Source organism: Photorhabdus hindustanensis, from assembly GCF_002968995.1.
GTDB lineage: Bacteria > Pseudomonadota > Gammaproteobacteria > Enterobacterales > Enterobacteriaceae > Photorhabdus > Photorhabdus akhurstii.
The window spans coordinates 1-57671 of record NZ_PUWT01000038.1 but is presented as its reverse complement, the minus strand read 5'-3'; the positions used below and the strand labels follow the sequence as shown (position 1 = coordinate 57671).

Here is a 57671-nt window from a genome sequence, read left to right as displayed (position 1 = left end):
CATCCGAAGAAGGACTCACAATCACGATGACCGAAGCCAAGAACACGATGACTATCGGTGCCGATGGTGAAGGGATGCACTCGTTACATGCAGGCAAATCCGGCTCTATCACAGTGAACTTGCTGAAAACCTCACCGACGAATAAGAAACTGTCACTCGCTTACAACGCGCAATCACTGTCATCCAGTACATGGGGAAACAATGTGATTGTGATCCGCAACCATGTGTCGGGTGAAATTACCACTGCGCGGGGTTGTGCCTTTCAGAAGCAACCGGATTACACCAACGCCAAAGATGGCGGCACGGTTGCGTGGGTGTTTGACTGCATCAAGATAGACCAAGTTCTAGGGGAGTTTTAACGATGGAATTTGAAATCAATAATATTCAGTATCGCACGGCAAAACTGAGCGTGTTTGATCAACTCAAAGTATCCCGTAAGTTGCTGCCCGTTCTGGCCGGGTTAGTGTCTGATATTCGTGCCGTGCAGGCGATGGCACAAGATAGAAACATGGAGGGCGCTTTAGAGAAGGCGCTGCCTAAAATCGCCCAAGCCGTCTCTGACTTAAGCGACGAAGATTGCAATGCGATTCTTTACCCCTGCTTATCAGTTGTCTCGCGTCAGCACGGCAAAGGATGGACGCCCGTTTTTTCACAAGGGGTATTGCATTTCGATGACATTGATTTGCCAACACTATTGCAGCTAGTCGCGAGAGTAATCGGGGATTCACTGGGAAATTTTTTGCACGCACTCCCCGACAACGAGACGCCGTTCCCGCCAGCGGCTTAGTCCTCGATTGCCTGCCTGACGGGGAAGATTATCTGATGCGCCCCGTTGACGCCGGCTATATCAAATACCCCGATCTCTTAAGCGGTGCTGTTGACCTGGCGGATATCGCCCGTATGAACGACTGGTTGGATTTAAAAGCCGATAATGAGGCCCGTATAGCACGCTGGAGAGACGCAAATGAGCGGTAACGTTGACACAATTAAAGACTTCCTTATCAGTCTCGGGTTTGATGTAGACGAAAAAGGCCGGGGTAAATTTGATGCCGTATTAAAAGGTGTCACTGCTAACGTGCTAAAAGTCGGCGCAGCCGTTGAAGGGGCCGCACTCACCATTGTCGGTTTTACCACTAAAATTGCTGAGGGCTTGGATAAACTCTACTGGCAGTCACAGCGTACCGGGGCCACCGTTGCGGGTATTAAAGCGCTCGGTTACGCCGTCGCACAAATGGGGGGCAGCGCAGAAGCCGCGCAAGGTGCGCTTGAAAACATGGCGCGGTTTATGCGTAATAATCCCGGCGCGGAGGGCTGGCTTAATCGCCTTGGTGTTCAGACTCGCGACTCATCCGGTCAGATGCGTGATGCTGCGAGCATACTGGCGGGTGTCGGCCAGAAACTGAGTAGTATGCCTTACTACCGGGCTAATCAGTATGCCCAGATGCTCGGTATTGATGAAAATACCTTAATGGCTATGCGCCGTGGCTTAGCCGGTTTCACTGCCGATTATCAGATGATGTTGCAGAAAACCGGGTTCAATGCCGATAAAGCCGCGCAGCAAGCCAATAAATTCACTACCGCGCTACATGGCTTTAACGCGTTATTGGGTATCTTACGGGATAAGATTGGTTCAAATCTCGCCAACGGTTTAGCGAGTTCCTTCGACTCGTTACGTCAGAAGATACTCGATAACTTCCCAAAAATTGAAGCCACACTCACAAAGATCATCAAAGGCATCTTATGGTTTGCTGATGTCTTTAGCAGGATGGTTTATCGAGTCGTACAGGGCGTCGGGGAAATTATCGGCTGGTGGAAAGGACTGGATGAAAGCAGCAAGATGCTGATTGCCATGTTCGGTGCGATTGTTGTCGCGTGGCGTCTTCTGAACAGTGCGTTTTTAATGTCGCCCATTGGCATGATCACCGTGTTAATCGGTGCGCTTCTTCTCCTCTATGACGACTATAAAACATGGAAAGAAGGGGGTAAGAGTCTAATCGACTGGAGCAAATGGGAAAAAGATATCGACCGCGCGGTTAATGCGTTCAAAACAATAGGGAAGTGGATTAAGAAAGGCATTGACGGCATCGGCGGCTGGAAAAATGCTTTTCTGATACTCGGTGGCATCGTTGCGACAACGTGGGCCGTAAAGATGCTGGCGGGATTCGCGAAAGTGTCGGCGGCATTAACCCCCTTGCTAGCTCGCCTCGCTCCACTCTTGGGGCTGGTGGCATACGGTGGATACTTATACAGTGACTGGGACAACATCAAACAAAGTGCAGCGTCATCGTGGGACTACAACACCCGACAAATTAAAAGAGGGATTGGCGATTTTGGTCAATGGCTGGGTATAAATAATGACTGGGCGAGCAAGCACCAAGGCGGTTTACCTAATCCAATAACCGCAGATATCCCCGGCATGCCCGGTGCGCCTATGCCACCTCCCTCACCCGAATATGATGAAAGAGGATTACGTAACAACAATCCCGGTAACTTGAATTTTGCGGGACAACGAGGCGCAACAAGGGAAAACGGAGAGGGGCGTTTTGCCCGATTTGAAACGGCATTTGATGGTTTGCGAGCGCTCTCACGACAGTTAACGTTGTACGCTAAGCGTGGACTCACAACAGTCCGTGACATTATCACGAAATATGCGCCACCCGAAGAAAATGATACCGAAGGCTACATTGCGTTCCTCGCAAAGTGGCTCGGTGTTGATCCGAACGCCCAGTTAAATTTACAGGACCCGCAAATGCTGACAGCGATGATGAACGGCATCATCCATCGTGAAAACGGTCGCAATCCCTACAACAGCGAGCTCATCAATAAAGCCGCCTTTGCAGGCAGTGGCAGCGTTCAGCAAACGACCAACATTACTGTTCATGGGGCAACCGATGCGAAAGCGACGGCGAATGAAATCGCGAGTCGGCAAAATGGGGTGAATGCCCGTCTGATACAACAGGTGAGCTAATGGATATCTTATCAGCGATTTTTCAGCAACAAACCCGGTCGTTTGGCACTGAAAGCATGTTGCTTGTGCCGAGCGTCGTTATTGCTGAAAAGCACACAGACGCACTGGAAATTACCGAACATCCGGTAGAAATCGGGGCTGCGGTGAGTGACCATGCCTACAAAAAACCATCAGAAATCACAATGGAATTAGGCTTTGCGGGTGGGGGGTCATTGCTTGATTTTGTCGATACGTCAAAGATTGGCTTGAGCATGGGCTTAAGCCCGAAAGAGACCTATCAGAAAATTCTTGATCTCCAGGAGTTACGAGAACCCTTTAATGTTATTACCGGCAAGCGCACTTATGAAAACATGCTGATCAAAGCGATTGAAGTGACTACTGACCGGCATAGTGAAAACGTGCTGTTATGTACGTTGACATTACGTGAAGTGATTATTTCATCTACACAGGTTGTACAAGTGGCAGAAAAGGAATCAATGAAAACCGGGGTGAGTACGTCAGCCGTGGAGAATTCAGGTACTAAGGCCACGCAACCCGTTAACGAGTCTATTTTGTCACAGGCAAAAGGCGCTTTTATTGGTGCGTTTAAAAGCTATGTAGGGGGTGGCTGATGCAAGTCTCAGAAATTCCGCTTACAGCGAGCAATCAAATGTTTGCAATAAAGCTGGGTAATCAGAATGTGAAAATGCGTCTGATTTACCGTGATGCTGCTGGCTGGATTATGGATATTCAAAATAATGCAGGGGTTGATTTGCTGGTGGGTGCGCCGTTAATACCTGGTATTAACTTATTAGAACAATATCCTTATTTGGGGATCAACGGCATGTTAGTTATTGCCAGTGATGCAGACAGTGCGGAATACCCGACAGATACAAATCTTGGGTTATCCAGCCATTTATATTTTGTACAACAATAAGGTAAAAATATGAGTCAGAATTGGTTACGTCACTTTGAATTAATGCTATTGGATGATCACGGAAAAGGGATAGTTTTGTCAGATTTTAAAGTGACCTTTAATATCGAGTGGTTCACTATTAGTAATCCGCGCGTTGCAACGTTAAAGATTTACAATCTGTCAAAAGATACCAGCAATCGGATACTGGGTAGCGAATTTTCGAAGATAAAAGTTATTGTTGGCTATGACGGAATAACACCCACCGTTCCTGAGAGCGAAGTCGGCAAAGCCCGCACTGTTGAGCCGGGAACCACTGGACAGCGTGACGGCAAAAACTATGGTGAAATCTTTAGCGGAGATATTCGTTATACGATGACGGGTCGTGATAATCCCACTGATACGTATACGCTTATTCAGGCGTGTGACGGTAACGAAGCCTTTATTAATGCTTTCATCAATCAAACCTTAGCGGCAGGGTATACTCTGAATGATGTCTATAACCTTGCTTTACGTAGTCTGGAGCCATACGGTATTACCGCAGGGGCAAAACCCAAAATGCCGGATACTGTCTTTCCTCGCGGAAAAATGTTTTTCGAAAAGACGCGATATGTATTAGACAATATCGCGCAGCAATGTAAGGCCAAATGGCAATTTGTAGACGGTAAAGTGGAGATGCTGACGGATGAAATGGCTGTGCACAATGTCGTGGTGTTAAACAGCCGGACCGGGTTAATTGGTATGCCTCAGCAGACAATTGGGGCGGGTGTTAATGTGAAGTGCTTAATTAATCCGAATATCCGGGTAAATGGATTAATTCAGTTAGACGAAGGCTCGGTATATAGAACATCCCTACCTAATTCGGACATACAAATGTCTGGTGGGCGGTTAACCGATGAAAATGATAACGGGAACCTTTACGTCAGCGGCGTGTCTAATCCTCCAGCGAGTATAGCGACGGACGGTGTATATATCGTCAGGGGCATTATGTATACTGGTGACACGAGGGGTAATGCGTGGTATCAAGAAATGATGTGTGAGGCACGCGGGGCGGCTGATTTGTGGTCATCTTCTAATCTCAATAAAACGAATTAATTGCAATGAAATTAAATACTTTAATATTAACTATGGTTGCTCTTACGGGAGCAGTATCTACAGCAAATGCAGCATTTCAATGTTCTGGTTATCATATATCTGTAAATGATAATGATGGAATGATCCGAGTGAATGGGGAAAAGGTCACATCCCAAAAAATCGCCTTTATTAAAGAACAAGGTGATTATGCCAACACTAAAACAGACATGGGCCTTATGCCCGCCCGTGACGGCAACATGTATGGCTTTCAATTCATTAAGCGTAACGGCAAAGCGTGGCTGAACGTCCAGTTACTGCAAAACGCGATGGACGCACCGAAGATCATCGGCTCGTTTCCTTGTAAGAAAATTGCGGATTAATCAGATGTGAAACATCAGCAAGAACACACAAGAGGTCTGAATGAGTTCAGAGAAAATAGCTTTCATTTTTCCCGCCACAAAAGATGCCAGAGATAGGGAAGAACCGATCCTTAATTTTCGATGTCCAGCGTTGCCCGTTGAAACGAAAATCATTATTGCTGCCGCTTTTGTTGGGCTTCACCAATCTAAAGACTATCTAATTTCTATCGATATTACTGACAGCAACGGCACAACAATTCTACATGGTCGGACAGAAGATATACCCGCAAAGGTATCAGTAACCGCTAATGATCCCGATGCAGAACCAACAGACGTGCCGGGTTTTTTGAGCGCTTCGGTTTCGATTAGGGTGATAAATGCTGGGATTTATGTAATAAAATGTTCTATAGCTCGCGCTGATACGCCTGACGGGACTATTCATAAATCAGAAGCCTACTTTAGAATGGTTTCATCGGAGGCGCACAATGGGTAGTGAAAATTCTGTCATTGATGGCATGCGATTTTCTGATGGCCGGTGGTCATATACCGATACGCCACCAAGTAGACATTCACTTGATAATGGTTCATCATTCAAACAGGGTAGCGGAGATGGTGGAGGTGGAGATATGTTGGAAGCTCGTGTAGCTCGTCTCGAATCAGACGTTGAGCATATCAAAAAATCTATAGACGAAGTAAAAACTGACGTACGAGAAATGAGAAAAGACGCACGTTCAGACTTCCGCTTGTTATTTGGTGCGATAATTGCCGTGGCTCTTGGATTAGCTGGTTTAATGGCTAAAGGATTTCACTGGATTTAATTTAACAATCCTATTATTTACTAAACCGCTTAACTGCGGTTTTTTTTATTGCGAGGTCCCCCATTGGTTAAGTTGACAAAGCAAGAAATAAGACAGATTGGTGCCGATTATATCAGTTGTGATGCCTCAAATAATTTTCCATCCGAAGTTTCCTATTTAATGAAAAAGCATAAAGTCCCTAGGAACGCGATACGTATTGATGCGCGTCATCCTTGTGGGGAAGATTGCATTTTTATAAAAAAAGACGGAGTGGAATTTTGGGGTGGTTACATTGATGATCAGTTTTATGAAGAAATGAATTCATAACCCGCTTCGGCAGTTTTTTTTTATGGAGTTTTCACAATGCCCGTATCAACAGAATCCAGAACCGGCGATTTATCCGAAACCCTGAAAGCGATAAATCATTCTCTCTCTTCTCAGCTTAGAGTAGCGATACCCGGCATTATTCAATCCTTTAATGCTGAGGCGGTAACGTGTGTTGTTCAGCCTGCAATTAAAAGCGGTATTGCTGATTCTAAGGGGGAAACTACATCGGTATCCTTGCCGTTGCTGGTGGATGTGCCGGTTATCTTCCCAAGGGGTGGTGGTGTGACGTTAACCTTCCCGGTGAGAGCCGGTGATGAATGCCTGGTGGTATTTGCTGATCGCTGCATTGATTTCTGGTGGCAATCTGGCGGGGTACAAGAATCGGCAGATGACCGACAGCACAGCTTATCTGATGCTTTTGCTATTGTCGGTCCACAATCTCAGTCAAAGAGAATATCAGGTATCAGCACTCACACCGCGCAACTGAGAAGTGATGACGGCGCAGCATATATCGAACTTGATCCCGGCAGTCATAACATCACGGTTATCACACCGGCAAAACTTATCGCGACTGCAAAAGGTGGTACCGAAATCACTTCACCTGAAATCATCCTGAATGGCAACGTCACCATTAACGGCAACTTATCACAGGGCATGGGCGCTGGTGGCGGAACGGCAACGATGCAAGGCCCTGTCACCGTGAATAATGATGTGACAGCCGGTGGCGTAAGCCTTAAAAATCATGTTCATAGTGGCGTGCAATCAGGTGGCAGCAAGACAGGAGGTCCCCAGTGAGATATCGACGTGATGATCCTGATGGTGATTACAGTTTCGGCCAGGGGGATAATACTTTCCTGACGAATTCCCCCGAAGCTGTAGCCCAAGCAGTAAAAACCCGGCTTGCTTTGTGGCGTGGTGACTGGTTTCTGGATATGAAAGAGGGCACCCCTTACGTACAGTCTGTTTTGGGAAAGCGGCGATCTGATGTTTATATTCTTGCTGTTCGTGACCGGATATTAAAGACCAAGGGTGTTAAGTCAATTCTTTCATTTGATACACGCAATGACGGCACGACACGCCGCCTCACCTTCACCGCCACTATCGATACGCTTTACGGCCAAATAACGGTAACAAGCGAGGCATAATGTTAAATCTTGACACTTTGGGGCTGGCCGCAACTGTGACAGCTTCGGGCATCAGTGCGCCTGATTACCAGACCATTCTGAATAAACTCACTGAGTTTGCCCGTCAAATCTATGGCACTGATGCTTATTTGGAACCCGATAGTAAAGACGGACAGATGCTAGCAATTTATGCGCTAGCGATACATGACGCGAATAATGCTGTGATGGCTGCTTACAACTCGTTCAGTCCAGCATCCGCAACCGGTGCCGCATTGTCTAACAATGTAAGGATCAACGGGATAACCCGGCATAAATCCACATATTCAACAGTTGACGTTAAGTTAGTCGGCACAGTCGGCACTGTTGTGAAAAACGGTATCGTGCGAGATATCAACGGCTATAGCTGGAGTTTACCAAGTACCGTATCTATTGGGATACACGGCTTTGTTATCGCTACCGCTACATGCCAGACTAAAGGCAATGTCACTGCGTTAATTGGAGATGTTTCGATTATCGGCACGCCAACGCAGGGCTGGCAAAGTGTGATAAATCCTTCAGCCGCTACGCCCGGACAGCCGATTGAGTCGGATACAGCATTGCGTGAACGGCAACGGAAATCTGTTGCTCTACCGTCTCGGACAGTGTTAGACGGGATACAAGGAGCAATCAGTTTAATCCCGGGCGTTGTTCGTCGGCGAGGGTTTGAGAATGATACTAATGTCACTGACAACAACGGCATTCCGCCTCATTCTATAGCAATGATTGTGGACGGTGGTGACGCTAAGTTAATCGCCCAAACCATCGAAACCAAAAAAGGACCGGGAGCGGGTACATTTGGCGATACTGAAATTAAGGTAGCGGATAGTTATGGCATTCTGCATCCGATTCATTTTTCACGACCTAAAGACGTTCCTGTCTTCGTTGAAATAACTTTGACGGCATTTGAGGGATATACAACATTAGTCGGTGATAGAATCCGGGCCGCAATTGCAAGTTATATCGACGCTCAGTTAATTGGTGATAACGTTTATTTAAGTCGTTTATTTTCTCCCGCTAATTTACGTGATGAAGAGGGTTTAACTTATGATATTTTCGAAATACAAATCGGCAGATCCGAAGATGATGTATCACCGAGCAATTTAATTGTGACATTTGATGAAGCGGTTACATGTAAGCCAGAGCATATTAAGCTAATCGCGAGGTGACAATGAGAGATTATTTATCACTTATTACCCCTCAGCACAGAACGGCAAATAAATTTGTTACCCACATCGATTTAATTACCCGGCCACTGTCTAATATTGCTACTGTTGCAGGTTTTTTGAATACCCAATTCTCAATTGATGAGGCGGTTGGGGTTCAGTTAGATGCGGTGGGTGAATGGATCGGGCTTTCACGTTATGTCAAAACACCTATCGTTGGCGTGTATTTCGCACTTGATACAGAAGGGGTTGGATTAGATGAAGGAAGCTGGAAGCGACAATATGATTCTGATTCCGGCTTTACTGAACTGGATGATGAAACTTACCGAACTATATTGCGTTCTAAAATAAGAGCCAATCACTGGGATGGTACAAATGAAATGCTTGCGGAGATTTATCAGGGAGTTATTCCCGATGAGTCAGTATTAATATTCTTCGTCGATAACCAAGATATGAGCATGGATGTTTATGTTACAGGCGGAGTTGTGCCAGAAGTTGTCAAAGCAGTCATTCAGCAGGGGTATTTAAATATTAAACCGGGCGCGGTAAGGGTTAATAATTATACCAACTCAGAAAACAGAGGGGTTATTTTTGGTTTCGATTCAGATAGTAAATATATCGCCGGATTTGATACTGGCGGTTGGCCCATTCTATTAAATTAAGAGTAAATAAATGGCTAAGAATGAATTTTTAACTTTCGGCATAGCTGAGGGTGCTAATGTATTATCAAATGAAGAATACGCAGCATTAGCAGCGCGTGTTAACGGATTTAGCGCCGGTGTTGCTAAATCTCGTGAATTAAATAAAGCGTGGCGTCAGTCATCTATTATTACGCATATTCTTGCTGATTTTATCGCAAAGGAATCGGGTAATGATGTTCTGGACAATGGAAATATCGACGCACTGAAAAGTAATTTGGCATTAGCAATTAAAAATGCATTGCCGGAAGTGCGGGATGCCACTATCTCAGAAAAAGGCATCACCCAACTCACAGACAAAACAGGTAACAGTAATACCCTTGCAGCCACTCAGAAGTTAGTTACTGATGTGAATAATAATGCCAACACCAAGCTCGCCAAATCCCAAAACGGTGCCGACATCCCTAACAAAAGTGAGTTTGTGAAAAACCTCGGGTTGGTGGAAACGGTGGAGAGGGCGAATAATGCGGTACCGAACAGCCGGAAAATTAACGGCAAGGCGTTGACCGGGGATGTCAGTTTGAATGCGGGGGATGTGGGGGCTTTTCCGGGAGTGACTTATTTTGAGAGTATCCCGACACGTAGTTATGTTGGGGCTTGGGGCGGGTCCGGGAACGCAGGATGGACGAAAGGTATTAACATCGGTGTGGTGGGTGGTGATGTCGGACAAATATATATATCACCGGAGGGTGAGTTATACGCATATTTCTTGAACACCAATGGAAGTGTAAATGGCGGTATTGTTAATGTCCCAGTCGGCGTTCCTATTCCATATCCATCCCGTTATACACCCGCAGGTTATTTTACGTGCAACGGTCAAACATTTGACAAATCTCGCTACCCAAAGTTAGCAGAAGCTTATCCTGCCGGTAGAGTACCTGATTTAAGAGGCGAGTTTATCCGTGGTTGGGATGATAGCCGTGGTGTCGATCCGGGGCGGGTGTGCGGAACCTGGCAAGGAGACGCAATCAGAAATATTACGGGCGATTTTGGTAATCCAACAACAGAAAATGGCAGCGACGCATCCGGTGCATTCAGTTACACATATCGACCTGGCGGCAGAGCGCAAGGCGCAGGAGGCGGCTCTGTATCGTTTACATTTGATGCATCTCGTGTCGTCCCCACAGCTAATGAAAATAGACCCCGCAACGTCGCATTCAATTACATAGTGAGAGCAGCATAATGACAGAACAGAAATACTCTTTAGAACATGAAACAGCCGTGCTAGGTAAAGACGGGTTAGCGATTCAAGCGGGCTGGATTAAGGTTTATCACTCTAATCAGATAACGAGAGAATTCACAAACTCTGATATTGAGTATGTGATGCTTGGCGTCAGTTTGTCAGCAGGCGCTTATCCTGACGCGCCAGAGCTACCTAAATCTCACGATGTGGCTGTGTGTCGTAGTGTAGACGGCAAGTGCTGGGAAATCCTCCCGGACTATCGCGGAAAAATCGCTTACGACACGCTGACTCGTGACCCGATTGAGATATCTGAAATTGGGGAATTGCCGAATACGCTGACATTCAAGAAACCACCGACTGATTTTGATAAATGGGATGGCACACAATGGGTAGTTGATAAAGACTTACTCAAAGCTCATCAAATCAACGAAGCAAAACAGAAACAAGCAACACTGTTACAGCAAGCAAATTACACAATCTCATTACTGCAAGATTCTGTTGACTTAGAGATGGCTACAGATGAAACACGCGAGTCTCTTCTTGAGTGGAGAAAATACAGAGTGCTACTGACTCATACAGATGTGAGTCAAGCGCCTGATGTGAAGTGGCCGGAAGTGCCGAAGTAACGAACAAAGAATTACCGCAAGACAGCTTGAAACTGTGTTGTGGTAATGCTTAGTTATGAGACGTAAAAGGGACGTGAAAGTTTTCATGCGTATTCGATGTTTTTCTAACTTTTGCGAAATAGTACGTTGTGAGCCGCGGTTTTCGCTGTATCTAGTTGTTTTAAAACGTAGTTCTATGCTCTCATAATCGCTTGGTCACTGGTTCAAGTCCAGTAGGGGCCACCAGATTTTAGCTGTGAAAACAGATAGATAGACCACTCAAGCAAGAGTGGTTTTTTTATGTCTTTTAGCCAGTGCCCCCTTTTTGTCCCCTGAGAAAATTTTTATGTCCCTGTTGTACCATTGTTCATACACAAGGAAGATTATTTTTTGACCGAACGAACCAAACGCGAAAAAAATTTTCTGCCAATGAAAATATATTTACTTAACTTAGTCGATTTCAATTTTCTAATAGCCACGAGACCACGCTAGTACTGTGTTTTGCAATTTCCTTCGGCTTATCTTCGTGATCTTACTTCTTACGTAAAATAGAAATATTCCATTACTATCATTGAATTAACCTTTCTGCTGTGCTCCTTCCTAAATCTACAAACTGAAATTTCCTAAAAATCTTTTCAATCATTTCAGTTTGTGATTTCTCCCACTCCGCCAGTGCTGGCGCGGTTTGGCAGTTTGCCTTGTAGGATTTTAAAACTGAAAAAATTTTTTGACCCAAAGCGTGCAGGCGGGTGCGGTGTAGCGCCGTTTTCGCCATAAGTTCACTTATTTCGTCATAAGCGCAGTGAGACAAACCGCCACCAGGGTGTTTATTTGATTCTTGAGTCAGATAATACAATCGGTTAAAGTATCGCTGCCATCGGCAAAATCCGATGGTCAGGGGGTCGCAGCCTTGAACGAACATCCCACTGGTAAGGTTGTTTTCTTACCAGTGTGCCTGTTATCGCTTTTTCTATGGCGGTTCAGGCAGGGGAGGCTATGCCTCGCCGGATTGGATGTTCTCCGGTACTACCCCTGCTGAGATATGGCCTAGCCGGTATTTTGACGAAAATAAGCAGCCTATCAAACGAACCGTCCGAAATGATTTACCAAACAATTCTGATATCACATAAGTTATTTCTATATCCAAAAAAGTAACGACAACTTTTAAATCACTAAGCTAATATAACACGCTGAATTATCAGTTTTTTATTACACTTATTACCCATTCCTTTAATATCAGAATTGTATTCAAGCTCTATGAAAGTATAAAAAAGCCCGCATGTTGCGGGCGAGATAATTGTATTTCAGACCATCAGAACACGAACCCGTAGCGTTGATTGATACCGCATTATTAACCTAGTACGCACATTATTAACCTGGTACGTATTGGTTTGATTGATAACAGTGCTGTGTGCATCTGGTTGCAGTTTATTAGGATATAAAAAAGGCCACGTATTAACGCAGCCTGTTAATTAATGGTGATTTTCATTCAATGGACAAAGTTAACTGATGTCCGATAGCCGATGCGACCTTACCCACCGTATCAATTTTAGTTGAGTGCCGTAAATCAAAGATACGGGTCACTTCCTGCTTTTTCACCCCCATACGGTTGGCTAATTCAATTTGCGTTAATTTGGAATCAAGAAACGCATTGAGCATAAGCACCTTAGAGGCCACGCTTAAGGGCACATCAACATAATCCTGTCCTACGGGGCCAGGAAGCGGGATTTTTTCATTATCTTCGAAGTAAAATTCAAAGGCAGTTATTAGCGCATCGAGTGCCATCTCTAGCGCCTCTTCCCGTGTATCCCCCTGGGTTAAAGCTTCGGGGATATCCGGGAACGAGACGAAATAACCGCCCTCTTCGACTAGCTCTAGTGTGACTGGATATCGCATATTTTTAATGGTGAACTTGTGCGAGAACCCGCCCCTTGAGAGGCGGGTTTTTATCACAATCCTAATTGCTTAATGATTGCTTTCCTCAGCGGCTCTTTGATCTCTTGGCTAGGGTGCCTCGGCATAATGCTTCGTTTCCCCTGATATCTCAGTTTCAGATGGTTTGTCCCATTTGAAACTTCGACGCCTTGAGCTTCCAGCCACCGTCTAAACTCGCTTTGCTTCACCACTCCTCCATTCTGTTGAACATATAAACACAGTAAACATTTATGCTTACCATGTCAACATTTTTGTTTACTATATAGAAAAGGTAAAAATAAACCTTACCGAAGAGAAGCCAATCAATCTAGCCAATCACAGGAGAATACTTCTGTTTCAGCTCATCCGATTTATAAGCCGTGTTCCTTATCGCGCTGGCGTTCTTCGGCGTACCTGTGTTGTGGTGCGTATAGGCGGCAGTCTGTTCCGCCAGTACTTTAACCACATCCAGCATCTCTAACATCAAGGTCATGACACTGATTCACTGGCTTCCTACCCAAACCACAGGTGTATAAGGCCCAAAAACCGAAATTTATTGGAAATTTTTCAGTTGGAGATTTCTATCGCGCCATCAATGCTGGCGCGATCTAATCAAGCTACTCCGTAAAAAAGGGGCCATAGATTTTATTTCTAACCGTCAGTGACAACAAAACAGCAACAAAGGTTTTAGCAGCCCCACTCTTCAACTAAGAAAACAAAGCTACTTGCTATGGTTTTTGTGCGATAACGCTATAAACCGACACATAGTTTTTCACCAGCGCGATCGAAAAATTTTCAGCCATCACACGCAGCTCCTCCAAAGTACCACTCACACCTTCAGGAAAGTTCCGTTCGATGTTAGCCTTGATATCCAGAAACCAATGCGCTGTATCAATATTGGACGGCAACACCCTCATATCCTTGATAAGGAAACCACTTCTCTCCAGCACTTGTCTGAAATAGGCAGGTGTTTTACGATTACGACAGGCAAGGCGATCGATGATGTCGGGAATATCCGATTTATAGCTATCCAGTTCCACATTATAGAGGTTGTCAGAAATAATTACCCGACCACCAACCCGCACACGTTTGAACAGCGCGTTCATGGCCTTCTCATACAATGAGTTAGGAAAATGTGAAATAACACCACGGATAATCACCAGGTCATAAAGTTCCTGTGGATCAGGCAACAGATCAATATCCTGCGCATTACACAGGTACAGATTAATACGTTCAGCCAATCCATGTTCTGCATGAAACTTGGCACAATACCTCAACTGTTGATCGCTGATATTTACTCCATCCAAGCACGCGCATTCAGGAAAATATTCAGCCAAATATTTCAGGATATAACCCCAGCCACAACCGATATCCAGTATTCGCCGAACTGCTGGCCTCTCGATCCTTGCCTCTAAACCAGCTAACAGCAGTTGACGATCAAAATAACGAATACCTGCTTCACCCAACGAAATAGGTGGCCTTGAGGCAGGATCATCGTAAACACCAGACTGGAATAACAGCGTATCACCAATCGCTTTACGCCAACGTTCAGGATCTTCGCAATAAGCCTGTACCACTTTGTTTTCGTAGTCGTTGGTGTTTTCCCCCCGAATGATGTGATAAGGCGGAGCAGACTCAACATCCGTGTACAACACATTATTAAAGTTACTCATGAGGTTTTCCTTATTAAATGGTTTTAAATGGGTGCCGCAACCTTATTTGTCAGGATTTGCGGCGTATTGGTAAATTTTAATTAGATATTCATATCTAATTAATTCAATGTCGTGATTACCGATAAATTACATTACTATCAGATCAGTCTTTGCCACTCCTCAATATCTTGATACGAAAGGCCATCAATGATTTTTTTAAACCACACCGTATATACATCAGGAGCATTATTAATTAGCTCCCTCAATTTCAGTGGATTAACCCATTTGTAATCGGACACCTCATCAGGATTAATTATCGGTTCTTTATCAAAACGCCCAATAAAAACATGATCATATTCATACTCAATCAAATCATTAGGCAGTATCGCGTGATAAATAAATGACGAAACCTTTTTCAATGGACAGTCAAAACCCATCTCTTCACCAAGACGCCGGCGCGCAGCGGCTTCCAGAGCCTCACCAACCCTAGGATGACCACAGCAGCTATTAGTCCAAAGTCCGGCTGAATGATATTTGGTTGCTGCTCGCTTCTGTAGGAGTAAATTTCCTTTATTATCAAAGATAAAGATAGAAAAGGCACGATGTAATATCCCCTTCTGGTGAATATCAGCTTTTCCCGCTGAACCAATGGGATTGTCATATTTATCAACAAGAACAAGTATTTCATCCATTATTAATAGCCTTTGTGTGTATTGAATAACATAGAATCACAAACTTTAATTAACAATAAAACATAATCCATATTCTGCAAGTACCAAATTAAATTTATAAGAATAAGAAATTCATCATAAAAATATGACACGCATCATAAAATAAAAATATTTCATCCATTCCATTTTGATATTAATTAAAAAAACAGATTAATATAATAATTATTAATATTTTAATTAAACGGATTCAAAAAAGAATATATCCAATATTAATCATTTATCACCAATACTCACCTGCTAAATTTGTTACAGCTCATGACACCAAAGTCATAGCCGCTTCTCTCATTTTTTTAGATGTGCTTTTACAACAGAAAACATCACAGAAAACTCAACGAATAATAAACAAACAAGAAAAAATCTCCTCAATAACTAAACATTCATTAAACAACTGTTGATTTTTTATCTTAAAAAAACAAAAATAAACATCCGTTGAAGTTTTGTTTAATACTAGGGGAGTATACTCAACACTTGCAATTCATCTTTCCTCCCGTATTTTTAGAACTAGATAAAGAAATGGAATATATGTATCAACCTGCCAGTTCAGGAATTCGACTGTTCACAGATTTAGTCGGAAAAAAAAATCAGCCCGAGTCCCCATTGGTATTCTGCACAGAATCGCACTAAATTTGCTTTACGTAGCGCCCTGATGCCAATATCGACGTTAAAACTATTAAACCAGATAGTTAATACACCGTTTTATCTGGATATTTTGAAGAAACAACCTTGTTTACCTTCTAAACTGCATCGCCCCTATCTGAGCATTAACTTCAACAGAGGGCAGACATTACGCGCAATAAATGAACATTACCAACTGTTATTTACTGGGCTAAACCAGTCTATTGTTAATAAAATATTTCGTTCCAATGCATATCCATTAGCGGTTATCAATGGTAAGAGTGGAACTTATACTATTTTTTTAGATTCTATGGACTGTTTTAATAAAGAAGGTGAGCTTACTCTATTTATTGCAACAGAAGATAATAAAACTTTGGCGAGATGTGCTTTCACATTACTCACTATTGCCGGTAAAAAAACACTGTTCATCGGTGGGCTGCAAGGCTCCAAAGGCGATGCAACCCTTGACATTATCCGCGATGCAACGAAAGATTGTTATGGATTATTTCCAAAACGCTTACTGATTGAATCTATTTGCCGCTTTGCTGCCCACTTTAAATGTCAGCAAATTCTGGCAGCCAGCAACGATACCCATATCTATAAAAGCCTACGCTATTGGCATAAAAAGAAAGATAAATTAGTCGCTGATTACGATTCTTTCTGGGAATCACTGGGTGGAGCAAAGGTAAAAAATAAAGATTTCCACCTGCCATTATCTATTGAAAGAAAACCTCTTGAAGATATAGCCAGTAAAAAGCGGGCGGAATATCGTCGCCGTTATCAATTACTAGATGAACTGGACAATGGCATGCTGCATTCCCTACTTTCAAATTAAATCAGATATCAGGCCGCTCCCTTTCACAGGACGGCCTAATTTTGCGATGACTCTTACCTCGGTTTAACCATCTGCCATTCAAGATGCATTTTAACCGCAGGCCATTCACAACTGATAATACTGTAAACACAAGTATCCCTGATACTGCCATCTTTAGATACAGCATGACTACGCAAAATCCCATCAAGTTTTGCGCCCAGTCGCTCTATCGCCTTCCGACTCTGATGATTAAAAAAATGAGTGCGAAACTCCACTGCGATACATCCCAGTTCTTCAAAAGCGTATTTCAATAAGAGATATTTTGCTTCCGTATTAATATGTGTCCGCTGAACAGAACGTGCATACCAGGTATAACCGATTTCCAACCGGCGGGCACCAGAATCAATATTCATATACGTGGTCATTCCAACCGCTTTACCTGTTCGATGATCAACAATAGCAAAAGGCAGCATAGTACCTTTTTCATGTAGCAATAAATGGCGTTCAATCTCGTTACCTAGCTCAGCTGGCGAAGGGACACTGGTGTACCACAATTTATGCAGTTCACCCTCTTCGATTGCCTGTAAAAACTCATCATGCCGTTGGTGTGTCAGAGGTTCTAAAGTCACCCCTTTTCCCGCCAAAGTTACCCATTCAATCATCTGTTTTTTCATAATAACCACCGAGTTATAAATTAAATCAGAATAGAGGAGTTCACCCTATTCCGGAGTCAAAACCGGAATTAAGTTAATATATGGAAAATCAATTCCCTATTAAAGCAAAACCCGTACTTTTAATATCTCAAGTGGCTCTCACATTATTCAGAAAAAAATACTAAAACTGGGTAAACAAATCGCCTTGCCAAATCAGTTATATTCTCCTCTGGTAAGAGCATAAAAGCCATGCTACGGATTATCCGGTAAAGTGAGCGACTGAAATCGATTATGGCCCATATTATTGTTGAGAAAATTTATCCACAAATTATCAATGCTCGGTAATCTTTAATGACATTACCCCATCGCCGATGTATAACAAACGATTAACAATGCTACAACTTAATACAGGTAAGATATGATAAAAAAAGTCGGTTTAATTGGCTGGCGGGGAATGGTGGGCTCTGTTTTGTTACAACGCATGCTGGAAGAAAACGATTTTCAAGGCATTGCTCCTCACTTTTATAGTACATCGAATGCTGGCTCCTCCGGTCCTACCATTGATGGCATTACTTATCAACTCAAAGACGCCAATGCAATCAACGCATTGACGGAAATGGACATAATTATTACCTGTCAAGGCAGCGATTATACTAAGGCAATTTATCCTGCTCTCAAGGCCAGTGGTTGGAAAGGCTATTGGGTTGATGCTGCCTCGGCACTACGTATGGATAAAGACTCCTGCATCATTCTCGATCCAGTCAACCGTAGCCAAATCGATTATGAAGTTAGCAAAGGCACCAAACTTTTCGTCGGTGGAAACTGTTCTATTACACTGAGCCTTATGGGACTAGCCGGTCTCATAAAAGCTGATTTAATCGAATGGATGAGCTTGATGACCTACCAATCCGCTTCTGGTGCGGGGGCCAAGTATGTACGTGAACTGATAGCACAAAATTCACACATCAACCAATACTTGAGCACAGACGATCTAGCCGATAAAGGCTCAATATTACCTCTGGTAAAAAAAGTTACCAATCTGATCAGCAGCCCAGAATTACCAACACAAGCTTTCGGTGTGCCTCTAATAGGTAACATTATTCCTTGGATTGACAGCGACCTCGGTGACGGCAATAGTCGTGAAGAATGGAAAGGAGAAGTGGAAACCAATAAGCTCCTAGGCCACCAGCCCGGCACTATTAAGGTCAACGGTCTGTGTGTTCGCGTCGGTGTAATTCGCTGTCATAGCGCAGCTATCACCATGAAGCTGAAACGCGATGTCAGCGAAACCGAATTTGTTGAACTAGTGCAAAATGCGCATCCGTGGGTGAGCTATGTGCCCAACAACAAAGAAGAGAGCATAAGCAAACTGACCCCAGCCGCTATCAGCGGTTCTTTGCGTGTAGGTGTCGGTCGCTATAAGAAAATGTCACTTAACGATGAGCCGATTTATTCAGTCCTCACTGTCGGCGATCAACTACTGTGGGGTGCAGCCGAACCGTTGCGCCGTATGTTAAATATTCTGCTCAACCGAGCATAATCAATAGATAAAAATCAGAACGATGAATTAACGTTTGAGCCATTTCATCGTCTGTTTTTTTACTTTCTGTTTGACTACCTGTCTAATGCCCTCCTGATTTACAGCGCGTTCTGTCTCGGCGCGTTGTAGGTCAACCCCAAGAAAAACCCGATTTTAAGCATTTAACTAACCCCATGAAAGAACCTGATTTCATGACCTTCATCACATTCATTTAACATTTTTTTCCCAATTAACCTTATTCCATCTAAATTTGAACCATTACTCATCCGACCACCTGGAGTTTTGTCCCGTGGTTTAGGACATAATAATAATCTGGTTATGATTGACAAACACCCGACGGAGATTGCAATGAGCCATTATCCTCACCTGTTGACCCCTCTAGATCTAGGGTTCACCACACTGAAAAACCGCATTTTGATGGGATCAATGCACACTGGACTAGAAGAACATCCTGATCGCGCCCAGAGACTTGCCCGCTTTTACGCTGAACGGGCAGCCGGAGGAGTGGCATTGATTGTCACAGGCGGAATTTCACCAAATAAACAAGGTGTTATAGGAAAAGGCACTGCATTTCTGGTAGATGAAAAAGATCTTATTCACCATAAAATTATTACAGATGCAGTTCATCAGGCTGGTGGAAAAATCGCCATGCAAATCTTACATACCGGCCGTTACAGCTATCAACCACACCTTGTCGCCCCCACAGCTATTCAAGCACCGATTAATCCATTCATGCCCCGTGAAATGACAGAAGAGGACATCCAGCAAACCATTACTGATTTCGCTCACTGCGCACAACTGGCACAGCAAGCCGGCTATGATGGCGTAGAAATTATGGGTTCTGAAGGTTATCTGATTAATCAGTTCCTGACTGCTCGTACCAACCACCGCCAAGATAAATGGGGCGGAAGTTTTGAAAATCGCATGCGCTTTGCCGTGGAGGTTGTTAAAGCTGTCCGCCAAGCAACTGGACGAGAATTTATTCTAATCTACCGGCTTTCAATGCTGGATTTAGTAGAAGAGGGATCTAATTGGCAGGAAATCGAGCAACTCGCTGTTGCCATTGAGCAAGCGGGAGCATCTATTATCAATACCGGTATCGGCTGGCATGAGGCTCGGATTCCAACAATTGCCACTATGGTTCCCCGTGCCGGATTCAGTTGGGTAACGCAAAAGCTAATGGGCAAAGTTTCTATCCCATTGATCACAACAAACAGAATTAATGATCCCAACATTGCAGAGCAAGTGCTAGCACAAGGTTGTGCCGATATGGTTTCTATGGCACGACCTTTTCTGGCCGATGCTGAATTTGTTATGAAGGCCCAACAGGGACGGGCCGATGAGATTAACACTTGTATTGGCTGTAATCAGGCCTGTCTGGATCAGATTTTTGTCGGTGAAATAGCCTCTTGTTTAGTTAATCCTCGCGCCTGCCACGAAACAGAAATGGCCGCCGAACCTGTTACTATGCCTAAAAAATTGGCGGTTGTCGGCGCCGGACCTGCCGGATTGTCATTCGCCGTGACCGCGGCCAGTCGTGGTCATCATGTCACTCTGTTTGAACGTGACGGACAGGTTGGCGGACAATTTAATATTGCCAAACAGATCCCTGGTAAAGAAGAATTTCATGAAACACTGCGTTATTTTCAACGTCAGTTGGCAATCCATCATGTTGATGTACGGTTGAACCAGACCGCAACAACAGAAGCGCTTTCTGATTTTGATGAGGTGATTATCGCCAGCGGCATTGCGCCTCGCCAACTCACGATCGAGGGTATCCATCACGAAAAGGTACTGAGCTACCTAGATGTATTAAGGGATAAGAAAAATGTCGGTCAACGTGTAGCTATCATTGGCGCAGGCGGCATCGGCTTTGATACCGCAGAATATTTGAGTCAACCAGGAAAAAGTTCTAGCCTTGATAGTACCGCTTTCAGTGAAGAGTGGGGTATTGACCATAATCTGACACACCGTGGTGGTTTATCCCCTCAAGGCCCCAAACCAGAAGCTTCTCCCCGGAAAATTTATTTATTGCAACGTAAGCCAACGAAGGTTGGTGAAGGACTAGGTAAAACAACAGGTTGGATACACAGAACCAATCTACACCTACGCGGCGTAAAAATGCTAAACAACATGCAATATTTAAAAATAGATGATCAAGGACTACATATTAGTTGCAATGGGGAACAGAGCTGTCTTGCCGTAGATAACATCATCATTTGTGCAGGACAAGAGCCACTGAGAGAATTGTATCAACCGTTACAGCAAGCAGGAAAAACTGTGCATCTTATTGGCGGGGCAGATGTTGCTGCCGAATTGGATGCTCGACGGGCTATCGATCAAGGTACTCGGTTGGGTCTTAAAATTTGATGATAAATAATAGCGGTCACAGACAAGTCGTAAAAACAAAGTAAATCCTCAAGCCGCGCCATTCCTGGCGCGGACATTTTACTCGCTCTTACCTAATTTTTTAAAGCCTGAATACTTTAATCAATTAATTACGTTGAGTTAGCTGATCCGATGACAGACGGTCATCCTCAGCCTGACAAACAGCGGCAGTGAACAATACATCGGTAGAAGAGTTCAGACTCGTTTCCGCGGAATCTTGTAATACACCAATGATCAAACCGACTGCGACAACCTGCATAGCCATCTCATTGGAAATCCCAAACATGCTACACGCTAAAGGGATCAACAATAATGATCCTCCTGCCACACCAGAAGCACCACAGGCACAAATTGCAGCAACCACACTCAGTAGAAATGCTGTAGGCAAATCAACCGATATACCTAGCGTATTGACCGCGGCTAAAGTCAATACCGTAATAGTCACCGCAGCGCCCTCCATATTGATGGTAGCTCCCAACGGGATAGAAACTGAATAAGTATCTTCATGCAGATTCATACGGCGGCACATCGCCATATTCACCGGAATATTTGCAGCCGAACTGCGAGTAAAAAATGCAGTTACGCCGCTTTCACGCAGGCAAGCAAATACCAGCGGATAAGGATTACGACGAATTTTCCAGTAAACAATCAATGGATTTACAATGAGCGCCATAACCAACATACAACCCAGTAATACAACCAGCAATTGAACATATCCCAGTAAGGCACCAAATCCCGTTTCTGCAATGGTTGAAGACACCAGACCAAAAATACCAATCGGTGCAAGACGAATGACCACCCGAACAATCTGAGTAACCGCCTCAGACATATCATGAATTAGAGATTTAGTTGAATCCGTTGCATGGCGCAGTGCGATCCCAAGACCAATAGCCCAAGCAAGAATACCGATATAATTACCGTTCAGTAACGCGTTTACTGGATTAGCGACAATATTAACCAGTAACCCTTTAATCACCTCCATAATGTTTTCAGGCGGAGACATCTGAGCATCATTGACAGCTAACACCAGTTGTAACGGGAACATAAAGCTACCGGCCACAGCAACCAAAGCAGCAAAAAAAGTACCCAAGACATAGAGGATAAGGATCGGACGAATATTGGTTTTCTGGCCTTCTTTATGGTTAGCAATAGAAGACATAACCAGAATCCATACCAATACAGGGGCTACCGCTTTCAAGGCGCCAACGAACAACGTCCCAAGCAAACTGACTGATTTGGCAACCGAAGGCGTCAACCACGCTAACAGTATCCCTGCAATTAAACCTACCAAAATTTGTTTAACCAGGCTCCCTTGTACAAGGTAATACACGAAGCCACGTTTTTGTTTTTCCATAGCTGATCCATTTTATTAACAGTTCTGTTAAGTCTATATTTTTGTGTTTGTTTCCTCAGTATAGGGAAACCAAGAGTAGTGAAAAGCTGCGATAGTTAAAATATACAACCTCGCCAGCACTTATTAACAATACATTCACATTTGTGTGATCAAAACGGCAATTTACACATTTACAAAACACAATTATTTGTTTTTATGTTTAACCATTTCGCAGCAATTTAAGACAATAAGAAACCATATCTTCCCGTTCAAGAAAGATATGGTTATCTGTTAAAAAATAGTTATCTAATTACTGAATCTCTTTAGTTTTGTGTTTATTTACCCAAACATTAATAATCATTGTTATTGTCAAAATACTCGCTACAGTTCCCAGAGAAATCCCCATAGGAATATGATAAAAATCCATTATTAACATCTTAATACCGATAAATACCAGAATGACTGATAAACCATATTTCAGCATTGTAAATTTCTCTGCCACACCTGCCAGTAAAAAATACATTGCACGTAATCCTAAAATAGCGAAAAGATTAGAGGTTAAAACAATAAAAGGATCTGTAGTCACAGCAAAAATAGCAGGAATACTGTCTACAGCAAAAATAACGTCACTAATTTCAACCAAAATCAGAACCAGGATTAGCGGAGTCGCATATAACAAACCTTTTTCTTCCACAAAGAAACGTTCTCCGTGAAGATTATCAGTGATACGAATATGCGCTTTTAGCCAACGGACAAAAGGTTTATCGCCTATCGGGGAGTCATCCTCTTTCGCCAACGCCATCTTAACACCGGTAACCAGCAGAAAGATGCCGAACAGATAGAGTATCCAACTGAATTGAGAAACCAGCCAGCTCCCTGCAAAGATCATCACGGTACGCAACACAATTGCGCCTAAGACACCGTAAATGAGTACCCGACGTTGCAAATTTGCCGGAATAGCAAAATAGCTAAATAACATCAGCCAAACAAACACATTATCAACAGCGAGTGCTTTCTCAAGTAAATACCCTGTAAGGAAAGCCATCGTCTGACTATTGGCAACAGCTTCCCCTGCGGTTTCTCTGCAATACCACCATAATCCTAATGCAAATAAGAGCGATAAACTTATCCAGATCACACTCCAGACAGCAGCTTGACGAAATGACATTGCCTGCTCTTTCTTACGCCCCTGTAAGGATAGATCCAGCAGTAACATAATCGTAATTAAGACAGCAAAACTTCCCCATAAAAGAGGGCTACCCACAGAGTTCATTTTCTTTCTCTCACAAACAAAAACGGCTGAAGTCTCAGAAGACGCCAGCCGCTGCTATATTTCTTCCCCACATCGTGGAGATGGATGTATTGCAAGCAACCCTCGCCTTCTGGCAAGGTCTCACTTACAACACAGAAAATGCACCATCAGGTATAAGTTCAGGGTTGCCCGGCTACCGGATGCTGTTGCATCGTAATGACGATAAACCGGCAAGGAAGTTACTCCCCTTTGCTGTGGTGAAAAGTAAATCAAATCGATACAAGAATCAATCTACCACTGAAAAAATAAAAAAATAACAGCAAAAACAGTAGGAACAAACGCAACTCATCCAACCTCATAAACCATTTCCTATCCCATTTTAATGAACGTTCAATTGCTCACCAAAATTTTCTGTTTAGTCACCCCTGATTTTGTTACAGTGGCACAGGCCGCGTCATTTGCCTTTTTCAACGGAGTAAAAAGGCATTAAAACCAGCCAAATAACGTAAAACAGGACGTAATTTAATCAGTTTAGCCTCATGCTTTCAGGATGAACGAACAAAGGCATTTTAGGAACACCTGATGGAAATAGTAAAAGAACTTATATATGCACTTTGGCACCAGGATTATGAAACTCTGGCCAATCCATCCCTATTATGGGCCATTTATATCATGCTATTCTTGATCCTCTTCCTTGAAAATGGCCTCCTTCCCGCTGCATTCTTGCCAGGAGACAGCCTGCTTATACTGGTTGGCGTATTAATTGCCAAAGGTGCAATGAGTTTCCCTCTGACGATTGTAATATTAACAGCCGGAGCAAGCTTAGGTTGTTGGGTCGGTTATCTCCAAGGGAAATGGCTAGGAAATACCAAAATAGTACAAGGCTGGCTCTCTCACCTTCCCGCCTATTACCACCAAAGAGCTTACAGTCTTTTTCACCGCCACGGCCTGTCAGCTTTACTTCTCGGCCGTTTCCTCGCATTTGTCAGAACCCTGCTACCGACACTTGCAGGACTGACAGGTCTACAAAACAGCCGTTTCCAGTTTTTTAACTGGCTCAGCGGCTTCCTGTGGGTCATCATCCTTACCTCTTTGGGTTATGCACTCGGTAAGACCCCCATTTTTCGTCAGTATGAAGACTTGGTAATGAATTTCCTGATATTACTGCCACTTGCTTTACTCATTATTGGTTTTAGCGGCAGTTTGTTAGTTGTGTGGCGTAAAAAAACCTGCCAATCCCCTCAAAAAAAGTGATTAATTCCAACAAAGCCTAATATTCCTCCCTGCTGTAGATAGAAGTATTGTTTGCAGCAGAATAGTGAAATAACTCTAATGTTTTTTATTCACCTTTCCAAATATAAGCTATATTTAAGGATAGTCTTTTCCGGCATCAGGAAAAGCGACTAACTAAGTCAAATATACACACCTTAAATGAGGAGTAATCTACATGTCACAGATGAAAAATACTGAAGATCTACGCATTGAACTAAAATCACTTGCAGAGACACTGGAAGAAGTGATCAAAAGCTCTGGTGATAAATCCAAAGTTGAGTTAGAAGAACTTCGCAACAAAGTAGAGGAAGTCATCAAAGATACTCGTTTTAAACTCGGTAATGCCAGCGATATGGTTGTTAAGAAAACAAAAGATATGGCGGGCCGTGCCGATCTCTACGTTCATGATAAACCGTGGACAAGCATCGGTATAGGTACTGTGGTCGGTGCCGTATTAGGTGTATTATTAGCTAAACGCTAATATGAGTAACTCATCCAAATCTCAAGGCCCCGGTAAAGGGGTCCTTGATATTCTCCAACGTATTGCCACTGTTGCTGTCGAGATAGTAGAAACTCGTTTACAACTCATCGTTGTAGAGTTGGAAAAAGAAAAAGCCACTTTGATACAACTGATAGTCATAGCCAGCCTGACATTACTGCTCACCGCTTTCGGCCTCATGTGTCTACTTGTTATGATTTTTTGGGCTATCGATCCCAACTGGCGTTTTACCGTATTAGCAAGTACCACTGGCACACTACTCGTTCTGGCGCTTATTGGCCTTATATGGACCATTAGGAAAGCGAAAAGTTCAACATTACTGAGCGCTACTCGCGAGCAACTCAAGATCGACCGAGAAATGCTGGAAGATTACAGTAATGAGTAAACAACGTCAGGAAAAAAAGCTGAGAAAACAGCAGTTACTCAGAAATATCCAGCTACAACGACTTGAACTTTCCAACAATACACAGCTCTGGAAGAACCTCACTGAACCTTATGACAAAAGCTGGCAGAAGCTTTTGTCATTAAAACCTTATCTGCGACCCGCAATCCACGCTATCTCTTTATATAGCCTCCGTCACCCTGTGAAGTTCTATCATTTGTCGCGCTATATCATTCGACTATTGAAATGAAAATGGTAATAATTCTTCATAATATCTTTGGTTGATGATCACTCTGGTTGCTTATATTCAAAAACTTTGTATAAAATTGTTAATAATCCTTGCTTACAACTAAGCTCATCTCTCTTTAGTATACATTCCATCCGTTAATGATTAACAAATTGTGCTATTTCGGGTTGGTACAAGTTAATCATCAAACAAACCATCGTGATTTACCTGTATATCTGGAGTTGTTAATGAAAAAATTTGAAGACAATGCTCTGCTACTGGCCCGTATTTTAATGCCAATCCTATTTATCGTTGCAGGTTATGGAAAATTAGGTGATTCCTACGCGGATACTCAGCAATATATGCATGCTATGGGCGTCCCTGGTTTTCTATTACCACTGACGATTTTACTTGAATTGGGTGGTGGTCTGGCCGTTCTATTTGGTTTCTTAACTCGTACCACTGCGTTATTTACCTTTGGTTTCTGTATCTTGACTGCCATACTCTTCCACAGCAATTTCGCTGAAGGCATGAACCAGACTATGTTTCTCAAGAACCTGACCATCGGTGGAGGTTACCTGTTACTGGCTATCACAGGTCCAGGTAAATTCAGTATCGACCACTTGATAAAGAGAAACTGGTAATATCTTGCTGTGGCTGTTCTGAATCTGAGAGATAACCATTCTCAGGTAAAAAGTGAAACGATTAAAATCCCTCTCTTGCTCAAGGATTTTATCAGCCAATCACCCAATATTGAGCCTAAAGATAAATAGTAATTCGAGAGTTCTGGAAGATCTTTCGGATTACTTTAATCAATAGACCAAACTTTTATTGAATTATAGTGATTCTGGTAAAATAATTATTTTATCAAAATAAATAACCACCTCATTTCTCGGCAGGAAATAATTAACTCTATTTTCGACAACATATTAAAAGCACCCTTAAGAATTTAACATAAAGAGTATAGAATTTGCAGTGTAAATCCTATTAACACCCACCATACTAATTTAAATAAACAATAAAAATTAATTTAAATATATTTAAAGATTATTTAATCAAATTCAATTTTTTAATCACAATATAATTACTTTAAATTTATTTAACTTGCTCCCGTAAAATGAAATAAATTACCACATATCAATAATATTACATTCACAAATAGGTCATAATATATTTCAGCATAAATCAGACATTATCAAATTTAAAAAATAATTTTTGCACTCCTATTATAATTAAATTACTTTATTATTTCATAATAAATTATTGCTATTACAACATCGAATGATTATTTATATAGCGATTTAAATTAAAATTCACACGTTTTTATTATTTAATTTTACGATTAATATATTTCCTTTACATAATTATCGCTCATTATATTCCAGGCAATAAAATAATAAAAATTTAACATTATCACATTAAATTAAAAACCATTTCAACAATAGCTACACTTATTATATTACAACCACTTTTCCCTAAAAATAATATTAAGACAATCGGTTTTAAAAAAAACAATCAGTTGTTTTTTAAATTACAGCATAAAACTAAAAATGCCTATAACTCTTGAACAAAACAACTTGACACATAACTATATACATTAGAAAATCATTTAATCAACAGGAAAGCCATTAAAAACATTGACATTAAAAAAATTGATAGTAACGCAGGCTAATAGTTAGTATTTAAATTTAAATAATTGTGTTTTAATTTCACCAAAATACCTGTGCCAGATAATTCACAGAATTCTTCATAAAATAAACGAATAGGGAAGACAAATGAAATATAGTTCAATTGCTTATACCATTATTTGTTTAATACCACTTTATGCTACCGGAGCAGGAAAATTAAAGGATGTTTGCGACGGTAAATTAATTACTAATACATCTATAAGCAGTATAAATATTACTAGCAACCAAAATGGAAATGGACCTGCCATGAATGTATTAGTAGAAGGGCAATGGTATGATACATATCTAACCCCTGGTATTACAGAGGGTAACGGTGTTTATGGACTCTATGATATGAGTCATAATGCTTATCTCAATGCATTAGAAGTTAACGTTTGCGTAAGACTTGGTAATTTAAGAGGCATTGAATTAATTTATAGACCATAAAATTCCAAGCCAGAAAAATAGAGCTAACATTAATCAATGTACTTATAATGCATTGTTAAATCAACATTTAATTCCCATAAAATAATAACGGAGAATTTATGACTATTCATGGTAAAAAAATAAATGTGAAATTAAGAAAAGACACACCAGACCAACTATCCGCAAATGACTTAAAGGCACAATTGACTGCTATTGGATTAACATGTGACCTTACGGATGAAAGTTTACTCACAGAATATATTGAGGACGTAAGAAGACAACTAATTACAGGAAGTACACAGTCATTTGCAATTGGGGAATATATTGCTGACAATTTCGTACATACATCCAGAGCTAACTGGTCACCAGAGGACCAGGCCCTCGGATACAAAACGCAACTAATTTATATTGGTGTACCTGAACATTTTAAATGGCTAGGGAAAAATTGTAGTACATTTGCGGGAAATGAGGATGATCCACCAGCATCAACAGATAAATATGATAACGTAGATGCAGTGAAAAGTGCCTTTATCCAAATTGCTAAGGGATCTTCTGAGACTCTAGTACAACCTCTGGACAAAACAGATATGGAATCTGCGCTAACAAATCTCCTAAGCTCAATTAATGATGACAATATCCAAAATTATGATTCCGGCTGGAGAATAAAACTCCTCTTACTAATAGATAATTTCGATAAAGAAAAAGATACAGGCAATGGAATTGGGGTATTAGGAATACGTTGGAGACTACAAATAAAAGATTATAGAAAAAAGAGCAAAGACAACGCTAAACATAACACAACAATTAGCCTAAGTAGCTGGTCTGTCATATATGACAATACCGATGATCTTCTCAAGCAATATCATATGGTAAAAGATAATTTTGGCTAAAAATAATAGATGGAGACGAATTAAGCTAATAAGTACAATTTTTCAAAAAGTCAGGCGGTTGCTATAGTCGCATCTTTCTTGCCAAAGAAAAATGCACTATGGCCTAGCCTATTTGTTGCCATTGATTAAAGAAAAGATACACAATAATAGAGCCAACAACCCTATAAGAATATATTAACATCAGGGCAACCATTCTGACCTAGGGGAAAACCGTTCTGGTGTTATTAATAAATACGAAAATCTCTCTGTTTTTATCACTGTCTGGCACAAAAAAATAGAACCATCAATACTCAGCGAATAGAGATCACAAAATTTACACCTACCAGTGATGATAACTCTGCTCAAAAAGAGCTTGGTAGCAAAGCCCCCAAGCTCTTTCAGCAATCAGATTAAGGGCGCAGAAAGACACAGGTTAAGCAATCATCAAATCATGTTTTTTCAGCCTGCCTTCTAATTTTGATTGCTCACATCGCTTCCACTTACCGACTAACAAACAATTTAGGGATTTCCCGCAAACACCAAGACTTAGCTTCCCCCATGCTGTCTCGTCGCCATGCCATAATGACATTTGTGTCATGGCTGTATTCGGAGCTAATCACCCGCAAACGGCCCTCTGCAATATCTTGTTCCACCATAGGATAAGGCATGGTAGCAACACCCAGCCCAGCTAAGAGAGCACGGCGTTTATCTTCCAAAGAACTGACCGTCAAACGCTGTTGTTTATCTAACAATTGAACCGTCAATACCGGGCGCTCCCTAGCTGTATCCGCCACAGCAATACCACGGTACTTCACCCTCGTGACATCGGACAAAGGTTCCGGCTCTTGATGTATAGGATGATCAGGGCTAGCGACATAAACATTGGTAATGCTGTAAAGCTGACGCGAATTAATTTCTGCCGATGCGCGAAAATGCATATCTGGTGCAATAACAATATCCGCCCGACCTGTTTCCAACCTCTCCCATGCACCAGCCAAAACCTCCGTCAATAAAGAGAGCTGAGTGTTCGATTTTTGAGCAAGCTTACCCACTAACGGGAATAATGAAGAAGCAGGAACCAACGCTTCACAAACAATTGTCATGTGAGTTTCCCAGCCTCTCGCTAATGCTTCTGCATCAGCGGTTAATTTATCCGCCGCTTCAAGCAATTGGCGTCCACGCTCAAGCAACATACGACCAACATTGGTGAATTTAGTTCTGTGACCTGAACGATCAAACAGTACTACATCCAACTCTTCTTCTAATTTTTGCATCGTATAGCTAAGTGCAGAAGGAACACGGCCAAGCTCATCAGCAGCCGCAGCAAAACTTCCCCGCCGGTCAATCGCATCCATGACCCGGAGAGATTCCAGTGTAAGCGCTCGTTCTTTGCTCATATTTTTCTCAATCAGGAAATTTGAATATGGTGACCAGATTAACTGGCTAACATTTCGCCGTCCAGATAATTACTATTCTTAGTGTGTGTTTTTTTCAAGGTAACCGCCATCATGATTATAAATAGAACAGCAAAACAATGTGGGAAAGCTGACTATGGTTGGCTACAGGCTCGTTATACATTTTCATTTGGTCACTATTTTGACCCAAAGTTTTTAGGTTATGGCGCACTACGTGTACTCAATCAAGAAGTCATCGCCCCCAAAGCCGCTTTCCAACCTAAATCCTATCCACATGTGGATATATTGAATATTATTCTACAAGGTGAAGCAGAATACCGTGACAGCGAAGGCAACTACATCAGAGCCCGCAAGGGAGAATGTTTGCTATTTTCTACCCGTCAAGGCATCAGCTACAGTGAACATAATGCCAGTACTAACAAACCACTGACGCGCTTACAGCTTTGGCTGAATGCCTTTCCTCAGCAGGAAAGCTTACCATTGCAACGAATGGAGCTACCAGAACAACCATTAGCTATGCTAGCTTCTCCAACCGCAGAAGATGGCAGTATGCAATTACGTCAGCAAGTGTGGGTAAATCATATTTTCCTTACTAAAAATCAATCTCATCATCTGCAATTGAAGGGAAAAAATGCCTATCTGCAATCCTTAAACGGAAATATAAAAATAAGAGGCAATTCCAAGGACAACATTTTGATTAAATGCGGAGATGGCGCTTTTATTCATGAAGAAAATCGTCTGGTTTTAAAAGCAGATACTGAATTTCAGGGGCTGTTAATTGATCTGGCGGCTTAGAAAAGTGAAAGCCCCATCAGATTAATCTAATGGGGCTAAATTTTTGAAGTTAACCGATAAGCCGGGTTCTGTCGTGGACAGCCATTCATCTAGGCCAGCACTTACGCACTGGCTCAAGCAGCCTACCCGGGTTCGATACGGGCCGTACCTAATGAACCCCTATTTGGCCTTGCTCCGGGTGGAGTTTACCGTGCCACGGACTGTTACCAGCCGTGCGGTGCGCTCTTACCGCACCCTTTCACCCTTACCTGATCCTACATTAAGTAGGCCATCGGCGGTTTGCTCTCTGTTGCACTGGTCGTGGGCTTTCACCCCCCAGACGTTATCTGGCACCCTGCCCTGTGGAGCCCGGACTTTCCTCTCCTCTACCCATCGTCCAAAGGATTAATAGTAAAGCAGCGACTGTCTAGTCAACTCCGCGCCGGATTATAAGGGGTTTGCCTGACGATGTATAGGCATTTACTGATTATCTGCCCTGTATATCAGCAATTACCACTATTCTTCACTCTGTCCCAACCCATGACGATAAAGCGCATTTTTCTTTACACCATGAATCTCTGCCGCCAATGCAGCCGCTTTTTTCAATGGCAATTCTTGTTGAAGAAGCACCAGTGTTCTTAATGCCTCTGGAGGCAAAATATCGTCATCCTGTTTTTTACAGCCTTCAACGATCAATACCATTTCACCACGGCGACGGGTTTCATCTTCCTTAACCCACGCCAAAAGTTCACCTACTGGCATCCCCTGAATAGATTCCCAAGTTTTTGTCAATTCTCGCGCCAGAACGACGTAACGTTCAGCTCCCCACACTTCAACCATATCTTCCAAACTATCGATCAGACGATGAGTAGATTCATAAAAAATTAATGTGCGCGACTCCTTTTCCAAAGCCCGCAACGTATCACTCCGGCTTTTACGTTTTGCGGGCAAAAATCCTTCGTAACAGAAACGATCTGATGGCAGACCCGCAGCAGACAAGGCGGTTATCGCCGCACAAGGCCCCGGAAGTGGGACAACATGAATACCGGCTTCACGACAACGGCGAACCACATGATAACCAGGATCATTAATCAGAGGCGTTCCTGCATCAGAGACTAATGCAATACTTTGCCCTTGTTGAAGCTTTGTAATTAATTGATCTGCTTTCTGCTGTTCATTATGATCATGAAGTGCGAACATGCGCGCATTAATGGCAAAATGTTGAAGCAACAAGCCAGTATGTCGCGTATCTTCGGCAGCAATCAGATCGACATGCTCAAGAACTTCAAGCGCACGCTGAGTGATATCACCCAGGTTTCCAATGGGGGTTGGCACAACATATAGCGTGGATGTCGTAACCACTGCTCGATTAGGTTGATTCATTGTTTCATCCGAATGGCCGATTTAAAATTGAGCATCTTTGAAAAAAACATCGCTGGATACAGTATGCTTTCCTCAATTTTTGTGCGTATCAAAACTGGTTTAGTCTGTTCAGCTATGCTGGCAGTTATGATCATCGCAGGATGTACCGCGCCTGACCAACAGGTACAACAACCTTCGCAAATTCAGGACAAAATCAGTACAGAAATCGCCCGTTATCAATCCATCATTGATGCCGCTCATGGCGAACCTTCTCTTGATGTCATCCGTGCTTATATCGCTCAGGAACCACTTCTGAAAGAGAGTGCGGCTCATCAAAAAAAATATTGATGACACCTGGCAAATGTTGACCCGTCTTTCACCACAAGAGCGCCGTGGGTTAGTCATTAACGCTGATGAAAATGTTCTGCAAGGCTGGCTGGACTTACTCAGTGCCTATCAGGATAACAAACAGGACTCTGACAAACTACAGGCGGCTATCCATGACTGGAAAATTCGTTATCCACAAAACCCTGCCGCACTGTCACTCCCAACTCAGTTACAACCGGCAGCTATCCAACAGCAAGATACAAATATCCATCTTGCTCTGTTCCTGCCGTTAAGTGGTCAAGCAAAAGTATTCGGTGAAGCCATTCGCCAAGGTTTTCTTGATGCTCAGGCTGGTTTACCAAGTCCATCACTGCCAACAGAAAACCCGGAAAATTTATCTATAGCAGACAGCGATAGTGCGTCAAATGACGTGGTTTCTGCCGATATCTCCCCCAGTGAAGTGGCGCCCGTGGAATCAGCAACACCAACTATTCAGACAACCCCTGTCATAGCCAATGCGCCGATTAATACACAACAGGTCAAAATCTATGACACCGCCAGCCAGCCATTGGAGAATTTATTAATTCAAGCTAAGCAGGACGGCGTGAATTTAGTTGTCGGACCGTTACTCAAACCCGATGTGGTTAAACTCGTTCAGATAAATACTTCATTAAATATGCTAGTACTCAACGAGTTAGATAATGCTCAACCACAGCCCAATATCTGCTATTTTTCTTTATCGCCAGAAGATGAAGCGAAAAATGCCGCGGAACACATTTGGCTGCAACAGAAACAGAATCCTCTGATTTTGGTCCCCAGAGGGACTTTTGGCGACCGCATTGCCAACGCCTTTGCACAGGAATGGCAAAAACAAGGGGGGCATACTGTTCTGCAACAAACCTTTGGCTCTTCCGCCGAACTGAAACAATTAATTAATAGAGGTACGGGTATCCGCCTGACCGGAACAGCCGTCAATGTCACAAGCAATCAACCTACATCCATCGCCATTGGTGATCTGGAAATCCCTCAGATAAACACCGATGTTGTTCCTGCCTCTATCGGCGGATCAGTGGATGCAGTTTATATTGTTTCTACTCTGGATGAACTGACGCTGATTAAGACAATGATTGATATGGCGATCAGTTCCCGTGATAAGCCCGCCCTTTATGCAAGTTCCCGTAGTAATCAGGCCGGCGTCGGTCCCGATTTCCGTCTGGAGATGGAAGGAATGCAATTCAGCGACATTCCCTTAATCGCCGGAACTAACCTGCCGCTGATGCAGCAAGCAGCGAGTAAATTTGCAAATGATTACTCTTTGATGCGCCTTTACGCTATGGGCATTGATGCCTGGTCATTAGCAAATCAATTCAGCCAGGTTCAACTGCAAAGCGATTTCCATCTCAATGGCGCTTCCGGGATGCTGTCCGTTCAGGAAAACTGTACCATTTTCCGACAGCTCTCATGGATGAAATATCATCAAGGCCAAATCACGGCTATTTAATTAAGTAATTTGCCGCTTGTTACCAAGCGGCCTTTCAATTCAAATGACTCATTGTCAGAATGAAAATAAAAAAGCTGGATGAAAATAAAAAAGCCGACAAGTTATTTGCTAGGACGCAACTATGAAGCGCAAGCAAAGTTGTTTTTACAAAAACAAGGGCTATCTTTTATCGCCGCAAATGTGAAAGTTCGTGGTGGTGAAATTGACCTGATTATGAAAGACAAGCAAACTTGGGTTTTTATTGAGGTCCGTTTCCGCAAATCAGGGCAACATGGAGATGCACTGGCGACCGTCACCCATAGCAAGCGTAAAAAATTATTACACTCAGCCGCAATATGGCTGTTGCAACGGGGTGAATGTTTTGAAACCTCTTCTTGTCGCTTTGATATTTGTGCTATTACTGGTCAACAATTTGAATGGTTGCAAAATGCCTTCAATCAAAATGAGTTCTCTCGTTAAAATGATACTGAGTAGGTTATAAAGGTGCTGGATAGAATTAAAGTCTGTTTTACAGAAAGTATTCAAACTCAGATTGCAGCCGCAGAAGCATTACCTGATGCTATTTCGCGAGCGGCAATGATGATGGTTCAGTCATTACTGAATGGTAACAAAATTCTTTGCTGTGGCAATGGCGGCTCAGCCGCGACCGCCCAACGATTTGCTGCCAATATGATCAACCGGTTTGAGACTGAACGTCCAAGCCTGCCTGCATTGTCGCTTAACGCAGACAATGTGGTCATCACCGCGATTTCAAGCAATAAACAGCATGATGAAATTTATGCTAAACAAGTACGGGCATTAGGTCAGCCAGGCGATGTGTTATTAGCGATTTCCACGCATGGTAATAGCCGTGATATTGTTAAAGCCGTTGAAGCCGCTGTAACCCGCGATATGACGATTGTCGCCCTTACAGGCTACGATGGCGGCGAGCTTGCCGGCTTACTCGGGCCACAAGATGTAGAGATTCGTATTCCATCTCATCGCAGTGCCAGAATTCAAGAAGTTCATATGCTAACAGTTAACTGCTTATGTGACTTAATCGATAATACACTCTTTCCCCATCAGGATGACTAAGGAGCCAATAATGCGATTTTTCTCCCTATTAGCTACGATTTGCACTGCTGTGATGTTACAGGGGTGTATTGGTGCAGTCGTGGTAGGCTCTGCCGCCGTAGCGACTAAAACAGCAACCGATCCCCGAACAGTTGGTCAACAGGTTGATGATAGTACCCTCGAAGCCCGTGTCAGTAATGCGCTTAACAAAGATAAGCAGCTCAAAGAGCAAACCCGTATTATTACCACCGCCTATCAAGGAAAAGTTTTACTGACAGGTCAAAGCCCAGATTCAAACCTTTCAGACCGAGCTAAACAGATAGCATCGCGGGTTGATGGGGCACATACTGTTTACAATGAAATTCGTCAGGGGAAACCCGTTGCATTAAGTACAGCCTCCAAAGATACCTGGATTACAACTAAAGTACGCTCAAAAATCTTGGCTAGTGACTCGGTTAAATCTTCTAACATAAAAGTCGTTACGGAAAACGGCGAAGTCTTTTTATTAGGCATTCTGACCAAACAAGAAGGTAACGCCGCAGCAAAAATTGCCAGCGAAACTAACGGTGTTAAGCGGGTAACAACCGCATTCACTTATCTGAATTAACCATATTGATTGAAGATGATGACACAATAAGCCGGTCAAACATCTAGGTATTAGGCCGCGTCATTTTTTGACGCTGGCGTTTTACCTCTTTTCATCATCCAACGTCAAACCGAATAACTTCTCTATTCTTCCCTCAATCATTCTGCATTAACCCATTTTTCTCAAGGTAACTCACCCCGCCCAACAACCGCATTTGCCGCAAAATCCATTGTTGACGCTGTAAAACATAAGCCGAAGGCGCGTTAACTTTATAGCGGTGTGGATTAGGCAATACAGCCGCCAGTAAAGCCGCTTCTGATGCCGTCAATTTACTGGCTGATTTATGAAAATAGTGTCTGGATGCCTCTTCAACACCAAAAATTCCATCTCCAAATTCTGCTATGTTAAGGTAAACAGTCAGAATTCTACTTTTTGACCATCCTAGTTCAATGACAAAAGTCATCCCGGCTTCCACCCCTTTTCTTAACCAGCTACGCCCATCCCACAAAAATAAATTTTTGACCGTTTGCTGAGAAATCGTTGAAGCCCCTCTGAGTCTTCCAGAATTATTTTGGTTACGCTCAAGTACACTTTCGATAGCATCAAAGTCAAATCCCCAATGCTGTGGGAATTTTTGATCTTCCGCAGCAATAACAGCCAATGCGATATTTGGCGATATTTGTCCTTGCCCTACCCAGTCAGAATGAGATACATAAGAAAAATTAACCGATAACCAAGCGCTAATCTGGCGCTCAACCATAACCATAGAAAACGGCACTGGCAAAAATGAAAATGCAACAACAGAAACTATCCATAAGATAGTAACTGAGATTACGATTTTTTTAAGCCAGTACCATAAAAATTGAAAAGGATTTCGCATCCAGTTACTCAGTCATTTCCAATACTTTTCTGACAAGTTTATCAATTCCCACTTCTGCCTGAGAAATAGATTCAGCAAGCATGTAGGCTGGTGTTGTCACAATTTTATTTTCTAAATCAACAACAACATCATTTACCTCACAAACTATATGGATACCCCCCATTGCTTCTACTTGAGCAACTGTTTCAGGATCATTGCCGACCGTTAGTTTCACCGGTTTATTAAGTAATTTTGGCAACATAACAGGCGCAATGCACATAAATCCCATTGGTTTATGTTGCTTATGCATAGCCCTTACCAAACTTAATAAATCTTTATTTATTTCGCAATCAACTGTCTTAACAGCAAAGTCACATAAATTCTTCGCAACACCAAATCCCCCAGGAATTATCAGGGCATCAAATTCCTCTGCATTTGCTTGTGATAAAGGCTTAATTCTTCCCCTCGAAATACGGGCAGACTCCTGTAGGACGTTACGTTCTTCCCCTACTTCTTCGCCGTTAATATGATTAATAACATGAAGTTGTGGTACGTCAGGTGCAAAAAAGCTCGTTTTAACACCTAAACGGTCTAAAGAAAGCATAGTTAATACTGACTCATGAATTTCGCTACCATCGAAGACACCACATCCACTTAAGACAACCGCAACTGATTTCATACCTCACTCCATTTGTAGTAGATTATTGCTTAACCCTTTAGGGGGTTAAACACCAATCTTCATCACAGATTTTAATGAATCTTGTAACAAAAAATCTTATCTTTGCTATGTTGGTACTTGTATGATGTACGGAGAATTCCCCATTTACTCGCCGCAACCAAAGATCTATTAAATAGGCGTGTAAAAAGTTTTCCCTGGTGTTGGCGCAGTATTCGCGCACCCCAACCTCGGTTGGGGTTATTTTTTTTCAGCTTCCGCCAACCATTCTCTCAAAATTTCCGTATCGTTTCTCCATTCTTGCTTTAACTCATCAACCCATTCCTGAACATTATCCCACCATGCTGGTAAATCAGGTGATTGAATCTGCTGAGCCAGTTGCTGTAAATGACGTAATCCAACCGATCCCGCGGCACCTTTTATCTTATGCGCTTCCTCCGTAATGCCTTTCTGGTCTTTAGCTGTCATGTTCGAGTCAAGAACAGACAAGTAACCCGGCATCATCTTTTCAAACACACTCAGACTATCGCTAATCAACTGAGGTCCAACGAGTTCGATGTATTGGTTAAGCATTTCTGTATCAAGCAAATCTTCATTTTTTTTTCACCAATCCTGACTCCTCTTCTTCCGGCTGCATATGATGCACAGACTGTTCCCCCCAATATTGTTCAATAATGGCGGTTAACGCATTCACAGAAAGGGGCTTACTCAACACACCATTCATACCCGCATCCAGATACTCTTTTTTGTCTTTTAAGACATTTGCCGTCAGTGCAATCAGTGGGGGCAGATCTTTTTTGGCATATCGCCGACGTAATTCGCGGGCAATATCTAATCCAGTCATATCGGGTAACTGAATATCCAGCAATACCAGATCGAACTCTTCTGGCTCAAACATTTCTAACGCATCTTTACCATTCATGGCGACTTCTACGCTGTTACCCAATTTCTCCAGTACAGAGCGAGCAACAATCACATTCAGCTCAATATCTTCTACCAATAAGATATGCAAAGCCGGAAGTGGGCAATCTTCTGTATCTTCTTTGGATAGAAGACACTCCTCCATAGCAGGCGCAATGATAGACAGTGTAAATCGAGAACCCTGTCCCGGCTCACTTTCCACCACAATATCCCCTCCCATACTTTGAGCTAAACGCTTGGATACCGCCAATCCAATACCCGTTCCCGTTGCAGGACAACCACCATGACTGCCTTTCACTTGATAATACATCGCAAAAATCTTCTCTTGCTCATCATATGGGATACCAATCCCCGTATCTGTGACTTCAAACAGCAGGCGTTCCCCCTCTTCGTACCAAATCCGAACATTAATCTCCCCTTTTTGCGTAAATTTCACCGCATTGCCAATCAAGTTCCACAGAATTTGGCGCAAGCGAGTACCATCCGTCATGATTCTGGCAGGCAGTGGCAGTTCTGGACTCATTACAAATTTAATATCTTTCGGCTGCACCAGCAGCCCAGCGAGGTTTTCTAGATCGGATATAAAACCGGTAAAATCAATTGGCTGATTATCAATCTGTACTTTACGCCGTTCAATTTTATCCATTTCAATAATGTCATTGAAAATATTACCAAGCGTGATCGCACTGACATGAATCGTTTTCAGATAGTTATTTTGCTCAGACGTCAACTCAGTATCCAGCAGAATACGGCTCAAACCAACAATGCCATTTAAAGGTGTACGAAGCTCATGGCTAATCGTTGAGATAAAAGTAGTCTTATCCCTACTTGCATTCTCCAAAGCGTCCTGATAGCGCTTACGTTCCGTTATATCGCGCCCAAATCCCATAAGCCCGTGTCTTTTTCCCACCCGATCATAAAAAGGGACTTTCCGAAGCTCAAAACAGGCTTTCCGGCCATCGGGATAAACCAGCCACTGTTCATAAGTGAGTGCAACATTATGACGGAACACTTTTTCATCGGTTTTCATCACCTTGCGAGCAACTTCTTTGTCATAAACATCGTTTGGCGTCAGCCCGACAAGTTGTTTCTGACTTTTCCCCGTCAGTAGCTCCATCGCCCGATTACAACCAGAAAACTCATTATTTTCATTACGGTAATAAACCAAATCAGGAGAGGCATCGAGAAAAGATTTCAACAATACCGATTGCTGTTCCAATTCAATCTGCGTCTGCTCACGGTGTTTCATCTCTTCTTTGAGTTTATCCAACAATATCAGATGCGCCTGTTCAGCTTTTTCCCTTACAGAGATCTCCTGATTAAGCTTAATAATGTTGTCTTTTAATTGCTGATTAAGTTCCCGATCACGCTGGCGCATAACTTCCAACTTTTCAACTAATTTGGATAATCGTTGACGGGACTCTTCAAGCTGTTCAACAACAACCGAAAGAAAATAGACAGCCCAAGGCGTAATCAACAAACCAAAAAAAATTGAGCGAACTAAATCAATACTTTGCACTCCTCCTTGAAGCAAAAAAGTGACTACCATCTGTACACCCATTGCAAGAACAACCAATGCGGATGCAAGCAGTAATGAAAAGCGCACTAACCCCAATTTCATCATTAAATCAACATAATATTGGGCCAGGCCCCTGAGCAGCTTCATTTCATAAAAACTCCCGTTAAATATGACCATTCCAGATCATACCGTAAAAGACCGGCCACTTCGTTGAAGGAATAACAGAAATTGTTGACCTGGTAAAACAATAGTATTATTTAATAGTTTTAGTTATGACTCACCAAATATTATTCTGGCGTTTTACTCCTGCCGGTCTTTTCGCACAATCCAAATATGAATAAATAATCAAATACATTGATAAAATAAGCATAAAATTCTTTTTTACTCCTTTAACACCCCCAAAAAGATAAAACTTTATTCTTATAAAGAAACAAAAATACATATTAATTCTTTAAAGTTCACATTGTTTAGATTTTAAACCTAGTAAATAAAAGTTTAACAGCATATATAAAACAGATATTACACTAATATTAGTGATATAAATCACATTAAAATTCTAACATGATCTATATCACATAACTCCAATATTAAATTTTTTACTTAAAAATTATAACGTTAGCCTTAATTATCACCTATCCTTATCTTATCCCAGCTATATTTGACCTGATTTATATTTCTAGTTAACTTGGAAAGTCACTGGAAATCATCTGTCAGATTCTCATCTGAACCATAATTATGCAGTGAAACAATATCATTTAAGTCACCACCTGTTTATCACAAATAAACAAGTGGTGGTTGATTGAGGGCGCAATTCAGACGCCAGTACAAAGTATTAATCTCACAAATGTCTGTGAGTTTCTGTGAGAGTCGGACAGAACCTCGGGAGGTTCATATATGCTATATAACAAATCTCAAGAAAAGGATAACTGTGGCTTTGGATTGATAGCCCATATTGAAGGGGAGCCAAGCCACAAAGTAGTACGTACCGCTATCCATGCCTTGGCAAGAATGCAACATCGTGGGGCAATCCTGGCAGACGGCAAAACCGGTGATGGTTGTGGTTTATTACTGCAAAAACCTGACCGTTTTTTTCGGATGGTCGCACAGGAGCAAGAGTGGCATTTAGCCCGCAATTACGCCGTCGGAATGCTATTTCTCAGCCAAGATCCTCAGATTGCACAAAACTGCCGGGAAATCGTCGAACAAGAGCTACAAAATGAAACTCTGTCAGTCGTTGGCTGGCGTGAAGTCCCCATCAACAGTGATATTCTGGGCGAAATAGCCCTCTCAAGCCTCCCCCGTATCGAACAGATTTTTGTTAATGCTCCAGCAGGCTGGCGTGCACGTGATTTAGAACGCCGTTTGTTCGTTGCTCGCCGCCGAATAGAAAAACGCATTAACGACAGCGATTTTTATGTTTGCAGTTTGTCTAATCTGGTGACTATCTATAAAGGGCTGTGCATGGCGGCAGATTTACCCCGCTTCTATCCCGATCTGGCTGATTTACGTTTGGAATCGGCGATTTGCCTATTCCACCAGCGCTTCTCAACCAATACCGTCCCACGCTGGCCACTGGCACAACCTTTTCGCTATCTTGCCCATAACGGTGAAATAAACACCATCACCGGTAACCGCCAGTGGGCACGAGCAAGAGCCTATAAATTCAAGACGCCGCTGATTCCCGATCTGCAAACGGCTGCCCCTTTTGTCAACGAAACCGGGTCAGATTCCAGCTCGCTGGATAACATGCTGGAACTGTTTCTCAACGGCGGCATGGATTTAATCCGTGCTATGCGATTGCTGGTTCCTCCCGCATGGCAAAACAATCCTGATATGGATGAAGATCTGCGAGCTTTTTTTGATTTCAACTCCATGCACATGGAGCCGTGGGATGGCCCGGCGGGTATCGTTATGTCAGATGGGCGCTATGCTGCCTGTAATCTGGATCGCAATGGCTTGCGCCCGGCCCGCTATGTTATCACCAAAGATAAGCTGATCACCTGTGCTTCCGAAATCGGCATCTGGGATTATCAACCGGACGAAGTGGTGGAAAAAGGGCGCGTTGGTCCCGGTGAACTTATCGTGATTGATACCCGCCAAGGCCGCATCCTTCATGCAGAAGAAACAGACAATGACTTAAAAAGCCGCCATCCCTATAAAGAATGGATGGATAAAAACGTCAAACGCCTTACTCCATTTGAAGAGCTACTGGAAGATCAAGCTGGTCATCGGGATCTGAACGATCAATCCTTAGCGGTCTATCACAAACAATTTGCCTACAGCAACGAAGAGCTAGATCAAATCATCCGTGTCTTGGGAGAGAATGGTCAGGAAGCAACCGGTTCAATGGGGGATGATACACCGTTTGCCGTCCTTTCCAGCCGTCCACGGATTATTTATGACTATTTCCGCCAGCAATTCGCTCAAGTCACTAATCCGCCAATCGACCCACTACGGGAAGCACATGTTATGTCTCTCACCACCTGCATTGGGCGGGAGATGAACGTATTTTGCGAAGCAGAGGGACAGGCACACCGATTAAGCTTTAAATCCCCTATTCTGCTCTACTCTGATTTTCATCAATTAATCACGCAGCAAAGTCCACACTATCGCGCAGAACGATTAGACTTAACTTTCAATCCACAAGAAACCAATCTGCAAAATGCCCTGTTCGCATTGTGTGACCAGGCAGAACAACTCGCCAGAGATGGTGCGGTATTGTTGGTATTATCTGACCGCAACATTACGCCGGAGAAGTTACCCATACCAGCGCCGATGGCTGTTGGCGCTATTCAACACCGTTTGGTAGAAAAAAACCTACGCTGTGATACCAACCTGATAGTAGAAACAGCGAGTGCCCGTGATCCACACCATTTCACTGTACTACTGGGATTTGGCGCCACAGCGATTTATCCCTACCTGGCTTATGAATCACTGGCCAAAATGGTCGATAATGGCACAATTAATAAACCCTATGCTGATGTCATGCTTAACTACCGCAATGGTATCAATAAAGGGTTATATAAAATCATGTCGAAAATGGGCATATCGACTATCGCCTCCTATCGCTGTTCTAAACTATTTGAAGCTGTCGGCTTACATTCCGAATTAACTGAATTTTGCTTTAACGGCGTCGTCAGCCGAATTGGCGGTGCTAATTTCAGCGATTTCGAGCAGGATCTGCGAAACTTATCCAAACGCGCATGGCTTGCCCGTCAACCACTCGATCAGGGGGGATTGCTGAAATATGTTCATAACGGCGAATACCACGCCTATAACCCGGATGTTGTAAGCACTTTACAGGCTGCGGTTCATAGTGGCGAATATCACGATTACCTAAAATATTCTCGTCTGGTTAATCAACGCCCAATTACCACCATCCGTGATTTACTGGCGATCAAAACAAAAGCTGAACCTCTGCCTATTGAAGAAGTAGAACCTGCCGAAGAGCTGTTTAAACGCTTTGATACCGCAGCGATGTCGATTGGAGCATTAAGCCCCGAAGCACACGAAGCTCTGGCCGAAGCCATGAATACGCTAGGTGGTTTTTCCAACTCCGGCGAAGGTGGAGAAGATCCCGCACGTTACGGAACAAAAAAGGTTTCCCGTATCAAACAAGTTGCTTCCGGTCGATTCGGTGTAACACCTGCTTATCTGGTCAACGCTGATGTGATTCAGATTAAAGTCGCGCAAGGTGCTAAACCCGGAGAAGGTGGGCAATTACCGGGCGATAAGGTAACACCGTATATTGCAAAACTGCGTTATTCCGTGCCCGGCGTAACACTTATTTCTCCACCACCACATCACGATATTTACTCTATTGAAGATTTGGCTCAGTTGATTTTCGATCTAAAACAGATCAACCCCAATGCGCTGATCTCAGTAAAACTGGTTTCAGAACCCGGCGTTGGTACTGTTGCCACTGGCGTTGCCAAAGCTTATGCCGATTTAATTACTATTGCAGGTTATGACGGCGGTACCGGCGCCAGTCCATTGTCATCGGTGAAGTATGCCGGATGCCCTTGGGAATTGGGGCTGGTGGAAACCCAACAAGCGCTAGTTGCTAACGGATTACGCCATAAGATCCGCTTACAAGTCGACGGCGGGTTGAAAACCGGCGTAGATATTATTAAAGCGGCCATTCTTGGCGCTGAAAGTTTCGGTTTCGGTACCGGACCGATGGTTGCCCTTGGGTGCAAATATCTGCGTATTTGCCATCTCAATAACTGTGCAACCGGGGTTGCCACTCAGGATGAGAAATTACGTCGCGACCACTACCACGGATTGCCTGAGCGGGTAATGAACTATTTCCGCTTTATCGCCCGTGAAACCAGAGAGATTATGGCTGCATTGGGTGTCAAAAAGCTAACTGATTTAATCGGCCGAACTGACCTGCTTGAAGTATTAGAAGGTATTTCAGCAAAACAGAGCAAACTCAATCTTGATCCGCTCCTGGCAACCGCAGAACCCCATCAAGGCAAAACATTATATTGCACCGAAAACAATCCACCATTCGATAATGGGACTCTGAATAAAAATTTACTGGCTCAAGCTTCCAGCTATATTGAGAACCAGCAAAGTAAAACTTTCTATTTCGATATCCGTAATACTGATCGTTCAGTGGGCGCTTCCCTTTCCGGTTTTATCGCTGCTCGACATGGTAATCAGGGGATCGCCGCGGCGCCAATAAAAATTCATTTCAACGGTACTGCCGGTCAAAGTTTTGGTGTCTGGAATGCCGGTGGTCTAGAGCTGACACTTATCGGCGATGCCAACGATTATGTCGGTAAAGGTATGGCTGGCGGCCGCATTGTCATACACCCGCCGGTGGGTTCTGCCTTCAAAAGCCATCAGGCAACCATCATTGGCAACACATGTCTCTACGGAGCAACCGGGGGCAAACTGTTTGCTGCCGGGCGAGCAGGAGAACGCTTCGCCGTTCGTAATTCAGGGGCGATTACAGTTGTAGAAGGTATTGGAGATAATGGCTGTGAATATATGACAGGAGGTATCGTCTGTATTCTCGGACGCACTGGCATAAATTTTGGTGCCGGAATGACCGGAGGCTTTGCTTATGTCCTGGATGAAAATGATGATTTCCGCAAACGGGTTAACCCAGAGTTAGTCGAAGTACTGGCAGTAGCTACCTTAGCTATCCACGAAGAACACTTGAGAGGACTTATCACTGAGCACGTCCTCCTGACCGGCTCTCAGCGCGGTGAAGATATTCTTGCTAACTGGCAACAGTGGCTGAGTAAATTCGCGCTTGTGAAACCCAAATCCAGTGATGTGAAAGCCCTACTGGGACATCGCAGTCGTTCTTCCGCAGAATTGCGAATTCAAGCGCAATAAGGAGCCAAGATGAGCCAGAATGTATATCAGTTTATCGACTTACAACGCGTCGATCCGCCTAAAAAGCCGCTGAAAATCCGCAAAATAGAATTTGTGGAGATCTACGAGCCATTTTCAGCAATTCAGGCACAGACACAGGCCGATCGCTGCCTTTCTTGCGGTAACCCTTATTGCGAATGGAAATGCCCCGTTCATAACTACATTCCCAATTGGCTTAAACTTGCCAATGAAGGACGTATTATGGAAGCGGCTGATCTATCCCACCAAACAAACAGCCTGCCGGAAGTTTGTGGTCGTGTTTGCCCACAGGATCGCCTTTGTGAAGGCGCTTGTACTCTGAATGATGAGTTCGGTGCCGTGACGATTGGTAATATTGAGCGCTACATCAATGACAAAGCGATTGCTATGGGCTGGAAGCCCGATATGTCACAAGTTCAGCCAACGGGCAAACAGGTTGCGATTATTGGCGCAGGCCCTGCGGGGCTAGCTTGTGCTGATGTATTAACCCGTAATGGCGTACAAGCCGTTGTTTTTGATCGTCACCCGGAAATCGGTGGATTACTCACCTTTGGCATACCGGCGTTTAAACTGGAAAAAGAGGTCATGATACGCCGCCGTGAAATTTTCTCTGAGATGGGAATTAAATTCCGGCTCAATACTGAAATAGGCAAAGATATTGCCTTATCTGAACTGACTGAGCAGTTTGATGCAGTATTCCTTGGTGTAGGAACCTATCAGTCAATGCGTGGAGGGCTGGCAAATGAAGATGCTGATGGTGTTTATGAGGCTCTGCCATTTCTGACTGCCAATACCCGGCATTTGATGGGTTATCCCGCCCTGCAATCGCAACCTTTTATCAATATGCAGGGTAAGCGGGTCGTGGTGCTTGGCGGCGGTGATACTGCAATGGATTGTGTCAGAACCTCGATTCGCCAAAAAGCAGTTTCGGTTACTTGTGCTTATCGTCGCGACGAAATCAACATGCCAGGATCCCAGCGTGAAGTCAAAAATGCCAAGGAAGAAGGTGTAGAGTTTCTGTTTAATCTGCAACCGGTCAGTATTGAAATCAACCATTCAGGTCAAGTTTGTGGCATAAAAATGGTACGGACTCAATTAGGTCAACCTGATGAGAATGGACGCCGCCAAGCTGAAATTATCGCAGGTTCAGAACACCTGCTTAAGGCCGATGCAGTGATCATGGCATTCGGCTTTAAACCACATACCATGAACTGGCTAAATGATCATCAAGTAACCTTGGATAAACAGGGACGCATTGTCGCACCAGAGAGTTCAGACATTCCCTTTCAAACCAGCAATCCGCAGATATTTGCTGGTGGGGATGCTGTTCGTGGCTCCGATCTCGTTGTAACCGCAATTGCCGAGGGGCGTAAAGCCGCGCAAGGCATTCTTGATTACCTAAACATCTAATCAACCAAGGGAGCTTTTCAGCTCCCATCTCTTTCTATTACCAGTTCAATAAATTATATTAATCTAACCACCATTACACAAAAAAGTAAGTAGATTTGATGAACATTTCAGACTTATTACTGTCATAGATAATATTTTAGAATATTATTTTTTATCAATATAGAATTTAAATAAAATATTCTAACCAATAGGGCTAAACACTACGATATTTACTTAACTACAAACACTGGAAATATTAATGAAGCTAATAAAAACCCTAATTCTATTATCACCAATGCTGTTTATCAGCCAAACGGCACTTGCTTTATCACAGCCCTTGACACCCGAAGATATTACTAAAGAAATTATAAACAGAGGGACCAACTCTGTAGTGGCAGAATTAGGAGAAATGGGAGCCAGGCAAGAAATCACTCACAAAATTACGACTGGTGACCGTAAATGGATAAAACTGGCTTTCAAATTAACGCAAAGCATGCACCAGGATTTTGCCAAAGAGATACGCTACGCATTATCCCTGGCATTAATTAATAATCCTGTCGAGGTCCTTGCTAATGCAGATAAAGAAAGCAATATATCACTGGCTGATATCTGCACAATCCCACCAGAGCTGGGAACCAGAGAGAATAAAATAGAGTTTGTAGATAAGGTCAAAAAGAGCTTAGGCGCTATCACAAATCGCGAAGCTAAAGACAGAGCTGAAGATTGTTTCTGGGAGTTAGAAAAAGCCTACAATACAGAATTCTAATTAATAAATTTAAAAAAATAAGGAGGCGAATCGCCCCCTCTTCTAAGCCTATTTAACTACCCGTAAAGCAGGGCGCCCTCTCGTTGGCTTTGGTGGATCATCATCAGGTGAAGTTCCACTATTATCTTCGGCATCACTCAGTGTATCCGTAACTAATACCAGATTATCTGTCGCAGATGCAGAGGCACCCGCTTTATCCTGATCTGAAGCAGATTTAAAAAGATATTCATCTTTATAAGCTGCTTCAGGCTCAAACATCATTCCCGCCCCATTTTCACGGCCATAAATCGCTATAACCGCCGCCATCGGTACACTAACCCGACGGGGAACACCACCAAAACGGGCATTGAAGCGTACTTCATCATTGGTTAACTCAAGATTACCAACAGCTCTCGGCGCTATATTCAACACAATTTGCCCATCGCGGGCATATTCCATTGGTACATTAACTCCACGTAAAGTCACGTCTATAACCAGATGCGGAGTCATATTATTATCGAGCAACCACTCGTAGTGAGCACGCAACAAATAAGGACGACGGGGAGACATTTGAGACAGCTCCATAAATCAGCTCCTGGATTGCAAGCGCATTTCACGTTCAGCTTCAGTTAACGAAGCCAAGAATGCATCACGCTCAAAGACACGCTGCATGTAAATTTGTAAATCTTTAGTGCCAGAACTTGGTAACTCTATACCCAATACCGGTAAACGCCATAGTAAAGGAGCAAGATAACAATCAACCAAACTGAATTCTTCGCTCATAAAGAATGGCATCTCTTTAAATATTGGCGCCACTGCTAGCAACTCTTCTGCTAATCTTTTACGGGCAGTATTGGCTTCTTGAGAATTGCCTTCTTCAATCGTATGCATCAGGGAGTACCAGTCTTTTTGGATGCGGTGCATCATCAAACGGCTGGAACCACGGGCAACTGGATACACTGGCATTAATGGCGGATGAGGAAAACGTTCATCCAGATATTCCATAATGATGCGGGAATCATATAGCGCCAGCTCACGATCAACCAAAGTCGGAACTGTCTGATAAGGGTTCAGATCGATGAGGTCCTGTGGCAGGTTACCTGCCTCAACCTGTTCAACTTCAACGCTGACACCTTTTTCCGCCAATACAATTCGCACTTGATGGCTAAAAATGTCGGCCGGGCCTGAAAACAGAGTCATTACAGAACGTTTGTTGGCAGCGACAGCCATGAAAACCTCCAAGTTTATCTAAAAAAGGAATGAATAGCCCCACACGACCACGACTATTCTTACTCATTCATTCTCACCCTTTATGTTTCTGCGCCGCAACGGTGAATACGGATATGCGCTATTCAACACAATTATATCCTACACAATTATTATCCAACGCAATTACCATCGTTCAGATAATAGGCAGACAAATGGATGAGGCAAAAATTGGCACTAGTTTACCAGATTTTGTACATTTTGGGGGAAGTGTATGGATAATTAAGTAAAAAACCCGCCACAAAGACGGGTTTGCACATTAAATAATTGCCATAAAGACAAAAAATTAACGTTTGGAGAACTGTGGACGACGACGTGCTTTACGCAGACCAACTTTCTTACGTTCAACTTCACGAGCATCGCGGGTAACGAAGCCAGCTTTACGAAGATCAGAACGCAGAGTTTCGTCATACGCCATCAGTGCGCGGGTGATACCGTGACGGATTGCACCTGCTTGACCAGAAATACCACCACCTTTAACGGTGATGTACAGATCCAGTTTACCCAACATATCAACCAACTCCAGCGGCTGACGAACAACCATGCGCGCTGTTTCACGGCCGAAGTAAACTTCAAGGCTGCGTTTGTTGATGACGATATTACCGCTACCTGGCTTAATAAAGACACGTGCGGAAGAGCTTTTGCGGCGACCAGTGCCGTAGTATTGATTTTCAGCCATTGCCTATAATCCCGATTAAATGTCCAGAACTTGCGGTTGCTGTGCCGCATGGTTGTGCTCGCTACCGGCGTAAACTTTCAGTTTACGGTACATTGCACGGCCCAGTGGCCCTTTTGGCAGCATGCCTTTAACCGCGATTTCAATTACACGCTCAGGACGGCGAGCAATCATCTCTTCAAAGGTCGCTTGCTTGATACCACCGATATGACCGGTGTGGTGATAGTAGATTTTATCAGAACGCTTGTTGCCGGTGACTGCAACTTTTTCTGCATTAACGATGATGATGTAATCACCGGTATCAACATGCGGAGTGTATTCCGCTTTATGCTTGCCGCGCAGGCGACGAGCCACTTCAGTTGCAAGACGGCCCAAAGTTTTGCCATCTGCGTCAACAACATACCAGTCGCGTTTTACGGTTTCTGGTTTAGCTGTAAAAGTTTTCATTAAAGCTTACCCAATAATAAGTTACACGTTGGTGAACACTCAAGGTTCAGAAACTTGCTGAGGTTCACACGACTCTTGTCCAGCAAACCTACCCCTTCGAATAGCCTATGCCGGCACTATTGCAAGTTTTTGGGAAAAAAAACATTGCTGTAACGTGGGGTCGCAAGATTATAGAGAAGTCAAAAATAAAAATCGACCCCAATTTGAATATTTAAAATCAGTTTTGAATCTGAAATATACGGGTAAACATAAAATTAAGGTAAATGAGGTAATTTCAGATACTCTTCGCTTTGCATCTCTTGCAAACGGGATAAGCAACGCTGGTATTCGAAAGTCAACAACACCCCTTGGTAAATTTGCTCCATCGGCACCGCCGCATTAATGATCAGTTTTACCCGGCGTTCGTAAAATTCATCAACCAGCGCCAGAAAACGGCGAGCGGCATTTTCATTACCCGGCATTATCGCTGGAACCTGATATAACAAAACAGTGTGATAAAGTTTTGCTAAAACAATATAATCCATCTGACTACGCGCATCTTCGCACAAAACTTTAAATCCAATTGCCAATACACCATCAGCGTTACGAATCGCCGGCATCTGTCGATGGTTAATTTCCAACACCGAAGCTTGTTCACTGCTGTTACCGGCCAAAAGAATAAACATTCGATCCATCGCTCGTTCATTATCTTCATTCAGCGGTGCGAAATAGAGATGAGCTTGTGTCAATGTGCGCAACCGATAGTCAATACCCGAATCCACATTCATAACATCACAATATTTTTTGATCTGCTCAATAGCAGGCAAAAAACGAGCTCGCTGTAAGCCATTGCGATAGAGTTCATCTGGAGGAATATTGGACGTTGCAATCAAGGTAATTCCCCTGACAAACAGCGCCTCCAACAATGTACCGAGAATCATGGCATCGGTAATATCGGAAACGAAAAACTCATCAAAGCAAAGCACATCGGTTTCCGCTTTAAAACTATCCGCTACAATATCCAGCGGATTTTCATGCCCTTGCAATGCCTTTAACTCTTCATGCACTCGCAGCATAAAACGATGGAAATGCAAACGTAATTTTCTTTCACTGGGTAAACTTTGGTAAAACATATCCATTAACCAAGTTTTCCCTCTACCAACGCCTCCCCACATATAAAGCCCTTGAACAGGTCTACAGCTCATTGAAGTCGGCTTGCCTAACAGTTTACTCAGACGACCTTTCAAGCTTTGGCGTTTCACGGGATTGCCGGGAGAAGCATTAATCAGAGCATGACGAATGGTATCCAATTGAGCAACGACTTGACGCTGAACCTCATCTGGTTGGTATTTACCCTCGGAAAGGGCTTTTTGATAGTATGATGAAGGGGTAATCAATGATGGCATGACAATAACAATCCTTAAAATAATCGCCCATTTTTTATCGTTTTTATGATTCAGATTGACCTTATTACCGGATCAATTGTCTACAATAAGGTTCAGAATAAGGTCTACAAACAAATGTAAATCATGATCAATATTCCACTCTAACTAGATTAACGGTTATAGTGACGATAATTAAGTGAAACATTCTGCGGAACAACGATGTTGATGAAGGAGTAGCTATGACTTGGGAGTATGCACTGATTGGATTGGTAGTTGGTTTTGTTATCGGAGCGCTAGTTATGCGTTTTGGTAACGCTAAGCTGCGCCAGCAGAAAGCCTTACAAACCGAACTGGAGAATAATAAATCAGAACTGGAAGAGTACCGTAAAGAATTAGTTGGTCATTTTGCCCGCAGTGCAGAATTACTCGACAATATGGCTCGCGATTATCGTCAGTTATATCAGCATATGGCTAAAAGCTCTCATGAACTGATGCCGAATATGCCAGTACAAGACAATCCATTTAATTATCGATTGACTGAATCAGAAGCGGATAATGATCAAGCTCCGGTTAAGATGCCACCAAAGGATTATTCCGACGGCGCTTCCGGCCTGTTTCGTCCGATGAACGAAAAAAACCAGTAAAAATTTTTGCTGTGGCATGTTCGTGCCACAGCATTAATTCAAATGTAAAATCTATTATCTACCTGCAAGTTTTGTCTTTTTGTTTCTCAATCATGTAAATACCTGTAAAGAATCATGCTAAATCTGTTTGCCCGATGAACTTTATTTAATAATTAACAGTCATAGAATAATCATGGCTGCTTGCCGGAATTAACTTCATTGGCCTTCTGGCTTAGGTATACAAGAGAACAAAATTAGATGAAAAGAAAACACTTACTCCTTAGTGCGTTAGCAATCAGTATCGGACTGTCTACAATTTCGATCCCGACTATCAGTAGCGCTGCTTTACCTGCTGCTATTGCCGGTCAGACGTTACCAAGCCTTGCACCGATGCTTGAAAAAGTCCTGCCAGCCGTTGTCAGCGTGCATGTTTCCGGTACGCAAGTACAACAGGAACAGAGCATACCCGAAGAATTCAGATTCTTCTTTGGTCCAAATCTACCAATGGGCCGTGAAAGTACCCGCCCATTCCAAGGGCTTGGCTCAGGCGTCATTATTGATGCCGCCAAAGGTTATATATTAACCAACAATCACGTTATCGAGAATGCAGATAAAATCCGTGTCCAACTAAATGATGGACGTGAATATGAAGCCAGATTGTTAGGTCGCGATCCTCAGACGGATATCGCCCTGCTGCAACTGAAAGATGCTAAGAATTTAACTGCCATTACTATGGCCGATTCCGATAAGCTCCGAGTTGGTGATTTTGCTGTTGCGGTTGGTAATCCATTCGGCCTTGGTCAAACTGCAACTTCCGGCATTATCTCTGCGTTAGGGCGTAGTGGTCTGAACCTTGAAGGGTTAGAAAACTTCATCCAAACAGATGCATCTATTAACCGTGGCAACTCCGGTGGCGCACTGGTTAATTTGAATGGTGAATTAATCGGTATCAATACCGCTATTCTGGCCCCAGGCGGCGGTAACATCGGTATCGGCTTTGCAATCCCAAGTAATATGGCAAAAACCTTGAGCGAGCAGCTTATCGCTCATGGCGAAGTCAAACGCGGTATTCTTGGTATTAAAGGCATGGAAATGAATTCCGATATCGCCAAGGCATTCAATATCGATGCCCAGCGCGGGGCATTTGTCAGTGAAGTATTACCAAAATCCGCAGCCGCGAAAGCAGGTATTAAATCCGGCGACATTCTTGTTTCCGTTGATGGTAAGAAGATTAGTAGCTTTGCTGAGCTGAAAGCCAAAATCGGCACAACGATACCAGGTAAAGAAATTAAAATTGGCTTATTGCGTAAAGGTAAACCAATGGAGGTTTCTGTTACGCTGGAAAACAGTGAAGGTCAAACAACCAAAGCCGGAAATCTGACCCTTGCCCTGCAAGGTGCGACTCTGAGCAATGGCGAAGTGAAAGGGACTTACGGTGTGAAAATCGATAGTGTCGCTCAAAACTCACCGGCGGCGTTATCTGGCTTACAGAAAAATGACCTGATTGTTGGGATCAATAATGAACGGATACAGAATATTAATGAACTGCGCAAAGTCATTGATTCTAAACCGCCAGTTATAGCGCTGAACATTCTTCGCGGCGAAGAGAGTATCTATTTGTTACTGAGAAATTAATATTTTTAGTAAAAATCGATCTAATTCCATTTAAGACACAGCGTAACGCTGTGTCTTAAAGTCGTTGATATCCCTCGCGACGGGTGAGTTTGTAAATAGTTTTTCTGGAGGACTCAATATGAGAACCGTAGTCGTATTTAAAAACGGCAATAACCGAGCTGTATGTTTACCTCACGACCTCGATTTCGAGGGAGTGAACGAATTGGAGATTATTCGTGAAAGCGATATCATTATTCTGCGACCGATTAAACCCAGTTGGAATTCCTTTTTACCACAAGAAAAAGCTAACTCTGACTTTTTAACCGAACGGCTGGATATTGTGGAAAAAGAACGCGTTAAGTTATGAAAAAATATAAGCCATTGTTTTAACCTCTGATTTTAATTGGCATCAGGTTTTAATCGTTGTTTTTACCACTTTTAATACCTGATTTTTATTAAGTTTAATCATCATGGCATATCGTATTTTACATTTAACCAACGTTAATTATACCCGCTTTTTATCTTTGCTGAGGCTGTTTACTCTCAATCCAGAGATGTTTATATAGACTATCACCCTTTATTTTTCACATAAATTAGGCCAGTAAACAGCCTGATAATATTAAAGACACCCCTTTATATTTTCTCTGATAATCAACTCTCTATTTAGAAGTTAAACCCTGCCACATTAACCGTTTCACACTTCTTTTCATTGCGTTATATTTATAATTTCCTCAATAAAATAACGGTGAGAGAATATTTTAATATCAACATACAGAATAACATTATTTTACCTTCTGATTTCTTTTCAACTCTCTGTTAATGGTTAATGGATTTTTATTAAAAGCAATTAACTGTCCTTATAAAGAAGGTATCTATTGAGTTAAATCCTTATATAAATCTTTAATCTCTCTGTATACTCACTTTTAAATCATCATAGCAAGGAATAAACCTTTTTTATTTATGCCGTCCCTTTTAAAAATCTGGCATTAATGGGATACCTAATTTTTTAATCCTCAGATGAATTAATTACCGATAAAAAAGCGCTTACGATCGCTAAAAGCGAGAAATACACGTAAAAAGAGAAAGTTAACCATGTTAAAAGAGATGGAATCGGTAAAGCAATTATCATTCCGTTTTTTTTAAGCAAAAGAGGTTTTCATTGAGTAGTTTTTATCAACCTAATATTTTTTCGTTTCCTGATACGCATTTAACTTCCCCATTTTAATTAAACTGATGTTTAAGTTTTCTCTTTTTCCTGTATTTAATTTTTTAACTTTAAAACCAGAGCAGATAACAGACATGCTAATAATATTTAAGCTCAATGCCTGATTATTTAATCATTTTTAATACTGCTAATCTAATCAATCTAAAAACTTATCGATTTCCTTTAATCATTGTCTCTGATTTTTCGTAAACTCCTAACAACCCATGCAAAACCGCTTATTTAAGCACATTAGCTTAATTCGATTAATCCTGTTAAATATTTCACTCTTATTATGGGATTAACGCTGTCACTGTGTTAATCAATTCAAGACCGGTTTTTCCTGATGTTTTCTCTTCCAATATCAATATAGCAACGAATTTTTTACCCGTTTTTAAAAAACCTTAATCACTTATTTTCACCTTTAATGATTAAAGTTTTTACCTGTTTTTTCATAATATGCTGACTATTTTTCCAGATTTTAAAACGACACTGACAGACCATAAACGGCTTTTTAACGACTGTTTTATCATACGCAGATAAAGCGTATCTCATTTTACCTGAATGAGTGAAAATTTCTGATACGCCTTGCTTTCAAACGATATGAAAAACGGCACCCCACATGATTTAATCTGGATAAATCTCAACGTTACGAAGTCAATAAAAAACGCTAAAACGAAAAATTAAAGACAGTGAAAACAGCGTTAAAACCCCGCCGATTGTAGCAAAATACGATAAAAAAGAGTTTAATGCCCATGAAAACTGTCAGTACAGATTTTTTCGTTTTATTATTAATAAAAACTCAACAGTGATAATCGAAGCGCTAAAAGTAGATCCAGCATAATGCGGTGTCTGTTAATTTCTATGTTATCCTGCCATGACTCATTAACTCACACTGAATAATACTCATGATTGCCAAGTTGCTGCGCTCTGCTTTTTTAGGATTACTTGTAGCTGTAATTTTACTGATTACCATTCCATCACTGCGCCCTAGCGGGTTGATGTCTGCAATTACCAGCAACAGTAATGACGAAGTTCCATTCAGCTTTAATAAAGGTGTCCGCAGGGCAGCGCCCGCCGTAGTCAACGTCTACAGCAGCAACATGGGGAGTTTTTCTCATCAAGGCCGGGAAAACCATACCCTTGGTTCCGGCGTCATCATGAGTGATAAAGGCTACATCCTTACCAATAAACACGTCATTAATAATGCAGGACAAATTATTGTTGCACTGCAAGACGGCCATTTTTATGAAGCCTTGGTCATAGGCTCTGACAGCTTAACGGATCTTGCCGTCCTGAAAATTGATGCTGAAAACCTGCCTGTCATAACGATTAATCCAAATAGAGTAGCGCATGTGGGAGATGTCGTTCTCGCGATTGGTAACCCTTATAATCTAGGGCAAACCATTACCCAAGGGATTATTAGCGCGACCGGTCGCGTTGGATTAAGCCCTACCCGCCGCCAAAACTTTCTCCAAACTGATGCTTCCATTAATCAAGGTAACTCCGGCGGCGCACTGATTAACACCCTTGGCGAGTTGGTAGGTATCAATACATTATCATTCGATAAAAGTGAAAATGGTGAAACCCCAGAAGGATTGGGGTTTGCTATTCCGACTGAGCTCGCCACTAAGATTATGCAGAAACTTATCCGTGACGGACGGGTTATCCGGGGTTTTATCGGCATAACATCCCAAGAGCTGCCACATATTCGCTCTTCTAACGGCAATATTAACCAGATTCAGGGGTTACGAGTATTTCAAGTGACTGCAAACGGACCAGCGCAAAAAGCTGGTATTAAAGTGGGTGATATCGTTACCAGCGTCAATGATAAACCCGCTATCTCTGCGGTTGAAACAATGGATCAAGTAGCTGAAATACGCCCCGGCAGCGTTGTTCCTGTCACTTTATTGCGCAATGGGAAAATATTATCGCTGCAAGTGACCATTGAAGAATATGATGAGTATTAATTAATCTGAGGTTTACTTAAATCGAATCTTTGGTGAACGTAGCGGGGTAAAAAATCTGGGATTTATGTCACATTTATTAAACTCATCAAATAGTCATCCCCCAAACAGACGGGACAACAGGCAGTTTTTATTATATGTTCCTGACTGGATATTAAACACATAAAACGACTGATGCGTTATCTTAACCAGACGCTTAAACCGCAATAGAATATCCCCGACGTTGCCTGTTCATACAGGTTATCAATAAGACTCTCAGCGACAAACGGCCGACGCTTTTATCGCTTTAGAGAGAGTTATGACGTAACTTGCCAATGATAAGGGAACGTAATGCCATTCCAAAAAAACCAATGCCGGCGATTTAGTGCCGGACCCATTGCCGACTGCTTAAGTGCGCAAAGCGCCGACGGTCTAACCTGCCGCATGCCCTCAACCCAGCCAAAGCGGCCGCTCGCCATCATCACCTCGTTTCAAGCCCGTCCGGGCGAAGAACCCTAACCCCAGGGAGGCGTGATGAGCCTGTTACAAAATGTCTGGGTGGGTGCCGGGGCCGC

Annotated in this window: 60 protein-coding genes, 1 other RNA gene and 2 pseudogenes (1 of these 63 running past the window's edge); 41 read left to right on the top strand and 22 right to left on the bottom strand. The window is 42.8% G+C overall.

Annotation, left to right across the window (positions count from 1 at the left end):
- The 17 genes from C6H66_RS14685 to C6H66_RS14605 all read left to right on the top strand — a co-directional run.
- On the top strand, positions 1–359 hold the 3' portion of the coding sequence (locus C6H66_RS14685) for a phage structural protein (protein ID WP_105395950.1). 82 nt of this gene lie to the left of the window's left edge; the window shows 359 of its 441 coding nt (coding positions 83–441); its start codon lies beyond the left edge, outside the window; the stop codon is at positions 357–359.
- A 2-nt stretch (positions 360–361) separates the two neighbouring features.
- Positions 362–787, top strand: a complete 426-nt coding sequence (locus C6H66_RS14680; protein WP_105395949.1) for a phage tail assembly chaperone — start codon at positions 362–364, stop codon at positions 785–787.
- Between the two features lie 35 nt (positions 788–822).
- On the top strand, positions 823–975 hold the full coding sequence (locus tag C6H66_RS14675) for a DUF6889 family protein (protein ID WP_105395948.1): 153 nt from the start codon (positions 823–825) through the stop codon (positions 973–975).
- Positions 965–2968 (top strand): lytic transglycosylase catalytic, encoded by a 2004-nt coding sequence (locus C6H66_RS14670; RefSeq protein ID WP_105395947.1) that lies wholly within the window; start codon positions 965–967, stop codon positions 2966–2968. Before C6H66_RS14675 ends, C6H66_RS14670 begins: the two co-directional genes overlap by 11 nt.
- Positions 2968–3579, top strand: coding sequence for a phage baseplate protein (locus tag C6H66_RS14665; RefSeq protein WP_105395946.1), 612 nt, complete (start codon positions 2968–2970; stop codon positions 3577–3579). Before C6H66_RS14670 ends, C6H66_RS14665 begins: the two co-directional genes overlap by 1 nt.
- On the top strand, positions 3579–3884 hold the full coding sequence (locus C6H66_RS14660) for a phage baseplate plug family protein (protein ID WP_105395945.1): 306 nt from the start codon (positions 3579–3581) through the stop codon (positions 3882–3884). Before C6H66_RS14665 ends, C6H66_RS14660 begins: the two co-directional genes overlap by 1 nt.
- A gap of 9 nt (positions 3885–3893) precedes the next feature.
- Positions 3894–4955, top strand: coding sequence for a baseplate hub protein (locus tag C6H66_RS14655; RefSeq protein ID WP_105395944.1), 1062 nt, complete (start codon positions 3894–3896; stop codon positions 4953–4955).
- Between the two features lie 5 nt (positions 4956–4960).
- Positions 4961–5314 (top strand): hypothetical protein, encoded by a 354-nt coding sequence (locus C6H66_RS14650; RefSeq protein ID WP_105395943.1) that lies wholly within the window; start codon positions 4961–4963, stop codon positions 5312–5314.
- 40 nt (positions 5315–5354) lie between these two features.
- A complete protein-coding gene (locus C6H66_RS14645) occupies positions 5355–5786 on the top strand; it encodes a hypothetical protein (RefSeq protein ID WP_105395942.1) in 432 nt (143 codons plus the stop codon).
- On the top strand, positions 5779–6111 hold the full coding sequence (locus tag C6H66_RS26825) for a hypothetical protein (protein WP_242688781.1): 333 nt from the start codon (positions 5779–5781) through the stop codon (positions 6109–6111). Before C6H66_RS14645 ends, C6H66_RS26825 begins: the two co-directional genes overlap by 8 nt.
- A gap of 72 nt (positions 6112–6183) precedes the next feature.
- The gene (locus tag C6H66_RS14635; protein ID WP_248000681.1) at positions 6184–6417 is read left to right on the top strand and encodes a hypothetical protein; all 234 of its coding nucleotides are present in this window, start codon (positions 6184–6186) and stop codon (positions 6415–6417) included.
- 36 nt (positions 6418–6453) lie between these two features.
- Positions 6454–7212: a phage baseplate assembly protein V gene (locus C6H66_RS14630; RefSeq protein ID WP_105395941.1), complete on the top strand. Its 759-nt coding sequence runs from the start codon at positions 6454–6456 to the stop codon at positions 7210–7212.
- Positions 7209–7562: a contractile injection system sheath initiator gene (locus C6H66_RS14625; RefSeq protein WP_105395940.1), complete on the top strand. Its 354-nt coding sequence runs from the start codon at positions 7209–7211 to the stop codon at positions 7560–7562. The genes C6H66_RS14630 and C6H66_RS14625 overlap by 4 nt, the downstream gene beginning before the upstream one ends.
- Positions 7559–8746: a baseplate J/gp47 family protein gene (locus tag C6H66_RS14620; RefSeq protein ID WP_181150213.1), complete on the top strand. Its 1188-nt coding sequence runs from the start codon at positions 7559–7561 to the stop codon at positions 8744–8746. Before C6H66_RS14625 ends, C6H66_RS14620 begins: the two co-directional genes overlap by 4 nt.
- A gap of 2 nt (positions 8747–8748) precedes the next feature.
- On the top strand, positions 8749–9405 hold the full coding sequence (locus C6H66_RS14615; protein WP_105395938.1) for a baseplate wedge 1 family protein: 657 nt from the start codon (positions 8749–8751) through the stop codon (positions 9403–9405).
- A 10-nt stretch (positions 9406–9415) separates the two neighbouring features.
- Positions 9416–10624: a phage tail protein gene (locus C6H66_RS26820; protein ID WP_248000680.1), complete on the top strand. Its 1209-nt coding sequence runs from the start codon at positions 9416–9418 to the stop codon at positions 10622–10624.
- Entirely contained in the window at positions 10624–11250 is a 627-nt protein-coding gene (locus tag C6H66_RS14605; RefSeq protein WP_105395937.1) for a tail fiber assembly protein, read from the top strand. Before C6H66_RS26820 ends, C6H66_RS14605 begins: the two co-directional genes overlap by 1 nt.
- A 547-nt stretch (positions 11251–11797) precedes the next feature.
- Here the strand turns inward: C6H66_RS14605 and C6H66_RS25995 are convergent.
- From C6H66_RS25995 to idi, 6 genes are all read right to left on the bottom strand, one after another.
- A complete protein-coding gene (locus tag C6H66_RS25995; protein ID WP_181150210.1) occupies positions 11798–12004 on the bottom strand; it encodes a hypothetical protein in 207 nt (68 codons plus the stop codon).
- 710 nt (positions 12005–12714) lie between these two features.
- Entirely contained in the window at positions 12715–13125 is a 411-nt protein-coding gene (locus tag C6H66_RS14595; RefSeq protein ID WP_105395962.1) for a type II toxin-antitoxin system HicB family antitoxin, read from the bottom strand.
- Positions 13126–13178: 53 nt separating this feature from the next.
- Complete coding sequence (locus tag C6H66_RS14590; protein ID WP_011147672.1) at positions 13179–13352, bottom strand: type II toxin-antitoxin system HicA family toxin; 174 nt, start codon at positions 13350–13352, stop codon at positions 13179–13181.
- A 119-nt stretch (positions 13353–13471) separates the two neighbouring features.
- On the bottom strand, positions 13472–13636 hold the full coding sequence (locus tag C6H66_RS25990; protein WP_181150214.1) for a hypothetical protein: 165 nt from the start codon (positions 13634–13636) through the stop codon (positions 13472–13474).
- Positions 13637–13871: 235 nt separating this feature from the next.
- Complete coding sequence (locus C6H66_RS14585) at positions 13872–14816, bottom strand: SAM-dependent methyltransferase (RefSeq protein ID WP_105395936.1); 945 nt, start codon at positions 14814–14816, stop codon at positions 13872–13874.
- Between the two features lie 137 nt (positions 14817–14953).
- Entirely contained in the window at positions 14954–15487 is a 534-nt protein-coding gene (idi, locus tag C6H66_RS14580; protein ID WP_105395935.1) for an isopentenyl-diphosphate Delta-isomerase, read from the bottom strand.
- 685 nt (positions 15488–16172) lie between these two features.
- Between idi and C6H66_RS14575 the strand changes: the two genes are divergently transcribed.
- Positions 16173–16976: a VirK/YbjX family protein gene (locus C6H66_RS14575; RefSeq protein WP_248000679.1), complete on the top strand. Its 804-nt coding sequence runs from the start codon at positions 16173–16175 to the stop codon at positions 16974–16976.
- A 53-nt stretch (positions 16977–17029) separates the two neighbouring features.
- On the opposite strand, the gene C6H66_RS14570 is transcribed toward C6H66_RS14575, so the two are convergent.
- Complete coding sequence (locus tag C6H66_RS14570; protein WP_036808631.1) at positions 17030–17629, bottom strand: GNAT family N-acetyltransferase; 600 nt, start codon at positions 17627–17629, stop codon at positions 17030–17032.
- 400 nt (positions 17630–18029) lie between these two features.
- Here C6H66_RS14570 and asd point away from each other — a divergent pair, with 400 nt between their 5' ends.
- Together asd and C6H66_RS14560 are read left to right on the top strand one after the other, a co-directional pair.
- Entirely contained in the window at positions 18030–19148 is a 1119-nt protein-coding gene (gene asd / locus C6H66_RS14565; protein WP_046397022.1) for an aspartate-semialdehyde dehydrogenase, read from the top strand.
- Positions 19149–19496: 348 nt separating this feature from the next.
- Positions 19497–21518, top strand: a complete 2022-nt coding sequence (locus tag C6H66_RS14560) for an oxidoreductase (protein WP_105395934.1) — start codon at positions 19497–19499, stop codon at positions 21516–21518.
- Between the two features lie 124 nt (positions 21519–21642).
- Here the strand turns inward: C6H66_RS14560 and sstT are convergent, their stop codons facing one another.
- On the bottom strand, positions 21643–22890 hold the full coding sequence (gene sstT, locus C6H66_RS14555) for a serine/threonine transporter SstT (protein ID WP_036808629.1): 1248 nt from the start codon (positions 22888–22890) through the stop codon (positions 21643–21645).
- Between the two features lie 289 nt (positions 22891–23179).
- Entirely contained in the window at positions 23180–24142 is a 963-nt protein-coding gene (locus tag C6H66_RS14550; protein WP_105395933.1) for a TerC family protein, read from the bottom strand.
- A gap of 89 nt (positions 24143–24231) precedes the next feature.
- Between C6H66_RS14550 and C6H66_RS25655 the strand changes: the two genes are divergently transcribed.
- The 8 genes from C6H66_RS25655 (at position 24232) to C6H66_RS14515 (ending at position 29483) form a co-directional block, all read left to right on the top strand.
- Complete coding sequence (locus tag C6H66_RS25655) at positions 24232–24438, top strand: hypothetical protein (protein WP_152662958.1); 207 nt, start codon at positions 24232–24234, stop codon at positions 24436–24438.
- 265 nt (positions 24439–24703) lie between these two features.
- Positions 24704–25375, top strand: coding sequence for a DedA family protein (locus C6H66_RS14545; RefSeq protein ID WP_036780344.1), 672 nt, complete (start codon positions 24704–24706; stop codon positions 25373–25375).
- A gap of 193 nt (positions 25376–25568) precedes the next feature.
- Complete coding sequence (locus tag C6H66_RS14540; protein ID WP_046396985.1) at positions 25569–25874, top strand: ElaB/YgaM/YqjD family protein; 306 nt, start codon at positions 25569–25571, stop codon at positions 25872–25874.
- A gap of 1 nt (position 25875) precedes the next feature.
- Positions 25876–26277, top strand: coding sequence for a phage holin family protein (locus C6H66_RS14535; RefSeq protein WP_046396984.1), 402 nt, complete (start codon positions 25876–25878; stop codon positions 26275–26277).
- Positions 26270–26524, top strand: coding sequence for a YqjK-like family protein (locus C6H66_RS14530; RefSeq protein ID WP_036780338.1), 255 nt, complete (start codon positions 26270–26272; stop codon positions 26522–26524). The genes C6H66_RS14535 and C6H66_RS14530 overlap by 8 nt, the downstream gene beginning before the upstream one ends.
- Before the next feature lie 224 nt (positions 26525–26748).
- Complete coding sequence (locus tag C6H66_RS14525; RefSeq protein WP_036780336.1) at positions 26749–27144, top strand: DoxX family protein; 396 nt, start codon at positions 26749–26751, stop codon at positions 27142–27144.
- A 1131-nt stretch (positions 27145–28275) separates the two neighbouring features.
- Positions 28276–28614 carry a hypothetical protein gene (locus C6H66_RS14520; RefSeq protein WP_105395932.1) on the top strand — a complete coding sequence of 113 codons (339 nt, stop codon included), beginning with the start codon at positions 28276–28278 and terminating at the stop codon, positions 28612–28614.
- A 98-nt stretch (positions 28615–28712) separates the two neighbouring features.
- Positions 28713–29483: a hypothetical protein gene (locus C6H66_RS14515; RefSeq protein ID WP_105395931.1), complete on the top strand. Its 771-nt coding sequence runs from the start codon at positions 28713–28715 to the stop codon at positions 29481–29483.
- Positions 29484–29962: 479 nt separating this feature from the next.
- Here the strand turns inward: C6H66_RS14515 and C6H66_RS14510 are convergent, their stop codons facing one another.
- Positions 29963–30859 carry a LysR family transcriptional regulator gene (locus C6H66_RS14510; protein WP_046396982.1) on the bottom strand — a complete coding sequence of 299 codons (897 nt, stop codon included), beginning with the start codon at positions 30857–30859 and terminating at the stop codon, positions 29963–29965.
- Positions 30860–30970: 111 nt separating this feature from the next.
- On the opposite strand from C6H66_RS14510, the gene C6H66_RS14505 reads away from it, so the two are divergent.
- Positions 30971–31672 carry a pirin family protein gene (locus tag C6H66_RS14505; RefSeq protein ID WP_046396981.1) on the top strand — a complete coding sequence of 234 codons (702 nt, stop codon included), beginning with the start codon at positions 30971–30973 and terminating at the stop codon, positions 31670–31672.
- A 41-nt stretch (positions 31673–31713) separates the two neighbouring features.
- Here C6H66_RS14505 and rnpB read toward each other — a convergent pair.
- Positions 31714–32090: RNase P RNA component class A (rnpB, locus tag C6H66_RS14500), an RNA gene on the bottom strand.
- Between the two features lie 77 nt (positions 32091–32167).
- Positions 32168–33034 (bottom strand): 16S rRNA (cytidine(1402)-2'-O)-methyltransferase, encoded by an 867-nt coding sequence (rsmI, locus tag C6H66_RS14495; protein WP_105395930.1) that lies wholly within the window; start codon positions 33032–33034, stop codon positions 32168–32170.
- A gap of 63 nt (positions 33035–33097) precedes the next feature.
- Here rsmI and C6H66_RS27665 point away from each other — a divergent pair, with 63 nt between their 5' ends.
- The 5 genes from C6H66_RS27665 to dolP all read left to right on the top strand — a co-directional run bounded on the left by C6H66_RS27665 (position 33098) and on the right by dolP (position 36501).
- Positions 33098–33361 carry a hypothetical protein gene (locus C6H66_RS27665; protein ID WP_422615613.1) on the top strand — a complete coding sequence of 88 codons (264 nt, stop codon included), beginning with the start codon at positions 33098–33100 and terminating at the stop codon, positions 33359–33361.
- The gene (locus C6H66_RS14490) at positions 33336–34841 is read left to right on the top strand and encodes a penicillin-binding protein activator (RefSeq protein WP_422615612.1); all 1506 of its coding nucleotides are present in this window, start codon (positions 33336–33338) and stop codon (positions 34839–34841) included. The genes C6H66_RS27665 and C6H66_RS14490 overlap by 26 nt, the downstream gene beginning before the upstream one ends.
- A gap of 78 nt (positions 34842–34919) precedes the next feature.
- Entirely contained in the window at positions 34920–35300 is a 381-nt protein-coding gene (locus C6H66_RS14485; protein ID WP_036808613.1) for a YraN family protein, read from the top strand.
- A gap of 24 nt (positions 35301–35324) precedes the next feature.
- On the top strand, positions 35325–35915 hold the full coding sequence (diaA, locus tag C6H66_RS14480; protein WP_036780324.1) for a DnaA initiator-associating protein DiaA: 591 nt from the start codon (positions 35325–35327) through the stop codon (positions 35913–35915).
- A gap of 10 nt (positions 35916–35925) precedes the next feature.
- A complete protein-coding gene (gene dolP, locus C6H66_RS14475; RefSeq protein ID WP_036808610.1) occupies positions 35926–36501 on the top strand; it encodes a division/outer membrane stress-associated lipid-binding lipoprotein in 576 nt (191 codons plus the stop codon).
- Positions 36502–36634: 133 nt separating this feature from the next.
- Here dolP and mtgA read toward each other — a convergent pair whose 3' ends face one another.
- From mtgA to arcB, 4 genes and pseudogenes are all read right to left on the bottom strand, one after another.
- On the bottom strand, positions 36635–37360 hold the full coding sequence (gene mtgA / locus C6H66_RS14470) for a monofunctional biosynthetic peptidoglycan transglycosylase (protein WP_105395929.1): 726 nt from the start codon (positions 37358–37360) through the stop codon (positions 36635–36637).
- 4 nt (positions 37361–37364) lie between these two features.
- On the bottom strand, positions 37365–38018 hold the full coding sequence (gene elbB / locus C6H66_RS14465) for an isoprenoid biosynthesis glyoxalase ElbB (RefSeq protein ID WP_105395928.1): 654 nt from the start codon (positions 38016–38018) through the stop codon (positions 37365–37367).
- A gap of 237 nt (positions 38019–38255) precedes the next feature.
- A pseudogene (locus C6H66_RS27660) lies at positions 38256–38609 on the bottom strand (Hpt domain-containing protein); the annotation flags it as partial.
- Between the two features lie 63 nt (positions 38610–38672).
- Positions 38673–40602 (bottom strand): annotated as a pseudogene (arcB, locus tag C6H66_RS14455) (aerobic respiration two-component sensor histidine kinase ArcB); the annotation flags it as partial.
- A gap of 747 nt (positions 40603–41349) precedes the next feature.
- On the opposite strand from arcB, the gene gltB reads away from it, so the two are divergent.
- The 3 genes from gltB to C6H66_RS14440 all read left to right on the top strand — a co-directional run bounded on the left by gltB (position 41350) and on the right by C6H66_RS14440 (position 47980).
- On the top strand, positions 41350–45807 hold the full coding sequence (gene gltB / locus C6H66_RS14450; RefSeq protein ID WP_105395927.1) for a glutamate synthase large subunit: 4458 nt from the start codon (positions 41350–41352) through the stop codon (positions 45805–45807).
- A gap of 9 nt (positions 45808–45816) precedes the next feature.
- A complete protein-coding gene (locus C6H66_RS14445; RefSeq protein ID WP_105395926.1) occupies positions 45817–47235 on the top strand; it encodes a glutamate synthase small subunit in 1419 nt (472 codons plus the stop codon).
- Between the two features lie 238 nt (positions 47236–47473).
- Positions 47474–47980 carry a hypothetical protein gene (locus tag C6H66_RS14440; protein ID WP_105395925.1) on the top strand — a complete coding sequence of 169 codons (507 nt, stop codon included), beginning with the start codon at positions 47474–47476 and terminating at the stop codon, positions 47978–47980.
- Between the two features lie 48 nt (positions 47981–48028).
- Here C6H66_RS14440 and sspB read toward each other — a convergent pair whose 3' ends face one another.
- The 5 genes from sspB to zapE all read right to left on the bottom strand — a co-directional run bounded on the left by sspB (position 48029) and on the right by zapE (position 51733).
- The gene (gene sspB, locus C6H66_RS14435) at positions 48029–48544 is read right to left on the bottom strand and encodes a ClpXP protease specificity-enhancing factor (protein ID WP_046396974.1); all 516 of its coding nucleotides are present in this window, start codon (positions 48542–48544) and stop codon (positions 48029–48031) included.
- Positions 48545–48547: 3 nt separating this feature from the next.
- Entirely contained in the window at positions 48548–49189 is a 642-nt protein-coding gene (gene sspA / locus C6H66_RS14430; protein WP_036808599.1) for a stringent starvation protein SspA, read from the bottom strand.
- A gap of 322 nt (positions 49190–49511) precedes the next feature.
- Positions 49512–49904, bottom strand: coding sequence for a 30S ribosomal protein S9 (gene rpsI, locus C6H66_RS14425; RefSeq protein WP_011148146.1), 393 nt, complete (start codon positions 49902–49904; stop codon positions 49512–49514).
- A gap of 15 nt (positions 49905–49919) precedes the next feature.
- Entirely contained in the window at positions 49920–50348 is a 429-nt protein-coding gene (rplM, locus tag C6H66_RS14420; protein ID WP_011148147.1) for a 50S ribosomal protein L13, read from the bottom strand.
- Positions 50349–50602: 254 nt separating this feature from the next.
- Positions 50603–51733, bottom strand: coding sequence for a cell division protein ZapE (gene zapE / locus C6H66_RS14415; RefSeq protein WP_105395924.1), 1131 nt, complete (start codon positions 51731–51733; stop codon positions 50603–50605).
- 218 nt (positions 51734–51951) lie between these two features.
- Between zapE and zapG the strand changes: the two genes are divergently transcribed.
- From zapG to degS, 4 genes are all read left to right on the top strand, one after another.
- On the top strand, positions 51952–52356 hold the full coding sequence (gene zapG, locus C6H66_RS14410; protein ID WP_036780302.1) for a Z-ring associated protein ZapG: 405 nt from the start codon (positions 51952–51954) through the stop codon (positions 52354–52356).
- Between the two features lie 237 nt (positions 52357–52593).
- Positions 52594–53970 carry a serine endoprotease DegQ gene (degQ, locus tag C6H66_RS14405; protein WP_036780300.1) on the top strand — a complete coding sequence of 459 codons (1377 nt, stop codon included), beginning with the start codon at positions 52594–52596 and terminating at the stop codon, positions 53968–53970.
- Positions 53971–54088: 118 nt separating this feature from the next.
- A complete protein-coding gene (vapB, locus tag C6H66_RS14400) occupies positions 54089–54316 on the top strand; it encodes a type II toxin-antitoxin system VapB family antitoxin (protein ID WP_105395923.1) in 228 nt (75 codons plus the stop codon).
- Between the two features lie 1742 nt (positions 54317–56058).
- Positions 56059–57120, top strand: a complete 1062-nt coding sequence (gene degS, locus C6H66_RS14395) for an outer membrane-stress sensor serine endopeptidase DegS (RefSeq protein ID WP_105395922.1) — start codon at positions 56059–56061, stop codon at positions 57118–57120.
- Positions 57121–57413: 293 nt separating this feature from the next.
- On the opposite strand, the gene C6H66_RS25985 is transcribed toward degS, so the two are convergent.
- Positions 57414–57575 carry a hypothetical protein gene (locus C6H66_RS25985; protein WP_160297030.1) on the bottom strand — a complete coding sequence of 54 codons (162 nt, stop codon included), beginning with the start codon at positions 57573–57575 and terminating at the stop codon, positions 57414–57416.
- Positions 57576–57671 lie beyond the last annotated feature (96 nt).

What these genes read in the sequence shown, in the direction of transcription:
- C6H66_RS14530 (WP_036780338.1), top strand. Translation starts at nt 26,270, where the DNA reads ATGAGTAAACAACGTCAGGAAAAAAAGCTGAGAAAACAGCAGTTACTC.
- C6H66_RS14445 (WP_105395926.1), top strand. Translation starts at nt 45,817, where the DNA reads ATGAGCCAGAATGTATATCAGTTTATCGACTTACAACGCGTCGATCCG.
- C6H66_RS14660 (WP_105395945.1), top strand. Translation starts at nt 3,579, where the DNA reads ATGCAAGTCTCAGAAATTCCGCTTACAGCGAGCAATCAAATGTTTGCA.
- C6H66_RS14570 (WP_036808631.1), bottom strand. Translation starts at nt 17,629, where the DNA reads ATGAAAAAACAGATGATTGAATGGGTAACTTTGGCGGGAAAAGGGGTG.
- C6H66_RS25990 (WP_181150214.1), bottom strand. Translation starts at nt 13,636, where the DNA reads ATGACCTTGATGTTAGAGATGCTGGATGTGGTTAAAGTACTGGCGGAA.
- C6H66_RS14515 (WP_105395931.1), top strand. Translation starts at nt 28,713, where the DNA reads ATGACTATTCATGGTAAAAAAATAAATGTGAAATTAAGAAAAGACACA.
- idi (WP_105395935.1), bottom strand. Translation starts at nt 15,487, where the DNA reads ATGGATGAAATACTTGTTCTTGTTGATAAATATGACAATCCCATTGGT.
- C6H66_RS14560 (WP_105395934.1), top strand. Translation starts at nt 19,497, where the DNA reads ATGAGCCATTATCCTCACCTGTTGACCCCTCTAGATCTAGGGTTCACC.
- C6H66_RS14605 (WP_105395937.1), top strand. Translation starts at nt 10,624, where the DNA reads ATGACAGAACAGAAATACTCTTTAGAACATGAAACAGCCGTGCTAGGT.
- C6H66_RS25995 (WP_181150210.1), bottom strand. Translation starts at nt 12,004, where the DNA reads ATGGCGAAAACGGCGCTACACCGCACCCGCCTGCACGCTTTGGGTCAA.
- C6H66_RS14575 (WP_248000679.1), top strand. Translation starts at nt 16,173, where the DNA reads ATGCCAATATCGACGTTAAAACTATTAAACCAGATAGTTAATACACCG.
- C6H66_RS14525 (WP_036780336.1), top strand. Translation starts at nt 26,749, where the DNA reads ATGAAAAAATTTGAAGACAATGCTCTGCTACTGGCCCGTATTTTAATG.
- C6H66_RS14545 (WP_036780344.1), top strand. Translation starts at nt 24,704, where the DNA reads ATGGAAATAGTAAAAGAACTTATATATGCACTTTGGCACCAGGATTAT.
- rpsI (WP_011148146.1), bottom strand. Translation starts at nt 49,904, where the DNA reads ATGGCTGAAAATCAATACTACGGCACTGGTCGCCGCAAAAGCTCTTCC.
- gltB (WP_105395927.1), top strand. Translation starts at nt 41,350, where the DNA reads ATGCTATATAACAAATCTCAAGAAAAGGATAACTGTGGCTTTGGATTG.
- C6H66_RS14680 (WP_105395949.1), top strand. Translation starts at nt 362, where the DNA reads ATGGAATTTGAAATCAATAATATTCAGTATCGCACGGCAAAACTGAGC.
- C6H66_RS14440 (WP_105395925.1), top strand. Translation starts at nt 47,474, where the DNA reads ATGAAGCTAATAAAAACCCTAATTCTATTATCACCAATGCTGTTTATC.
- C6H66_RS14505 (WP_046396981.1), top strand. Translation starts at nt 30,971, where the DNA reads ATGATTATAAATAGAACAGCAAAACAATGTGGGAAAGCTGACTATGGT.
- C6H66_RS14520 (WP_105395932.1), top strand. Translation starts at nt 28,276, where the DNA reads ATGAAATATAGTTCAATTGCTTATACCATTATTTGTTTAATACCACTT.
- C6H66_RS14595 (WP_105395962.1), bottom strand. Translation starts at nt 13,125, where the DNA reads ATGCGATATCCAGTCACACTAGAGCTAGTCGAAGAGGGCGGTTATTTC.
- C6H66_RS25985 (WP_160297030.1), bottom strand. Translation starts at nt 57,575, where the DNA reads ATGGCGAGCGGCCGCTTTGGCTGGGTTGAGGGCATGCGGCAGGTTAGA.
- zapE (WP_105395924.1), bottom strand. Translation starts at nt 51,733, where the DNA reads ATGCCATCATTGATTACCCCTTCATCATACTATCAAAAAGCCCTTTCC.
- C6H66_RS14585 (WP_105395936.1), bottom strand. Translation starts at nt 14,816, where the DNA reads ATGAGTAACTTTAATAATGTGTTGTACACGGATGTTGAGTCTGCTCCG.
- vapB (WP_105395923.1), top strand. Translation starts at nt 54,089, where the DNA reads ATGAGAACCGTAGTCGTATTTAAAAACGGCAATAACCGAGCTGTATGT.
- sspB (WP_046396974.1), bottom strand. Translation starts at nt 48,544, where the DNA reads ATGGAGCTGTCTCAAATGTCTCCCCGTCGTCCTTATTTGTTGCGTGCT.
- C6H66_RS14550 (WP_105395933.1), bottom strand. Translation starts at nt 24,142, where the DNA reads ATGAACTCTGTGGGTAGCCCTCTTTTATGGGGAAGTTTTGCTGTCTTA.
- C6H66_RS26825 (WP_242688781.1), top strand. Translation starts at nt 5,779, where the DNA reads ATGGGTAGTGAAAATTCTGTCATTGATGGCATGCGATTTTCTGATGGC.
- C6H66_RS14630 (WP_105395941.1), top strand. Translation starts at nt 6,454, where the DNA reads ATGCCCGTATCAACAGAATCCAGAACCGGCGATTTATCCGAAACCCTG.
- C6H66_RS27665 (WP_422615613.1), top strand. Translation starts at nt 33,098, where the DNA reads ATGCTTTCCTCAATTTTTGTGCGTATCAAAACTGGTTTAGTCTGTTCA.
- mtgA (WP_105395929.1), bottom strand. Translation starts at nt 37,360, where the DNA reads ATGCGAAATCCTTTTCAATTTTTATGGTACTGGCTTAAAAAAATCGTA.
- sstT (WP_036808629.1), bottom strand. Translation starts at nt 22,890, where the DNA reads ATGGAAAAACAAAAACGTGGCTTCGTGTATTACCTTGTACAAGGGAGC.
- C6H66_RS14650 (WP_105395943.1), top strand. Translation starts at nt 4,961, where the DNA reads ATGAAATTAAATACTTTAATATTAACTATGGTTGCTCTTACGGGAGCA.
- degS (WP_105395922.1), top strand. Translation starts at nt 56,059, where the DNA reads ATGATTGCCAAGTTGCTGCGCTCTGCTTTTTTAGGATTACTTGTAGCT.
- C6H66_RS14675 (WP_105395948.1), top strand. Translation starts at nt 823, where the DNA reads ATGCGCCCCGTTGACGCCGGCTATATCAAATACCCCGATCTCTTAAGC.
- sspA (WP_036808599.1), bottom strand. Translation starts at nt 49,189, where the DNA reads ATGGCTGTCGCTGCCAACAAACGTTCTGTAATGACTCTGTTTTCAGGC.
- degQ (WP_036780300.1), top strand. Translation starts at nt 52,594, where the DNA reads ATGAAAAGAAAACACTTACTCCTTAGTGCGTTAGCAATCAGTATCGGA.
- rsmI (WP_105395930.1), bottom strand. Translation starts at nt 33,034, where the DNA reads ATGAATCAACCTAATCGAGCAGTGGTTACGACATCCACGCTATATGTT.
- C6H66_RS14645 (WP_105395942.1), top strand. Translation starts at nt 5,355, where the DNA reads ATGAGTTCAGAGAAAATAGCTTTCATTTTTCCCGCCACAAAAGATGCC.
- C6H66_RS14670 (WP_105395947.1), top strand. Translation starts at nt 965, where the DNA reads ATGAGCGGTAACGTTGACACAATTAAAGACTTCCTTATCAGTCTCGGG.
- zapG (WP_036780302.1), top strand. Translation starts at nt 51,952, where the DNA reads ATGACTTGGGAGTATGCACTGATTGGATTGGTAGTTGGTTTTGTTATC.
- C6H66_RS26820 (WP_248000680.1), top strand. Translation starts at nt 9,416, where the DNA reads ATGGCTAAGAATGAATTTTTAACTTTCGGCATAGCTGAGGGTGCTAAT.
- C6H66_RS14615 (WP_105395938.1), top strand. Translation starts at nt 8,749, where the DNA reads ATGAGAGATTATTTATCACTTATTACCCCTCAGCACAGAACGGCAAAT.
- C6H66_RS14535 (WP_046396984.1), top strand. Translation starts at nt 25,876, where the DNA reads ATGAGTAACTCATCCAAATCTCAAGGCCCCGGTAAAGGGGTCCTTGAT.
- C6H66_RS14510 (WP_046396982.1), bottom strand. Translation starts at nt 30,859, where the DNA reads ATGAGCAAAGAACGAGCGCTTACACTGGAATCTCTCCGGGTCATGGAT.
- C6H66_RS14655 (WP_105395944.1), top strand. Translation starts at nt 3,894, where the DNA reads ATGAGTCAGAATTGGTTACGTCACTTTGAATTAATGCTATTGGATGAT.
- C6H66_RS14665 (WP_105395946.1), top strand. Translation starts at nt 2,968, where the DNA reads ATGGATATCTTATCAGCGATTTTTCAGCAACAAACCCGGTCGTTTGGC.
- C6H66_RS14540 (WP_046396985.1), top strand. Translation starts at nt 25,569, where the DNA reads ATGTCACAGATGAAAAATACTGAAGATCTACGCATTGAACTAAAATCA.
- C6H66_RS14485 (WP_036808613.1), top strand. Translation starts at nt 34,920, where the DNA reads ATGAAAATAAAAAAGCCGACAAGTTATTTGCTAGGACGCAACTATGAA.
- dolP (WP_036808610.1), top strand. Translation starts at nt 35,926, where the DNA reads ATGCGATTTTTCTCCCTATTAGCTACGATTTGCACTGCTGTGATGTTA.
- rplM (WP_011148147.1), bottom strand. Translation starts at nt 50,348, where the DNA reads ATGAAAACTTTTACAGCTAAACCAGAAACCGTAAAACGCGACTGGTAT.
- elbB (WP_105395928.1), bottom strand. Translation starts at nt 38,018, where the DNA reads ATGAAATCAGTTGCGGTTGTCTTAAGTGGATGTGGTGTCTTCGATGGT.